The sequence below is a fragment of the Aquabacterium sp. genome (genome assembly GCF_035476535.1).
In the GTDB taxonomy this organism is placed as follows: domain Bacteria; phylum Pseudomonadota; class Gammaproteobacteria; order Burkholderiales; family Burkholderiaceae_C; genus Pseudaquabacterium.
Genome location: NZ_DATILJ010000253.1, coordinates 1 through 43,073, shown reverse-complemented (window position 1 = coordinate 43,073; position 43,073 = coordinate 1). Strand labels below are relative to the sequence as shown.

39 protein-coding genes are annotated in these 43,073 nt (G+C 68.3%); 15 read left to right on the top strand and 24 right to left on the bottom strand.

Annotated features, from left to right (window positions below; translation table 11 throughout):
• Nucleotides 1-56 precede the first annotated feature (56 nt).
• Entirely contained in the window at nucleotides 57-839 is a 783-nt protein-coding gene (locus VLK61_RS25565) for a response regulator transcription factor (protein ID WP_325425318.1), read from the top strand.
• Here the strand turns inward: VLK61_RS25565 and VLK61_RS25560 are convergent.
• The 6 genes from VLK61_RS25560 to VLK61_RS25535 all read right to left on the bottom strand — a co-directional run bounded on the left by VLK61_RS25560 (nucleotide 798) and on the right by VLK61_RS25535 (nucleotide 8,151).
• Complete coding sequence (locus VLK61_RS25560; RefSeq protein WP_325425316.1) at nucleotides 798-2,579, bottom strand: ATP-binding response regulator; 1,782 nt, start codon at nucleotides 2,577-2,579, stop codon at nucleotides 798-800. The genes VLK61_RS25565 and VLK61_RS25560 overlap by 42 nt on opposite strands.
• A 199-nt stretch (nucleotides 2,580-2,778) precedes the next feature.
• Nucleotides 2,779-2,904 (bottom strand): hypothetical protein, encoded by a 126-nt coding sequence (locus tag VLK61_RS25555; RefSeq protein WP_325425314.1) that lies wholly within the window; start codon nucleotides 2,902-2,904, stop codon nucleotides 2,779-2,781.
• Nucleotides 2,905-3,149: 245 nt separating this feature from the next.
• Complete coding sequence (locus VLK61_RS25550; protein WP_325425311.1) at nucleotides 3,150-3,725, bottom strand: GNAT family N-acetyltransferase; 576 nt, start codon at nucleotides 3,723-3,725, stop codon at nucleotides 3,150-3,152.
• A gap of 47 nt (nucleotides 3,726-3,772) precedes the next feature.
• Nucleotides 3,773-4,264 carry an AAA family ATPase gene (locus VLK61_RS25545; protein ID WP_325425308.1) on the bottom strand — a complete coding sequence of 164 codons (492 nt, stop codon included), beginning with the start codon at nucleotides 4,262-4,264 and terminating at the stop codon, nucleotides 3,773-3,775.
• Between the two features lie 90 nt (nucleotides 4,265-4,354).
• Nucleotides 4,355-7,450: an FAD-binding and (Fe-S)-binding domain-containing protein gene (locus VLK61_RS25540; RefSeq protein ID WP_325425306.1), complete on the bottom strand. Its 3,096-nt coding sequence runs from the start codon at nucleotides 7,448-7,450 to the stop codon at nucleotides 4,355-4,357.
• Nucleotides 7,451-7,452: 2 nt separating this feature from the next.
• Entirely contained in the window at nucleotides 7,453-8,151 is a 699-nt protein-coding gene (locus tag VLK61_RS25535) for a GntR family transcriptional regulator (protein WP_325425303.1), read from the bottom strand.
• A 127-nt stretch (nucleotides 8,152-8,278) separates the two neighbouring features.
• Between VLK61_RS25535 and VLK61_RS25530 the strand changes: the two genes are divergently transcribed.
• Nucleotides 8,279-9,520, top strand: coding sequence for a pyridoxal-phosphate-dependent aminotransferase family protein (locus tag VLK61_RS25530; protein ID WP_325425299.1), 1,242 nt, complete (start codon nucleotides 8,279-8,281; stop codon nucleotides 9,518-9,520).
• Nucleotides 9,521-9,602: 82 nt separating this feature from the next.
• Nucleotides 9,603-10,577, top strand: coding sequence for a Bug family tripartite tricarboxylate transporter substrate binding protein (locus VLK61_RS25525; RefSeq protein WP_325425297.1), 975 nt, complete (start codon nucleotides 9,603-9,605; stop codon nucleotides 10,575-10,577).
• Nucleotides 10,578-10,686: 109 nt separating this feature from the next.
• Here VLK61_RS25525 and VLK61_RS25520 read toward each other — a convergent pair whose 3' ends face one another.
• A complete protein-coding gene (locus VLK61_RS25520; protein WP_325425295.1) occupies nucleotides 10,687-11,664 on the bottom strand; it encodes an aldo/keto reductase in 978 nt (325 codons plus the stop codon).
• A gap of 217 nt (nucleotides 11,665-11,881) precedes the next feature.
• Here VLK61_RS25520 and VLK61_RS25515 point away from each other — a divergent pair, with 217 nt between their 5' ends.
• The 3 genes from VLK61_RS25515 to VLK61_RS25505 all read left to right on the top strand — a co-directional run bounded on the left by VLK61_RS25515 (nucleotide 11,882) and on the right by VLK61_RS25505 (nucleotide 14,555).
• Nucleotides 11,882-13,480: a M4 family metallopeptidase gene (locus VLK61_RS25515; protein ID WP_325425293.1), complete on the top strand. Its 1,599-nt coding sequence runs from the start codon at nucleotides 11,882-11,884 to the stop codon at nucleotides 13,478-13,480.
• A gap of 87 nt (nucleotides 13,481-13,567) precedes the next feature.
• On the top strand, nucleotides 13,568-14,125 hold the full coding sequence (locus VLK61_RS25510; protein ID WP_325425291.1) for a nucleotidyltransferase domain-containing protein: 558 nt from the start codon (nucleotides 13,568-13,570) through the stop codon (nucleotides 14,123-14,125).
• Nucleotides 14,109-14,555 (top strand): hypothetical protein, encoded by a 447-nt coding sequence (locus VLK61_RS25505; RefSeq protein WP_325425289.1) that lies wholly within the window; start codon nucleotides 14,109-14,111, stop codon nucleotides 14,553-14,555. Before VLK61_RS25510 ends, VLK61_RS25505 begins: the two co-directional genes overlap by 17 nt.
• A gap of 33 nt (nucleotides 14,556-14,588) precedes the next feature.
• Here VLK61_RS25505 and VLK61_RS25500 read toward each other — a convergent pair whose 3' ends face one another.
• Nucleotides 14,589-15,788, bottom strand: coding sequence for an acetyl-CoA C-acyltransferase family protein (locus VLK61_RS25500; RefSeq protein WP_325425287.1), 1,200 nt, complete (start codon nucleotides 15,786-15,788; stop codon nucleotides 14,589-14,591).
• Between the two features lie 127 nt (nucleotides 15,789-15,915).
• Between VLK61_RS25500 and VLK61_RS25495 the strand changes: the two genes are divergently transcribed.
• Both VLK61_RS25495 and VLK61_RS25490 read left to right on the top strand, forming a co-directional pair.
• Nucleotides 15,916-16,611, top strand: a complete 696-nt coding sequence (locus VLK61_RS25495; protein WP_325425285.1) for an SDR family NAD(P)-dependent oxidoreductase — start codon at nucleotides 15,916-15,918, stop codon at nucleotides 16,609-16,611.
• Between the two features lie 26 nt (nucleotides 16,612-16,637).
• The gene (locus VLK61_RS25490) at nucleotides 16,638-18,533 is read left to right on the top strand and encodes a PhoX family protein (RefSeq protein WP_325425283.1); all 1,896 of its coding nucleotides are present in this window, start codon (nucleotides 16,638-16,640) and stop codon (nucleotides 18,531-18,533) included.
• A 7-nt stretch (nucleotides 18,534-18,540) separates the two neighbouring features.
• Here the strand turns inward: VLK61_RS25490 and VLK61_RS25485 are convergent, their stop codons facing one another.
• The 6 genes from VLK61_RS25485 to VLK61_RS25460 form a co-directional block, all read right to left on the bottom strand.
• Nucleotides 18,541-19,770, bottom strand: a complete 1,230-nt coding sequence (locus tag VLK61_RS25485; protein WP_325425281.1) for an alpha/beta hydrolase family protein — start codon at nucleotides 19,768-19,770, stop codon at nucleotides 18,541-18,543.
• A gap of 33 nt (nucleotides 19,771-19,803) precedes the next feature.
• Nucleotides 19,804-20,748 carry an FAD:protein FMN transferase gene (locus tag VLK61_RS25480; RefSeq protein ID WP_325425279.1) on the bottom strand — a complete coding sequence of 315 codons (945 nt, stop codon included), beginning with the start codon at nucleotides 20,746-20,748 and terminating at the stop codon, nucleotides 19,804-19,806.
• Between the two features lie 75 nt (nucleotides 20,749-20,823).
• Entirely contained in the window at nucleotides 20,824-21,084 is a 261-nt protein-coding gene (locus tag VLK61_RS25475; protein ID WP_325425277.1) for a DUF4266 domain-containing protein, read from the bottom strand.
• 18 nt (nucleotides 21,085-21,102) lie between these two features.
• Entirely contained in the window at nucleotides 21,103-21,918 is an 816-nt protein-coding gene (locus tag VLK61_RS25470) for a YdcF family protein (RefSeq protein ID WP_325425275.1), read from the bottom strand.
• A gap of 40 nt (nucleotides 21,919-21,958) precedes the next feature.
• Nucleotides 21,959-23,233 carry a glucarate dehydratase family protein gene (locus VLK61_RS25465; protein WP_325425273.1) on the bottom strand — a complete coding sequence of 425 codons (1,275 nt, stop codon included), beginning with the start codon at nucleotides 23,231-23,233 and terminating at the stop codon, nucleotides 21,959-21,961.
• Nucleotides 23,234-23,243: 10 nt separating this feature from the next.
• Nucleotides 23,244-24,266 carry a Bug family tripartite tricarboxylate transporter substrate binding protein gene (locus tag VLK61_RS25460; protein ID WP_325425271.1) on the bottom strand — a complete coding sequence of 341 codons (1,023 nt, stop codon included), beginning with the start codon at nucleotides 24,264-24,266 and terminating at the stop codon, nucleotides 23,244-23,246.
• Between the two features lie 666 nt (nucleotides 24,267-24,932).
• Here VLK61_RS25460 and ltrA point away from each other — a divergent pair.
• Both ltrA and VLK61_RS25450 read left to right on the top strand, forming a co-directional pair.
• Nucleotides 24,933-26,300, top strand: coding sequence for a group II intron reverse transcriptase/maturase (gene ltrA, locus VLK61_RS25455; RefSeq protein WP_325425269.1), 1,368 nt, complete (start codon nucleotides 24,933-24,935; stop codon nucleotides 26,298-26,300).
• 117 nt (nucleotides 26,301-26,417) lie between these two features.
• Entirely contained in the window at nucleotides 26,418-27,128 is a 711-nt protein-coding gene (locus VLK61_RS25450) for a GntR family transcriptional regulator (RefSeq protein WP_325425267.1), read from the top strand.
• A gap of 13 nt (nucleotides 27,129-27,141) precedes the next feature.
• Here the strand turns inward: VLK61_RS25450 and VLK61_RS25445 are convergent, their stop codons facing one another.
• The 3 genes from VLK61_RS25445 to VLK61_RS25435 all read right to left on the bottom strand — a co-directional run bounded on the left by VLK61_RS25445 (nucleotide 27,142) and on the right by VLK61_RS25435 (nucleotide 30,352).
• On the bottom strand, nucleotides 27,142-28,008 hold the full coding sequence (locus VLK61_RS25445) for an aldo/keto reductase (protein ID WP_325425265.1): 867 nt from the start codon (nucleotides 28,006-28,008) through the stop codon (nucleotides 27,142-27,144).
• An 84-nt stretch (nucleotides 28,009-28,092) separates the two neighbouring features.
• Complete coding sequence (locus VLK61_RS25440; RefSeq protein WP_325425263.1) at nucleotides 28,093-29,232, bottom strand: ABC transporter substrate-binding protein; 1,140 nt, start codon at nucleotides 29,230-29,232, stop codon at nucleotides 28,093-28,095.
• Nucleotides 29,233-29,272: 40 nt separating this feature from the next.
• Nucleotides 29,273-30,352, bottom strand: a complete 1,080-nt coding sequence (locus VLK61_RS25435) for an aromatic ring-hydroxylating dioxygenase subunit alpha (RefSeq protein ID WP_325425261.1) — start codon at nucleotides 30,350-30,352, stop codon at nucleotides 29,273-29,275.
• Nucleotides 30,353-30,455: 103 nt separating this feature from the next.
• Here VLK61_RS25435 and VLK61_RS25430 point away from each other — a divergent pair, with 103 nt between their 5' ends.
• Nucleotides 30,456-31,481, top strand: a complete 1,026-nt coding sequence (locus VLK61_RS25430) for a LysR family transcriptional regulator (RefSeq protein WP_325425259.1) — start codon at nucleotides 30,456-30,458, stop codon at nucleotides 31,479-31,481.
• On the opposite strand, the gene VLK61_RS25425 is transcribed toward VLK61_RS25430, so the two are convergent.
• Together VLK61_RS25425 and VLK61_RS25420 are read right to left on the bottom strand one after the other, a co-directional pair.
• Complete coding sequence (locus VLK61_RS25425; protein ID WP_325425257.1) at nucleotides 31,463-32,695, bottom strand: NAD(P)/FAD-dependent oxidoreductase; 1,233 nt, start codon at nucleotides 32,693-32,695, stop codon at nucleotides 31,463-31,465. The genes VLK61_RS25430 and VLK61_RS25425 overlap by 19 nt on opposite strands.
• 80 nt (nucleotides 32,696-32,775) lie before the next feature.
• Nucleotides 32,776-33,099, bottom strand: coding sequence for a 2Fe-2S iron-sulfur cluster-binding protein (locus tag VLK61_RS25420; protein WP_325425255.1), 324 nt, complete (start codon nucleotides 33,097-33,099; stop codon nucleotides 32,776-32,778).
• A gap of 101 nt (nucleotides 33,100-33,200) precedes the next feature.
• Here VLK61_RS25420 and VLK61_RS25415 point away from each other — a divergent pair, with 101 nt between their 5' ends.
• The gene (locus VLK61_RS25415) at nucleotides 33,201-33,791 is read left to right on the top strand and encodes a PEP-CTERM sorting domain-containing protein (RefSeq protein WP_325425253.1); all 591 of its coding nucleotides are present in this window, start codon (nucleotides 33,201-33,203) and stop codon (nucleotides 33,789-33,791) included.
• 19 nt (nucleotides 33,792-33,810) lie between these two features.
• Here the strand turns inward: VLK61_RS25415 and VLK61_RS25410 are convergent, their stop codons facing one another.
• The 3 genes from VLK61_RS25410 to VLK61_RS25400 all read right to left on the bottom strand — a co-directional run bounded on the left by VLK61_RS25410 (nucleotide 33,811) and on the right by VLK61_RS25400 (nucleotide 36,361).
• The gene (locus VLK61_RS25410; protein ID WP_325425251.1) at nucleotides 33,811-34,404 is read right to left on the bottom strand and encodes a YceI family protein; all 594 of its coding nucleotides are present in this window, start codon (nucleotides 34,402-34,404) and stop codon (nucleotides 33,811-33,813) included.
• 108 nt (nucleotides 34,405-34,512) lie between these two features.
• Nucleotides 34,513-35,124: a PH domain-containing protein gene (locus tag VLK61_RS25405; protein ID WP_325425249.1), complete on the bottom strand. Its 612-nt coding sequence runs from the start codon at nucleotides 35,122-35,124 to the stop codon at nucleotides 34,513-34,515.
• Between the two features lie 79 nt (nucleotides 35,125-35,203).
• Nucleotides 35,204-36,361 carry an aminotransferase class V-fold PLP-dependent enzyme gene (locus tag VLK61_RS25400; RefSeq protein ID WP_325425247.1) on the bottom strand — a complete coding sequence of 386 codons (1,158 nt, stop codon included), beginning with the start codon at nucleotides 36,359-36,361 and terminating at the stop codon, nucleotides 35,204-35,206.
• A 228-nt stretch (nucleotides 36,362-36,589) separates the two neighbouring features.
• Between VLK61_RS25400 and VLK61_RS25395 the strand changes: the two genes are divergently transcribed.
• On the top strand, nucleotides 36,590-37,333 hold the full coding sequence (locus VLK61_RS25395; RefSeq protein ID WP_325425245.1) for a M48 family metalloprotease: 744 nt from the start codon (nucleotides 36,590-36,592) through the stop codon (nucleotides 37,331-37,333).
• A gap of 28 nt (nucleotides 37,334-37,361) precedes the next feature.
• On the opposite strand, the gene VLK61_RS25390 is transcribed toward VLK61_RS25395, so the two are convergent.
• On the bottom strand, nucleotides 37,362-38,372 hold the full coding sequence (locus tag VLK61_RS25390) for a Bug family tripartite tricarboxylate transporter substrate binding protein (protein ID WP_414636858.1): 1,011 nt from the start codon (nucleotides 38,370-38,372) through the stop codon (nucleotides 37,362-37,364).
• Between the two features lie 12 nt (nucleotides 38,373-38,384).
• Nucleotides 38,385-39,950 carry a fatty acyl-CoA synthetase gene (locus VLK61_RS25385; protein WP_325425243.1) on the bottom strand — a complete coding sequence of 522 codons (1,566 nt, stop codon included), beginning with the start codon at nucleotides 39,948-39,950 and terminating at the stop codon, nucleotides 38,385-38,387.
• Nucleotides 39,951-40,093: 143 nt separating this feature from the next.
• On the opposite strand from VLK61_RS25385, the gene VLK61_RS25380 reads away from it, so the two are divergent.
• Together VLK61_RS25380 and VLK61_RS25375 are read left to right on the top strand one after the other, a co-directional pair.
• Nucleotides 40,094-41,662 (top strand): AMP-binding protein, encoded by a 1,569-nt coding sequence (locus VLK61_RS25380; protein ID WP_325425241.1) that lies wholly within the window; start codon nucleotides 40,094-40,096, stop codon nucleotides 41,660-41,662.
• A 162-nt stretch (nucleotides 41,663-41,824) separates the two neighbouring features.
• Entirely contained in the window at nucleotides 41,825-43,054 is a 1,230-nt protein-coding gene (locus VLK61_RS25375; RefSeq protein WP_325425239.1) for an acyl-CoA dehydrogenase family protein, read from the top strand.
• Nucleotides 43,055-43,073: the final 19 nt, after the last annotated feature.

Below are 43,073 nucleotides of genomic sequence, written 5' to 3'. Positions count from 1 at the left end.
TCGCCGCAATCGGGTGCTGCGATTGGCGCGAGCTTTGCTATGGTCGCGCTTGTCGCATGAACGAAAACTTACACCTTCTGGTCGTCGATGACCATGCCGTGGTCCGCCTGGGCCTGGCGCAGCTGCTGCGTGGCCTGCGCGGCAGCTGCCAGGTCAGCGAGGCGGCCGATCTGGACGGCGCCCTGGCCGTGCTGGCGGCCCGGCCCGACGTGACGCTGCTGGTGCTGGACGTGCACCTGCCCGGCCAGCCGCCGCTGCAGGCCCTGCACCAGCTGCGGCGCAGCCACCCGCTGCTGCCGGTGGTGCTGCTCTCGGCCGACACCGACCCCGAGCTGGCGACGCAGGCGCTGCGTGCCGGCGCCTGCGGCTGGCTGCCGAAAGCGGCCGACCCGCGCGTGCTGCTGGGCGCCATCGAGCTGGTGCTGGCCGGTGGCTGCTATGTGCCGCCTTTCCTGCTGCGCCACACCCCCGCGCCGGTGGCGCAGGAATCGCTCACCGGGCGCCAGCTGGAGGTGCTGGGCCAGCTGGTGCAGGGACGCAGCAACAAGGAGATCGCGCGGGCGCTGGGCATGGCCGAGCCAACCGTGAAGGGCCACCTGGTGACGATCTTCCGCGTGCTGCGCGTGCGCAATCGCGCCGAAGCCGTGAGTGCCGGGCAGTCGCACTTGCGGGCCGTCTCGGGTGTTTTTGCGGGGGCACCTCTGGGCGCGCTTCCGGGCGCCATCTCGGGCGCCATGCCTGGCATGGTTCCAAGTGCTGTGCCAGCCACCGCTCCGGCCGGCCCGTCAGGCCTGGGTTCAGGCGGCCTTGCCGGCGATCTCTCCGACAGCTTGCGCTGAGCGCGGCACGGCCTCGGCGCTCAGCCAGGCGCGCAGCGCCGATGCCGGCAGCGGCTTGCGCGCCGCGGTGATCTGCTGCGCCGCCAGCTGATCGGGCGGCACCGGCAGCGTCTCGCCGCTGATCAGCAGCGCCGGCACCCCGGCGCCGGCCCAGCCGCGCAGCGCGGCGATGGCGCGGAGGCCGTCGCCTTCTTCGAGCCGCCAGTCGCTGATCAGGCGATCGGGCCGCAGCCCCTCGGCCTGCAGGCGCAGCAGCAGTGGCGCCACCGCGGCATCGGCCCAGACCACGCAGCCCCAGGCGCGCAGCAGCGCCACGGTGGCGTTGCGCACCGCTTCGTCGTCCTCCACCAGCGCCACGCTGCGGCCTTGCAGCGGCAGCAAGGGCGCCAGCGCGGCAACCGGTGGCGGGTCGGTCGACAGGGTCAGCGGCACGGCCAGCGGCAGCGTCACGCTGAAGCAGCTGCCGCGGCCCAGCCGGCTGCGCAGCGCCACCGGATGCTGCAGCAGCCGCGACAGCCGGGCGACGATGGACAGGCCCAGGCCATGGCCGCGCCGCCGGTCGCGCCCTGGGTTCTGCAGCTGCACGAACTCGTCGAAGATGCGCGCCTGGTGCTCCGGCGCGATGCCCGGCCCGGTGTCCCAGACCGACAGGCAGACCTGGCCGCCGCGCTGGCGCGCCGCCAGCAGCACGCCGCCCTGCACGCTGTAGTTCAGCGCGTTGGACAGCAGGTTGCGCAGCATGCGTTCGAGCTGCATCTCGTCGCTGTGCACCCACAGCGGCGTCGGTCGCAGCCGCCACTGCAGGCCGCGGGCGTCGGCCAGCACGGCGAATTCGGGCGCCAGGCGGTCGAACAGCGTGGCCAGCGGCAGCGCGCGCGGCCGCGGCACCACGGCGCCGCTGTCCAGCCGCGAGACGTCCAGCAGCGCCTCGATCAGCCCGTCCAGCGCCTGCGCCATGCTCTGCAGCTGGCTGGCGGTGGCGGCGGCACGCCGGCCGTGCAGTTCGGCCTCGGCCTGCGCTGCCAGCAGGCCCAGCGCATGCACCGGCTGGCGCAGGTCGTGGCTGGCGGCGGCCAGGAAGCGCGCCTGCGCGTCGCGCGCCGCCTGGGTCTCGGCCAGCAGCGCCTCGCGCTCGAAGCGCATGGCGTGGCTCTCGTGCAGCAGCTGGGTGTGGCGCAGCATCAGCGAGGTGGCCAGCGCGGCGCCGGCCAGCGCCAGCGTCGCGTAGTACAGCCCGGCCCAGCTGCCCATGGCGATGAACAGGCCCGGCAGGGTCAGCGACATCGGCGCCATCAGCATCAGGAAGGCGCGGGGCTGCGGCGCCATCACGTTGATGCTGGCCACGCCGGTGATGCAGGCCAGCATCGCCGCGAACATCTGGCTCGAGGGCTCGGCCCGGCGGAACACCATCAGCATCGCCGCCGACCACAGCAGGCCCGTCAGGCCGGCGCTGGCGATGGTGCGGCGCTGCCAGGCCAGCGCGCCGGCGGCCAGCGTGCTGTCGTCCAGCCGCGGCACCACGCGGCGCCAGCGCGCGCGCAGCACCAGCAGCACCGCGAAGGCCAGCGCCCAGGCCGCCAGCAGCCAGGCCGGCACGCGGTCGCGGGCATAGGCGCACAGCAGTACCACCAGCAGCGCGGCGGCGGCCAGGCTGGCGCCGCTCTGGGCGTAGAACAGCCGCAGCATCGCGTCGCGGGTGCGCGCATCGGCGGGTTCGGGGATCAGGGTGGACCAGCGCATCGCGTGATCATGCCGTGGCTCCCGGCAGCCGCACCCATCCGAACGGATGGGGTCCGCGCATCCGTCTGACGGATGGTCGCGCGCCGGGCCGGTTCCTAGACTGCATCGACGACGGGACCCGCCTTGCGGCCCGGCACGGCAGCAGCACAGCGCAGTAGAGGACACCATGACCGCACGACGAGTTTTGCCACGCCTTGCGTCATGCCGGGCTCTCGCCGTGCCAGCGCTGGCCGTACTGCTGGCCATGACGCTGCTGCACTGCATTCGCGACGACGCCGAGGGCGCGAACGGCAGGCAGCGCACGACCTGTGAGAACGGCGCTCATGGCCGCAGCGGGCCGTGCAGTGGGGCCGCGGCGGCCGAAGCTGCCGGTGCCGGCGAATTGGTGCAGGTCAGCAGCGTGGGCGCCGGCGGCTGAGAGAGGCCCTGGGTGGGCCTTGAGGTCTTTGCTGTGTCGGGAAAGTTCAGCCAGAAGATGTTCTGACGCGGCGATGGCCAGTTCGTCGTATCCGGACCGCGCAAGACGGATGGCGTGAGGGAAGGGTTGGGGCCGCTGCGATGGGAAGCACACTAGACCAGACTCAGCCGAACATACACGTGGCCCTCTGCGTCTGTGCGATGCACCTGAAATCCTGCGGCCAGATACATGCTCAGCGGGCCGAAGTGGTTGTGCGCGTCGGTCGAAGCTTCGGCCATTGGCATGGCCTCCGCGATTTGCAGACCTTGTGCCTTCAGTCCGGCGCAAGCGGCATGCAACAGCGAGGTGGCAACCCCTGAACGCCGATGGGGCTTGGCGATGACAAAGCATGTGATTTGACCCATTCGAGCGGTGTCTGGGTCCGGTTCATCGGCAAAGGAGTCCATCATCGTGCGAGGCGCCGCGTTGCACCAGCCAATGGGCTTTCCGGCGCGGTACGCGAGATAGCCTTCCATTCGCTTGTTGCAGATTCTGTCGCACGCAGCGGCACGGTTTTCTTGTACGGTTCGAGTCCCCCAATTGACCTTCGCGTGATCAACGTACAGGAACTGACAAAAGCAAAAGCCCCATTTCGGATTGTCGGCAAAGGCCTCGCTGTCGAAGAACAGCAAGAAGTCCTGCATCAGCTCCGGACAGAGCTTTCGGATCTCGACGGGCGATTCGGTCATGCATCAACTCCGGGGTGTCGGCGCTTGTGGGTGTGGGCAGGCTTCACTCAGCTTGCATGGGTCATGACGTTGAAGCCTTCAGTCGCTTCGGGAGCTTGAAAGAAGGATGAGACATGGATGAAATCCTCTTGCGTCAAGTGATGGGAACCTTCCGGCCGTTCGATGTTGCGCTTTGCGATTCTCGCCAGGCAAGCCTTGTCTGAGGCGCTCACGACGTGCAGCACATGCGCCGCCCCTGCGTGCTCGAAAACTGAACGAAACCAACTGCGACCCGCCCTGGTATTGGCCTGGAAGTCCAGCACTACGGAGTGACCGGCGTTCAATAGATCCGTGGCGAGTGGGCCGACGACTGCTTTCAGTTTTTTGGAGAATCGAATGTAGTCATCGAAGGTCTTCATCTGATCACCAAACAAGCGCATGAGCCAGACGTCTTCAGATATCAGAATCGCGTTGAGGTCCAGCGCAAGACGTGATGCGACGGTCGTTTTGCCGGCCCCGGCTTTTCCGCAGAAGAAGTGAAGAGTTGGCGTAGGTGGCATACAGCGTGAAGTGGGTGGTGCTTGCGAAGCCTGACTTGAATTGAACCTCACTGTTCGGCGGCCGGGCTTGACCGGTGCCGTCCGGCCTTGTCAGATCATCAAGGCTTCGAGCAGGCGCGCCACATGCAACGCCTCGCGCTGCGCGCCATCGGCGATCTGGTGCCGGCAGCTGGTGCCGTCGGCGACGATGATGGCATCGGGCCGCTGGCGGATCGCCGGCAGCAGGCTGGCCTCGGCCATCTGCATCGACACCGCGTGATGCTTCGCTTCGTAGCCGAAGCTGCCGGCCATGCCGCAGCAGCTGCTCTCGATCAGCTCGGGCTTCGCCTCCGGAATCAGCCGCAGCACCTGCAGGATGGGCTCGACCGCGCCGAAGGCCTTCTGGTGGCAATGGCCGTGCAGCAGGATAGGCGCTTCGGCGGCTCTGAATTTCAGCGTGAAGCGGCCGGCCGTGGCCTCGCGGGCGATGAACTCCTCGAACAGCAGCGCTTGCTGCGCCACGCGTTCGGCGGCTTCGCCTAAGCCCATCACCAGCGCTTCGTCGCGCAGGGTCAGCAGGCACGAGGGTTCGAGCCCGACGATGAAGAGGCCGGCGTCGGCCAGCGGCAGCAGCGCCTGCACCAGCGCACTGAGCCGGGCTTTGGCTTCGTCGACCTGGCCGGTGGCCAGGAAGCTGCGGCCGCAGCAGTGCGGGCTGCTGCCGCCTTCCTGCTGATCGCCTTTGCGCACCGCATGCACCGTGTAGCCCGCGGCCAGCAGCACGCGTGCGGCGGCGCTGGCGTTTTCGCTGTCGAAGTGGGCGTTGAAGGTGTCGACGAAGAGCACCGCGGCCTTTTCGCCGACGCGGGCGGCGGTCAGCACCTGCTCGCGGCTGGCCAGCGTGGTGGCGAGCTTGCTGCGCCAGAAGGTGTCGCTGCGCCAGGTGGGCAGCGAGCGTTGGGCCGACAGGCCGAGCAGCTGCTCGCTGAGCCAGGCGGCGCCGGGAATCCTATCGCGCAAGTTCAGCAGCCAGGGCAGGCGGCTGGCCCAGGGCGCGTAGTCGGGCAGGTGGGCGATCAGGCGGTCGGCCAGCGTGCGGCCGTGGCGGGCCTTGTAGTGCGCCAGGAACTCGATCTTGAGTTTGGCCATGTCGACGCCGGTGGGGCAGTCGCGCTTGCAGCCCTTGCAGCCGACGCACAGGTCCAGGGTGTCGGCCATCGCATCGCTGGTGAAGGCATCCGGGCCCAGCTGGCCGGACAGCGCCAGCCGCAGCGTGTTCGCGCGGCCGCGCGTCAGGTGCTGCTCGTCGCGGGTGACGCGGTAGCTCGGGCACATCGTGCCGGCGTCGAACTTGCGGCAGTGGCCATTGTTGTTGCACATCTCCACGGCCTTCGCCAGGCCGCCGGTCGAGTCGCCGCCAGTGCCGGGCGCGGTGCTCGCTTCGGTCACCGGGTCGGCTTGCACGTTCCAGGCGGACCAGTCGAGCACCGGTTTCAGTTCGATGCGGCGGTAGGGCTTGGGCGCCGTTGGCGGCGCAAAGCGGAACAGGGCGCCGTCGTCCATGCGCGGCGGGTCGATGATCTTGCCGGGGTTGAACAGGTTCAGCGGGTCCATCTCGCGCTTGATGGCGCGGAAGGCCTCGTTCAGCGCGGGACCGAATTGCCATTCGATCCACTCGCCGCGGCACAGGCCGTCGCCATGTTCGCCGCTGTAGGCGCCCTTGAACTTCTTGACCAGCACGGAGGCTTCTTCGGCGATGGCCCGCATCTTCTGCGCGCCGCCGGTGGGGCCGCCCTGGCGCATGTCGAGAATGGGCCGCACATGCAGCGTGCCCACCGAAGCATGGGCGTACCAGGTGCCGCGCGTGCCATGCCGGGCGAACACCTCGGTCAGGGCATCGGTGTACGCGGCCAGGTGTTGCAGCGGCACCGCGCAGTCTTCGATGAAGCTCACCGGCTTGCCGTCGCCCTTCAGGCTCATCATGATGTTGAGGCCGGCCTTGCGCACCTCCCACAGCGCTTTCTGCGGCGCTGCATCGGGCATTTGCACGACGCTGCCGGGCAGGCCCAGATCGCCCATCAACTCGGCCAGTTGGGTCAGCTTCGGCATGATCTGCGCGGTACTGTCGCCGCTGAACTCCACCAGCAGGATCGCGGCCGGGCGGCCGATCAGCGCGGTTTCGATGGTCGGCCTGAACGCCGGGTTGGCCAGGCTCAGCTCGATCATCTTGCGGTCGACCAACTCCACCGCCGTGGGCACCAGCTTGACGATGTGCTGCGCCGCATCCATTGCCGCATGAAAGTCGGGAAAGTTCACCACGCCCAGCACCTTGGCGCGCGGCAGCTCGGCCAGCTGCAGCGTCAGGCTGCGGGTGAAGGCGAGCGTGCCTTCCGATCCCACCAGCAGCTGCGCCAGGTTGACGCTGCCGTCCGTGGTGTAGGGCCGCTCACTTTGATTGTCGAAGATGTCGAGGTTGTAGCCGCCCACGCGCCGCAACACTTTTGGCCAGCGCGCCTCGATCTCGGCCCGGTGCTGCTGTGCCAGCGTGCGCACGGCATCGGCGATCTGCGCCGCGCGACCCGTCAACTGCGCCACCGGGCCGAAGTCCAGCAGGCTGCCATCGGACAACCAGGCGCTAGCGCCGCGCACGTTGTGCACCATGTTGCCGTAGGCGATGGAGCGTGAGCCGCAGGAGTTGTTGCCGGCCATGCCGCCCAGCGTGGCCTGTGCGCTGGTCGACACGTCCACCGGGAACCACAGGCCATGGGGTTTCAGCTGCGCATTCAGGTGGTCCAGCACCAGGCCGGGCTCCACCGTCGCGCTGCGCCCGTCGACATCCACCGCCAGCACGCGCCGCAGGTGCTTGCTGCAATCGATCACCAGCGTGGCGCCGGTGGTCTGGCCGCACTGGCTGGTGCCGGCGCCGCGCGGCAGCACTGGCACCCGCAGTTCGCGGGCGATGCCGATCGCGGTGGCCACATCGTCCGCCGTCTTCGGCATCAGCACGCCCACCGGCATGATCTGGTAGATCGACGCATCGGTGGCATAACGCCAACGTGACGCGGCATCGAACAGCACCTCGCCCTGGGTTTCGGCGCGCAGGCGGCGGGCCAGCGCTTCGCAGACTTCGTTGGCGGGCAGGGCGCTGTGATCGGCGGGATCCCGGCCAGTGGCGGGCCGCAGCCGCGCGGGGTCGTCGAGTTGCATCGTCACTCCTGCGCCGGCCGCGCGGCCTGCAGGTAGACCTGGCCGGCGCGCATCAACTCCAGCACGTTGTCGCGCTTGTGCTGCAGGTGCTGCACCAGCACCTGGCGCAGGCCGGGCGCGTCGCGCGCATCCAGCGCTTCGATCATCTGTTCATGCTGCTTCACCGCGCGCTGCCATTCGACTTCGTTCTGGTTGGTGCGAAAGCGCATCGATTGCACCCGCGCATTGACCGCGCGGTAGGTGTTGCTGAACACCGGGTTCTTCGCTGCTTCGTTGATGCCGACATGGATCAGCGCATTGAGCCGGTAGTAGCCCGACAGGTCGCGGCGGCTGAAGCAGGCCAGCATCTCGTAGTGCTTGGCGCGCAGCTCCGCCAGTTCCGCGTCGGTGATGCGCTGCGCGGCCAGTTCGCCGGCCAGGCCCTCCAGCGCGGCCAGCAGCTCGAAGCTGTGCTGCACATCGGCCTCGCTCAGCTTCACCGCCACTGCGCCGCGGTTGGGCAGCAGGTCGACCAGGCCCTCGGTGGCCAGCATCTTGATGGCCTCGCGCAGCGGCGTGCGGGAGACATGCAGCTGTGCCGCCAGTTCGCGCTCGTTGAGCTTGGCGCCGGGCGCGATGCGGCCTTCGACCAGCATCGTGCGCAGGCGGGCGGCGGCCTGGTCGTGCAGGCCGGTCGGGCTGATGTGGATGATGTCGGCCATGGCGCGTGGGGAAGTTTTGATCTCATTTTGCATGCAAACTGTGAGGTCGTCGACGTGGGTGATTTAGGGTTAACCAGCGCGCACGATTGAAATTTGCATGCAAAACTGATTGACGAAAGGACAGACCATGCTCCAGCTCGACAGCCACCCCAGCGGCCGCCACTTCCTGCAGATCCCTGGGCCCAGCCCGGTGCCGGACCGCATCCTGCGGGCGATGAGCCTGCCGACCATCGACCACCGCGGCCCCGAGTTTTCTGCGCTGGGCCTGAAGGTGCTGGCCGGGCTGCGCCAGGTGTTCCAGACCCGGCATCCGGTGGTCATCTACCCGGCCTCCGGCACCGGCGCCTGGGAAGCCGCGCTGTGCAACACGATGAGCCCGGGCGACGCGGTGCTGATGTACGAGACCGGCCAGTTCGCGACGCTGTGGCAGAAGATGGCGCTGCGCCTGGGCCTGGTGCCCGAGTTCATCGGCGAAGCCGGCACCGATGCCGCCACCGGCCTGCCGCTGAGCTGGCGCCGCGGCGTGCAGGCCGGGCTGATCGAGCAGCGGCTGCGCGCCGACAGCGGCCAACAGATCCGCGCCGTCTGCGTCGTGCACAACGAAACCTCCACTGGCGTCACCAGCGACATCGGCGCGGTGCGCCGCGCGATCGACGCCGCCGGCCACCCGGCACTGCTGATGGTCGACACGATCTCCGGCCTGGCGTCGGCCGACTACCGGCACGACGAATGGGGTGTCGACGTCACGATCAGCGGTTCGCAGAAAGGGCTGATGCTGCCGCCGGGCATCAGCTTCAACGCGCTGTCGCCGCGCGCGCTGGCGGCGATGGCCTCGGCCAAGCTGCCACGTGCGTTCTGGGCCTGGGACGAGATCGTCGAGATGAACAAAGGCGGCTACTGGCCCTACACGCCGAACACGAACCTGCTGTACGCCTTAAGCGAAGCGCTGGACATGCTGCTGGGCGAAGGCCTGGCCGCGGTCTTTGCGCGTCATCAGCGCTGGGCTGCAGGCGTGCGGGCCGGCGTCAAGGCCTGGGGGCTGCCGATCCAGTGCGCCGACCCGGCGGTGTATTCGCCGGTGCTCACCGGCGTGGTCACGCCGTCCGGCGTGGATGCCGATGCTGTGCGGCGGCTGATCCATCAGCGCTTCGATCTGTCGTTGGGCACCGGGCTGGGCAAGCTCAAGGGCCGCATGTTCCGCATCGGCCACCTCGGCGACAGCAACGACCTGACACTGCTGGCCACGCTGGCCGGCTGCGAGATGGGCATGAAGCTCGCCGGCGTGCCGCTGGCCGGCAGCGGGGTGCAGGCTGCGATGGATTTCTTCGCTGCGCATCCGGCACCCGCCGCCCTGCAGGCGGCGGCCTGACGATCTGCCGCCCTGCAGGCGGCGGCCTGACGATCCCCCGCGCTGCAAGCGGCCGCTTGAACCCCCATCAGGAGACAAGACCATGCAACGACGTTCACTGATCCAGGCCGGCGCCGCCACCGCTGCGGCGCTGGCCACACCGCGGCTGCTGGCGCAAAGCTGGCCCAGCGGGCCGGTGCGCATCATCGTCGGCTTCCCGCCCGGTGGCGGTACCGATGCGCTGGCGCGTGTGCTCTCGGTCAAGCTGACGGAGATGTGGAAGCAGCAGGTCATCGTCGACAACAAACCCGGCGTGGCCGGCGTGCTGGCGGCCGAGTACACCGCGCAGCAGCCCAGCGACGGCAGCGTGCTGCTGATGGCGCACATCAACAGCCATGCGCTGGCCGCCAGCCTGCAGCCCAAGCTGCGCTACAACATCGAGCGCGATTTCGTGCCCATCGTGCTGGTCGGCGTCACGCCCAACCTGCTGATCGCCCACCCCGCGCAGCCCAAGACCGTGGCCGAAGTCGTTGCGTTGTGCAAGGCCAAGCCGGGCGAGGTGAGTTTCGGCTCGGCCGGCGCGGGTTCGGCTCAGCACCTGGCGCTGGAGATGTTCAAGCTGCAGGCCAAGGTCAATGCGCTGCACATACCCTACAAAGGCAGCGGCCCACTGCTGACCGACCTGATGGGCGGCCAGATCCAGTACTGCTTCGAGACGATGACCGCGGCGACGCCGCATGTGAAGAGCGGCAAGGTGATCGCCATCGCGCAGACGCGCACCCGGCGCGCCAAGGGCCACCCGACGGTGCCGACGATGCAGGAGCAGGGTTTCGACGGCTTCGAGGCCACCACCTGGTACGGCCTGGTCGGCCCCGGCAAGCTGCCGGCGGCGATCGCCGACAAGGTCAATGCCGACGTCAACACCATCCTGGCGATGCCCGATGTGCAGGAGAAACTGGACACCTACGGCGCCGAAGACGGCGGCGGATCGGCCGAGAAGTTTCGCGCCTTCATCGCCAGCGAGACGGCCAAGTGGGCCAAGGTGGTGAAGGACGGCAACGTCAAGGCAGACACCTGAGCGGACAGCGGCGTCTTGCCGGGCGCCGCTTCGATGTGCCGCTGCAGCGTACGCTTGCGGGTGGCCAGCACCAGTGCGGCTTCGTCGAGCGAGACGCCCGTGCTTCCTTTTAGGCGCTGGCGTTCGTCAGCGCGGCCAGCGCCTCGGCGTCCAACTGCAGCGACGCAGCGCGCGCCAGTTCCTCGAACTGCGGCAACGAGGTGGCGCTGGCGATCGGCGCGGTGATGCCCGGCTGCGCCATCTGCCAGGCCAGTGCCACCTGCGCCGGCGTGGCGTGCAGGCGCCCAGCCACGGCATCCAGCGCGGCCAGCACGCGCCAGCCGCGCTCGTTGAAGTAGGCCGTCTTCACGCTGGCGCCGCGCGGGCTCTGGGCCAGATCGGCTTCGCTGCGGTACTTGCCGGTCAGGAAGCCGCGCGCCAGCCCGTAGAAATTGATCACGCCGACCTGCCGCGCCACGCACAGCGCCTGCAGTTCGGCTTCGAACGGCGCACGGTCGCACAGGTTGTACTGCGGCTGCAGGGTGTCGTAGCGCGGCAGGCCGTGCCGTTCGCTCAGGTCCAGCGCTTCGGTCAGCCGCGCGGCGCTGTAGTTCGACGCACCGATCGCGCGCACCTTGCCCTCGCCGATCAGCTCGCCATAGGCCGCCAGCGTTTCTTCCAGCGGTGTGCCGGCATCGTCCTCGTGCGATTGGTACAGGTCGATGTGGTCGGTCTGCAGCCGTCGCAGCGAGGCTTCCACCGCCTGGCGGATGTAGGCGCGCGACAAGCCCTTCATGCGGCCATTAGCCCCCTCGCCCATGTCCATGCCCACCTTGGTGGCCAGCACGATGCGGTCACGCTTGCCGCTGGCCTTGAGCCATTGGCCGATCACGGTTTCCGACTCGCCGCCGCGGTGGCCCGGGGCCCAGCGTGAATAGACATCGGCGGTGTCGACCAGGTTGAAGCCGGCGTCGACAAACGCATCGAGCAGCGAGAACGAGCGTGCGATGTCGGCGGTCCAGCCGAAGACATTGCCGCCCAGCGCGAGCGGGGCGATCTGCAGGCCGGAACGGCCGAGCGGACGACGAGGCAGGACTGGGTCTTGCATGTGGGGGCCTCTTGGGTGGTGCGTGGCGGGTGGCGGCCATTCTTGCGCAAGCAGGTCGGCCCCGGTGGGGCGGCTGACAGTGCTGACAACCCGGGATTGACAGCCGGACCTCTCGATTGAGAATCCGCAGCGCCTTTCACCCACGGCAACAACGGGCAGTCACCGGTGATCCCGGTACGGTCCTTCAATACAAATACATTTCATTTCGGAGCAATGCATGAAGAAGACATCGCACGCGACCCGGCACATCGCATCGGACGCGGCAGGGGGGACAATCAGCGCAGCCGCCGTGCTGCTGTTGCTGGCTGCCGCCGGAACCTCGGCGGCGGCCGCCGACACGCGCGCGGCGACGGCCCGCGCGCTGGCCCACGTCCAGGCCTTCCCGCAACGCACCCAGCATGCGGTCGGCCACAGCTACGAGCTGCGCGACGTGGTGGTCGATACCGATGGCACCGAACACGTGCGCTTCCAGCGCCGCTTCAAGGGCTTGCGCGTGCTCGGCGGCGATCTGGTGACGCACACCAGCCGCAGCGGTGCCTTCCTCAACGCATCGCACAGCCTGGTGCGTGAGCCGCGGGTCGACGGCGCTGCCCGCATCGGTGCGGTGGACGCCTTGCGTGCCGCCGTGCAGGCGCACCGCGGTGCGCCCGACGGCTCGTCGCCCGAACTGGTGGTGTACGCGCGCGGCGACCTGCCGCAGCTGGCCTACGACGTGCGGCTTTACGGCGAGCAGGACGACGGCACGCCGAGCGAGCTGCACGTGATCGTCGGCGCCGATCGCGGCGAGGTGCTCGAGTCCTGGGACGACGTGCACACCGCGCCTGCCAACGGCACCGGCCAGGGCTTCTTCAACGGCAGCGTGGCGCTGACCACCGATCTGGTCTCCGGCACCTACTCCCTGCGCGACCCCAGCCGCGGCAACCAGGCCACGCTGGACATGAAGAACCGCCAGTTCGGCCAGGGCGCGATCTTCACCGACACCAACAACGCCTGGGGCGACGGCACGCTGGCCGACCGTCAGACCGTGGGCGTGGATGCGCAGTACGGCACCGCGATGACCTGGGACTACTACAAGAACGTGCACGGCCGCAACGGCATCGCCAACGACGGCAAGGGCGCCAACAACCGCGTGCACTACGGCCGCAAGTACAACAACGCCTTCTGGTCCGACAGCTGCTTCTGCATGACCTATGGCGACGGCGACGGCGTCAGCTTCAACCCCTTCGATTCACTGGACGTGGCCGGGCATGAGATGAGCCATGGTGTCACCAGCCGCACTGCCGGCCTGGTGTATTCGGGCGAATCGGGCGGCCTCAACGAAGGCACCAGCGACATCTTCGGCACGATGGTGGAGTACTACGCCAACAACCCGAACGACACGCCGGACTACCGCATCGGCGAAGAGCTGTACAAGAACGGCAGCAGCTCGCTGCGCACGATGATCAACCCCAGCACCGACGGCAAGTCGGCCGATTGCTGGTACTCCGGCGTCGGCAACCTGGACGTGCACTACAGCTCGGGCGTGGCCAACCACTTCTACTTCCTGCTCGCCGAAGGCACCACCGCCGGCAGCCCGAGCAAGACCTGCGTGGCCGGCAATACCCGCGTGGCCACCGGCACCGGCACACTGGCCGGCATCGGCCGCGCCAAGGCCGAGAAGATCTGGTACCGCGCGCTGACGGTGTACATGACTTCCAGCACCACCTACGCCGGCGCCCGCGCCGCGACGATCGGCGCCGCCAACGACCTGTACGGTGCCGGCTCGCCGGAATCCACCGCGGTGGCCGCGGCCTGGACGGCGGTGGGTCGCAACTGAGTTGACTGGCACGCGGCTGACCTGTCGAATCCCTGTAATATGGATGCATGTCCATGTTTTGGGGATTTTATGGGAGTCGCCGATTTCATGTTCACCCCCAGCGTTCAGCGCGTGCTGGGGGCTGCCCTGTCACACCCGGAGCGCTCGTTCACCTTGCAGGAATTGCTGCGGCTTGCTGCAACAGGTCGGGGTAGTACGCAGCAGCAGATCGACCGCTTGGTTGATGCGGGGGTGCTGATCGATGAGCCCCGGCGGGGTCGCCAGCGAAGCATCCGGGCGAACACCTCGTTCTTTCTCTATCCTGAACTGAGCAGCATTGCCCGCAAGTCGTTCGGGCTGGCAGAACCGCTGCGGAATGCGCTGGAGCCATTCACCGATCAGATCAACGAGGCGTTCCTGTTCGGATCCGTGGTCAAGGGCACCGACACCGAGCGCAGCGACATCGATATCGTGGTTGTCGGCGCAGCGTCGCTGCTTGACTTGACCGAGGCCCTGCAGAAGGTGGAACAGGCCTTGGGCCGTTCCGTTCACCTCAGCCTCTATGACCCGGCAGAATGGCTAACTCTGATCAAGAGCGACCCTGTGGTCGCGCAGATACACAACGGGCCCAAACTGATCCTGCTTCCCCATGGCCAGGCCGCCTGAGTACGAGAACCTCATCAAGACCAGGGCGGTCGAGGCCGTTGCGCCAACGCCAGGGGCGATGCAGGGCTTCCTGCGAAACGCGGGTGACTACCTTGCCACGGCCAAGGCGATAGACCCGGACAAGTCGCTCCAAGTCTTCACCATGGCCTACGAAGGCTATTTTCAGGTCGTGCAATCGATCCTGGAATTTTGCGAGGTGCGCACCAAGGAGGCGGGGCGCAACCTGGCCATCCAACGCGTCAGCGCTGACCTGAAGCTCGACACAAGAGAAATCGCGTTCGTCATCAAGGCACATGAGCGACGCAACGGGACGTCGTACGCCTCGCCGTTCCCGCCCGTCTCGAAGGCCGAAGCGGCAGCGATGCTGGCCGTCCTGGAGAAGTACCTGCCCCGGGCCTACGCGTTCACCGGACAAACGCCCGGCCCGTGAGACAGGACTCCATGCTGCCGACGGCCCGCGCGTTCAGCAGCGCTCGAACACCGCCGCAATGCCCTGGCCGCCGCCGATGCACATCGTCACCAGCGCGTAGCGCCCGGCCACGCGCTGCAGTTCATACAGCGCCTTGGTGGTGATGATCGCGCCGGTGGCGCCCACCGGGTGGCCCAGCGAGATGCCCGAGCCGTTCGGGTTGACCTTGGCCGGATCCAGGTCCAGGCTCTTGCTCACCGCGCAGGCCTGGGCCGCGAAGGCTTCGTTGGCTTCGATCACGTCGAGGTCGCTGACCTTGAGGCCGGCGCGTTTCAGCACCAGCTGTGTCGCCGGCACCGGGCCGATGCCCATGATCTTCGGCTCCACGCCGGCGTGGGCATAAGCCACCAGCCGGGCGATCGGCTTCAGCGCGTGCGTCTTCAGCGCGTCGGCGCTGGCCAGCACCACCGCGCCGGCGCCGTCGTTCAGGCCCGAGGCATTGCCGGCGGTGACCGTGCCGTCCTTCTTGAACGCCGGCCTCATCTTGGCCAGCGCTTCCAGCGTGGTGTCGGCCTTCACATGCTCGTCGATCGTGAACTGCGTCGTGCCCTTGCGGGTGACGATGTCCACCGGCGCGATCTGCTCGGTGAAGCGGCCGGCGGCGATGGCCGCAGCGGCGCGGCGGTGGCTTTCCACCGCCAGTTCGTCCATCTGCTGCCGCGTGATGCCGAATTGTTCGGCCACGTTCTCCGCGGTGATGCCCATGTGGATGGTGTGGAAGGGGTCGTGCAGGATGCCGATCATGTAGTCCAGCATCTGCGCGTCGCCCATGCGCTGGCCCCAGCGGGCCGCGGGCAGGAAGTACGGTGAGCGCGACATCGATTCGGCGCCGGCGCCCAGGGCCAGCTCGCAGTCGCCCAGCATCAGCGATTGCGCGGCCGACACGATGGCCTGCAGTCCCGAGCCGCAGAGCCGGTTGACGTTGAAGGCCGGCGTCTCCTTCGGCACGCCGGCCTGCACCGCGGCGACGCGGCCGAGGTAGGCGTCACGCGGTTCGGTGGGGATCACGTTGCCCATTGCCACGTGGCCGATCTGGCTGGCCTCCACGCCCGATCGGGCGATCGCCGCCTTGATGGCGGTGGTGGCCAGCTCGATCGGCGGTATGTCCTTCAGCGTGCCGCCGAAGGTGCCGATCGCCGTGCGGGCGGCGCCCACCACATAAACCTCGCGTGCTGCTCTCACATCTGTGCTCATGCTCATCTCCTGTCGACGGTGAATCCGCCATCATCGCGCAGCGCGGCGCTTTGGTTTGTCAACTGGCGGACAGGGCGCAAGCCTGCGGCATCATTGCCGCCATTTCCATCCCCTCGACAGGTTCATCATGTCTTCCCCCGTCATCCTCGTCACCGGCGCCTTTGGCGCGTTGGGCCAGGCCGTGGCCCGCACGCTGGCCGGGCAGGGCGCCCGCCTGGGCCTGGTGGACGCCGCACCCGGCGTGCCGCCGGCGCTGGCCGAAGAATTCAAGGCCCAGCTGCTGCTGCCGGCGGTGGACCTCAGCGATGCGGACGCCACGCGCCAGGCGGTGGCCCGCATCGAGGGCCACTTCGGCGCCGTGGACGGCCTGGTCAACATCGCCGGCGGCTTCCGCTGGGAGACGCTGGAAGCCGGCAGCGCCGCCACCTGGCAGGCGATGTTCACGATCAACCTGCTGACGGCGGTGAACACCTGCCAGGCGGTGCTGCCGGGCATGCTGGCGCGGGGGCGCGGGCGCATCGTCAACATCGGTGCCGGGGCGGCCGCCAAGGCCGGCGCCGGCATGGGCGCTTATGCCGCGTCCAAGGCCGGCGTGATGCGCCTCACCGAGGCCCTGGCCGAAGAGACCAAGCAGCGCGGCATCACCGTCAATGCGCTGCTGCCCTCGATCATCGACACGCCGGCCAACCGCCGCGACATGCCCGATGCCGACTTCACGCGCTGGGTCGCGCCGCAGGCGCTGGCCGACGTGGTGGCCTTCGTGCTGTCGGATGCGGCGCGGGCCATCACCGGCGCCGGTATCGCCGTCAACGGCCAGGTTTGATGGCCAGGGACGTGGAGCCAAGTCTGATGGCCAAGGACATCGACACGATGGAGGACAGCAACCCCTCCTCCGCCCCCAGCATCCACGAGATGTCCGATCCCGCGCGCCGCACCGTGCTGCAGGGCGGCCTGGGCCTGGCGCTCGGCGGCTTGATGGCGCCCTGGGCCGCTGGCACCGCGGCGGACGAGGGTGCCGGCCCGCTGCTGGGCTTCAAGAGCGTGCCGGTGTCCACCGCCGACGCGGTGGTGGTGCCCGAAGGTTATGTCGCCGAGGTCATCGCGCCCTGGGGCGAGCCGGTGGGCCTGGCCGGCAACATGCCGGCGTTCAAGGCCGATGCCGGCAACAGCGGCGCCGAGCAGGAAGCGCAGTTCGGCATGCACCACGACGGCCTGCATTACTACCCGTTGAACGGCGCCAGTGACCGCGGCCTGCTGGCCATCAACCACGAGTACGTGGACCCCGGCCTGCTGTTCACCGATGGCATGAAGACATGGACCGCCGACAAGGTCCGCAAGGCCTTGGCCGCGCATGGTGTCGGCATCGCCGAGGCCCGGCTGGCTGAAGGCCGCTGGCAGCTGGTGCGCCCCTCGCGCTGGGCGCGGCGCATCACCACCGCGACGCCGATGGCGCTGGGCGGCCCCGCGGCCGGCCATGCGCTGATGAAGACCGCCGCCGACCCGGACGGGCGACGCGTCCTTGGCACGCTGGGCAACTGCGCCAGCGGCATCACGCCCTGGGGCACCTACCTCACCGGCGAGGAGAACTGGATCTTCTGCTTCTCCGCCAGTGAAGAGCCCACCGGCCACCTGAAGCGCTGGGGCCTGCGCAAGGGGCCGGCGGCGCGCTGGCAGGAGTTCGACGAACGCTTCGATGCGACGAAACATCCGCACGAGCCGAACCGTTTTGGCTGGATCGTCGAGATCGACCCGATGGACCCCACGTCCACACCGGTCAAGCGCACGGCACTCGGCCGCGCGGCGCACGAAGGCGCGACCGTGGCGCTGACGCAGGACGACCGCGCGGTGGTCTATTCCGGCGAGGACGCGCGCTTCGAGTACCTCTACCGCTTCGTCAGCCGCGATCGCATGAAGCCCGGCGGCGCGGCGGCCAATGCCACGCTGCTGGACCACGGCACGCTGTTCGTGGCGCGCTTCGACGCCGATGGCCGCGGCCGCTGGCTGCCGCTGGTGCACGGCCAGGGTCCGCTGACGGTGGCCAACGGCTTTGCCGACCAGGGTGAGGTGTTGATCAAGTCCCGCCAGGCCAGCGATGCGCTGGGCGCCACCCGGATGGACCGGCCCGAATGGGTGGCCATCGACAGCCGCACGCGCGAGGTCTACTGCGCGCTGACCAACAACTACAAGCGCGGCATGGCCGGCGAGCCCGGCCCCGACGCCGCGAACCCGCGGGCCGACAACACCATGGGCCAGATCATTCGCTGGAAGGAAGACGGCGACCACGACGGCGCGGCCTTCTCGTGGAACCACTTCGTGCTGGCCGGCGACCCGGCGAACGCACGCGCCGATGCCAAGGGCAATGTGAAAGGCGATGCCTTCGCCTGCCCTGATGGCCTGTGGATCGACGCCCGCGGCGTGCTGTGGATCGACACCGACATGTCCACCCGGCAGATGGGCCGCGACGATGCCGCGCGCCTGGGCCACAACGCGATGCTGGCCGCCGATGTGCGCAGCGGCGAGGTGCGGCGCTTTCTCACCGGCCCGGTGGGCTGCGAACTGGCCGGCGCCACGATGACGCCGGATGGCCGCACGATGTTCGTCAGCATCCAGCACCCGGGAGAGACGGCCTCCGAGATCAGCGATCCGGACCGGCCGACGCGCTTCTCGTCCTGGCCCCACGGCGGCCGGCCGCGCTCGGCGGTGGTGGTGATCCGCAGGCGCGATGGCGGCTTGATCGGAACCTGAGCCTGCCTCACAAGTCCCGCGCGAACCCCGCCAGGTGGTCGAGCATGAACGACCAGTACGGCACCACGCATTCCAGGTGGCCGGCCGGCACGGCGCCGCAATCGGTCAGCGTGACCTGGGCGCCGGCGCCGCGCGCCTGCATCGCGGCCAGCGTCACGGTGGAACTGGCGTAGGGCACGGTGCGGTCGTCGCGGCCGTGGTACAGGCGCACCGGCAGTTCGGGCTTCCAGTCGTGCACGTTGCTCACGCGCTCGATGGCGGCACTGTCGTCGGCCAGGTAGTTGTCGATGAAGGTGGGGTCGAAGACCACATCGGCGTCGCTGGGCAGGGCCTTCTTCAGCAGCTGGTCGCGGATTTCGCGGCGCAGCGAAGTGCTCAGGTTCTTCAGCGTGCCCGGGTTCAGCAGCGCGGCGGCCAGCGGGTTGTCGTCGCGCACCAGGCGCAGCAGCGCGTCCAGCGTGGTCTGCAGCTGGTACGGGCCGGCGCCGGGCACGACGGTGACCAGCTGCGCCTTCTGCACATGCGTGCCGGCCTGCAGCGCGCGGTGCGCGGCCATCGTGACGTAGCCGCCCTCGGAGTAGCCGACCAGGAACAGCTGTTTGTTGTCCAGCACCTTGTTCTTCTGGCGCCAGTACTTCGCCGCGGTCAGCAGGTCCAGCACCGCTGAAGCGGAAGGGGCCGACAGCAGGTAGGGATGCGCTGCGCCCTTGGAGACCCCATAACCCACGTAATCAGCGGCCACGACGATGTAGCCCAGCGAGGCCATGATCACCGCCGGCTCGTCGGCCGTGGCGTGGTTGCTCGGGGCCTCGGCATCGCGGAACAAGGTGCCGTGCTGGTAGCTGATGACCGGGCTCCTGGCGCCGGCGGCCTTCACCGGCACGCTGATCAGCGCCGAGGCCAGGATCTCGCGCTTGCTGGCGTCCAGCGTCAGGTAGTCCAGCCGGTAGGTGTTGACGGCGTAGCGTGGCGTGACCACCGGCGCGCGGGTGCCGGCGTTGCGGATGGCCTCGCCGATCTGCGCGCTGCTGACGCTGCCCAGCGCGCTGACCGCCTTGAACTGGCCGGGGCCGACGGTCTCGATGATGGGCTCTTCCGGCTCTTCCGGGGCCGGGGTGCTGCCGCCGCCACCGCCGCAGGCCGCCAGCAGCAGGGCCAGCAGCAAGGGCAGCAGCAGCTGGGGCAGCGTGGTGAATGGCCGGCAGGCCAAGGGCAGCGGACGGGCGGCGGGACGCATGCCGCAGTGTAGGTCGATGCCGTGGGCCCGGGCTCAGCCGCGGGGGGATGCCCGCGAAGCAGCGGGGGGTCCGGGCGGGGCCTGGGCCGCGTCCTTCAGGTGGATGACCCCCTGATGGTCGACCGCCAGGTAGTCCATGCCGCTGGCCTGCAGGAAGTCCAGGCCCTGCTGCTGCTTGAGCATCGCGATTGTGCTGCAGTTGCCGGCGATCACCGCCAGCGGCGCCAGCACGCTGACGGTGCGCCACCAGGTCACCGGCCGCCCGCTGCGCGGATCGAGGATGTGGCAGTAGCGCTGGCCGTCGGCCTCGAAGAAACGCTCGTAGTCGCCGCTGGTGGCCAGGCCGCCCTGGTGCAGGGGAATCGTCGCCACCAGCGCGTCGGGCTGGCGCGGGTCCTGGATGCCGATCATCCAGGGCCGGCCATCGGGCCTGGGGCCCATCACGCGCAGGTCGCCGCCGAGGTTGACGTAACCATGCTGCACACCCTGCGCGGCCAGCAGCGCGCCGGCGCGGTCGGCCGCATATTCCTTGCCGAAGCCGCCGAAATCGATCTCCATGCCGGCCTGTGGCAGGCGCACCTGCGGGCCATCGCGCTCGACACGGGGCCAGCCGATCAGCGCGCGCACGGCGGCCAGTTCGGCACCGGACGGGATGCGCCCGGCCTTGAAGTCCCAGGCCCGGCGCAGCACGCCGGAGGTGATGTCGAACAGGCCGTCGCTGGCTTCGTACAGCGTGTGGGCGTAGGCCAGCAGCGCCAGCGTCTCGCTGTCGCAGACCAGCGGCGCGCCGCCGGCCGCGGCGTTCAGGCGCGAGACGATGCTGTCCGGCCGGTAGCGCGAGTAGGTGATCTCGATGCGCCGCACTTCATCGATGGCCAACTGCGCCAGCGCCCGGCCGGCGGCCTCGTCGTCCAGCCCGGCGATGACCACCTCGCAATGGCTGGCCATGGCTTCGAAAGGGACGCGCAGTTCATGCATGGCGGTGAGTGCCGCGGCCGGCGCCCCGGGTTGCATGATCGGCGCCGGAAAGCAGTGCCTGGGCCGGTGCCGGGGTCAATTGCATCCGCAACCACCGCCGCCCACGCCGTTGCCGCCCGAAGCGGCTTCCTTGCTGCTGTAGACATGGTTGTTGACGGCCGCTTCCAGGCGATCGGCCTCGAAACTCATCTCGGGCCGGGCCAGCACGCCCTTTTGCCACGGCGCCACCGGCTGCAGCAGCGCACAGCCGCTGCCGCAGGCCAGCATGGCTGCGGCCAGGCCCAGTACAGCGCCTGAACGTCCACGGCCTTGCCGTCGCACGCGCATGAGTGCCATCTCGTTCTCCGTTCCGGCTCAGGCCCCGGCCAGCCAGCCCAGCCATTCATGCAGCGCCAGCCACACCATCATGAAACCATGGGGCGTCGGCATCAGGTCAGCCGGCTGCAGGCGGCCGTCGGCCGGCACACCCAGCGGCGCAGGCAGCAGGCTGATGCCCGCGCCCTGGCGCTGCGCGGCGCGGCCGAAGGCCGCCAGCGCCCGGCGCTGGTGGAAATCATGCGTCACCAGCACGATGCGTTCGATGCCGTCTTTCTGCAGCAGCGGCACGCTGTTGAGCGCGTTCTCGTTGGTGTCGCGGGAACGACCCTCGGCCCAGCGCAGCCGCACACCGAAGTCGCGCTCGGCCACCCGGTGCACGACCTCGGCCTCGCTGGGCCCCGGCGCGCTGCCATGGCCGATGCCGCCGCTGTAGCCCAGCGGCAGGCCGGTGCGTTTGGCCAGCCAGGCGCCGTAGCGCACACGCTCCAGCGTCAGCGGCGACAGATCGGCGGCGGCGAATTCCGGCGCCTGTGCCCGGCGCCCCGCGCCCAGCACCAGGATGGCGGTGCGGGGACCGAGGCCAGGCTTGGCGAGATCGTTCAGCTGCGCGGCGCTCAGGGCCGGCGGCGGCTGGGTCAGCTGTTCCATCAGCAGGTAGCCCAGGCCGGTGGTGCACATCGCCCACAGCCCGATCAGGCCGGCCGACACACAAGTCCAGCCCAGCGCGCGCCGGCGCGGCAGCAGCCTGGCGCCCAGCAGCACCAGCAGCAGCAAGGGGATGGGGGGCATCACCAGGGCGCTGAGCCAGGGCTTCCAGGCTTCGATGCCCAGCGTGACGAACAACTGATTCATGGGGACCGGCATGCGCCAGGGCCGGCCCCGCGCAGTATTTTCAGAAGCGCGGATTCTGACCGCTGAACCCGGGGTCGTAGCGGCGCATCTGCGCCAGGTCATCGCGGTTGCGCACGCCGCAGCTCAGGTACTGCGCATGCAGCTCGGCCAGCCTGCCGCGGTCGAGCTGCACGCCCAGGCCCGGCGTGGTGGGCACGCGCACGCTGCCCTGCTCGAAGGCAATGCGGCCGCCCTGGATCACTTCTTCTTCCTGCCAGGGGTAGTGCGTGTCGCAGGCGTAGCTGAGGTTGGGGATGCTGGCGGCGACATGCGTCATCGCCATCAGGCTGATGCCCAGGTGCGAGTTCGAATGCATGGACATGCCCAGGTCCCACAGCGCGCACAGGCGCGCCAGCGTCTGCGTCACGCGCAGGCCGCCCCAGTAGTGGTGGTCGGACAGCAGCACCTTCACCGCGCCCGTCGCGGCGCCGCCGCGGAACTCGTCCAGCGTCGTGATCACCATGTTGGTGGCCAGCGGCAGGCGGGTGTGCTTGGCGAGTTCGGCCATGCCGGTGAGGCCGGGGGTCGGGTCTTCGTAGTACTCCAGCAACTCGTCCAACTCGGGCGCGGCGGCGATGCTGGTGGCCAGCGACCAGTTGGCGTTCGGATCCAGCCGCAGGGGCAGGCCCGGGAAGGCCTGGTACAGCGCGCGCATGCAGGCGATCTCGTGCGCCGGCTCGAACACGCCGCCCTTCAACTTGATGCTCCGGAAGCCGTAGAGATCGATCATGCGCCGCGCCTGCGCGACGATCTGCGCCGGGCTCAGGCCCTCGCCCCAGGCATCGGGGGCATAGGGGCTGTCGATGTGCTCGGCGTACTTGAAGAAGAGGTAGGCGCTGTAGGGCACGGCCTCGCGCACCGCGCCGCCCAGCAGGTCGACGATGGGCGCGCCGAGGATCTGGCCCTGCAGATCGAGCATCGCCACCTCGAAGCTGCTGCACACCTTGGCGGCGTTCTTCGCGCTGTGCGAGCCGGGCGCCAGCTCGAACTCGACCGCGCCGGGGCTCGGCCGGATCGTCGCGTGCACGCGCTCTTCCATGCGGTTCAGGTCGAAGGGCGACAGGCCCAGCACCAGCGCGCGGGCCTGGCCCAGCACGCGCAGCATCGGCTCGTCGCCGTAGGTTTCCGAGATGCCGACGCGGCCGTCGCTGGTCTCGAGTTCGACGATCGCGCGCAGCGCCCAGGGTTCATGGATGCCGGCGGCGTTGAGCAGCGGGCCGTCGCGGAAGGCGATCGGTGTGATGCGCAGGTCAGCGATGCGGAGGTCTCGGCTCATCGTGCTGCCTTCAGTTCGCCGAAGCGCCGGACTTCTTCACCAGCGCGGCCCAGCGCGGGATCTCGCGGTCCATCAGCGCGGCCAGTTCTTCCGGCGTGCCGCCCACCAGTTCCATGCCCAGCTGGCCGTGCAGCTTGGCCTGCACATCGGGCTGCTTCAGCGCCTTGGCGATCTCGACATGCAGGCGCTGGACGATGGCCTTGGGCGTGCCCTTGGGCGCGTAGATGGCCTGCCAGGACGACATCTCGAAGCCCGGCACGCCGGCTTCCACCATCGTCGGCGTGTTCGGCGCCAGCGCGATGCGTTGCGCGGTGGTCACCGCCAGCAGCTTCAGCTTGCCCGCTTGCAGCAACGGCAGCGCGGCGGTCATCTGGTCGAACATGAAGGTGACCTGGCCGGAGGACACATCGACCATCGCCGGCGGTGTGCCCTTGTACGGAATATGGGTCAGCGGCACGCCGATCAGGTCGGCGAACATCTCGCCGGCCAGGTGCGTGGACGTGCCGGCGCCGGAGGATGCGAACAGGCGCTTCTTCTCGTCCTTCTTCAGCAGCGCGATCAGCTCGGCCACGCTGTTGACGCCGAGGTTCGGGTCGACCAGCAGCACGTTCGGCAGAAAGGCCACCAGCGCCACCGGCTCGAAGTCCTTCACCGGGCTGTAGCTCAGGTTCTTGTACAGGCTGGCGTTGATGGCGTGGGTGCTGATCGTGCCGCCGAACAGCGTGTAGCCGTCGGGCGCGGCCTTGGCCACGTAACTCGCGCCGATGCCGCCGCCCTGGCCGGGCTTGTTGTCGACCACCACGCTCTGCTTCAGCGCGGCCTGCAGCTTTTCGGCGATGGTGCGGCCGACCACATCGGTGGAGCCGCCGGCGGTGAAGGGCACGACGTAGGTGATGGGTTTGGCCAGCGGCCAGTCTGCTGCCTGGGCGAGCGCGGCGCCGGGCAGCGCAGCGGCCAGCAGGCATGGGACGAGGCGGCGGACGAGGTGCGGAACAAGGCGTTGGGCGAGGCCTTGAGCGAGGTGAAAAGTCATGGTCTTGTCTCCTGGGGAGACGCAGTAAAGCACTAATACATTAGTGTGTCAATGAAGCCCCTGGCTAGAATCCACGGCATGGTGCGTCGTGACGTCGTGGAAGGACTGATCCCCGAAGGGGGAGAGCCGACTTCGGCATGCTGCGCCACTCCCACGGGTGAGAGTCCCGTCCCGGTAGGCGTCGGTGCGCCGGGTAGCAGGCCCCAGGTAGTGGAGGGAGACCTCTGTGCCCGAGCGGGGCGTCAAAAGCCCGTGAGGCGGCGCAAGCCGCGCAGCGGGGAGCAAGCACGCGGGCCGCAACATGAAGTGAAGCCTGCAGCCTCGACAGATTTACAACCCGCGGGCCGAGCCGCTCATGTCACGGCGAAGGCAACATCACCGGCGCGAGAACCGAAGCGCGCTGGTGGCTGCGGCGGGGTAGGGGGCGCAGCACGTGTGCAAGGAGTGGAGCGGAACACGAGAGACCCGTCTGCGCGGCCCGAGTCGGGGCGAGCGTGCTCGTATAAGCCCAAGGCGAAGTCGAGGCGTGCGCAGCGGGAGTCCGAGGGGATCGTAGTACTGGACGGTGTGGGTCAAGCCACATCGACGAAGGCCGTGGGGCATAACGCGGCTGGAGGGAAGGGTCCTTGCGGTGGTCATGCTGAGATAGCGGGTAAGCGCGAGGGAATGGCCGGCCAGACCGGACCTAAGGACCCCGGTGGTGATGAGCCACACGACAAAGTGCGACAACTGCAAAGGCAGCTTTGGGCCGCAGCCAAGCTGGCACCGGGAAGGCGCTTCCATGCGTTGTACGGCCAGATGTGCAGGGATGACGTCCTGCATGAGGCGTGGAAGCGCGTGCGCCGCAACAAGGGCGCAGCGGGCGTTGATCGTGTGACGATCAGCGAAGTCGAGCAGTACGGCGTTCAGTGCTTCTTGACTGAGCTGGGCGAGGTGCTGCGTGCGGGCGAGTACGGTGCGCAGGTCGTGCGGCGCGCCTACATACCAAAGGCAGACGGGGCGAAGCGGCCCCTGGGTATCCCGACGGTGCGAGACCGGGTGGTGCAGATGGCGGCCAAGCTGGTGCTCGAACCCATCTTCGAGGCGGACTTCGGTTCGGGCTCGTATGGGTTCAGGCCCAAGCGCAGTGCGCAGATGGCGCTGGAGCGGCTCAGGCAACTGGGCAACCAAGGCGCCGAACACGTGCTGGATGCCGACATCGAGAACTACTTCGGCAGCATCGAGCACGACAAGCTGCTCACCCTGGTGGGGCAGCGGGTCAGTGACCGTCGGATGCTCAAGCTGGTGAAGCAGTGGCTGCAGGCCGGGGTGATGGAAGACGGGGTGGTGAGCCATCCGGTGGCGGGAACGCCGCAGGGTGGAGTGATCTCGCCGTTGCTGTCCAACATCTACCTGCATGTGCTGGACCGGGTGTGGGCCAAGCATGGCGCACATCTGGGAGAACTGGTGCGGTATGCGGACGACTTCGTGGTGATGTGCCCAACGGCGCAGGGCTGCGAAGAGGCGCAAGGCCGCATCAAGCATGTGTTGGACCGGTTGGGGCTGAAGCTACACCCACAAAAGACGCGGCGTGTGGTGCTGACGGACGGCCGGGAAGGCTTCGACTTCCTGGGCTGCCATCTGCACAAGCGCATGAGCGGTCGGCTGTGGCAGCAAAAGGGCCTCAGGCGCTACTACCTGCAGCGCTGGCCGGCCCGCAAGGCGATGAACCGAGTGCGAGAGCGTGTGCGGGAGCTGACACCGCGTGGGCGCTGTCATCAGGATGTGCGAAGCGTGATTGCCGAGCTCAACCCGGTGTTGCGCGGCTGGGGGCAGTACTTCCGCACGGGCAACGCAGCCGACCACTTCATCGATGTGGACGCCTACGTGGTGAAGCGGCTGCGGAGCTTGCGCGTCAAGCGAGCGGGGCGCCAATTGCGCGCGGGTCAAACCCAGCGTTGGGACCGTGACTACTTCGAAAGCCTTGGATTACATCGCCTGCGCGGGACGATCCGCTACCCGGGCCAACCTCCTGGCAACGGGAGGCCTGCGTAATGCTGCGAGCCGACAGACCACTGGTAAGCCGTGTGCGGGAAATCCGCACGCACGGTTTGAACGGGGGTGTTGGTTCTGTTATCGACCTTCGGGCCTGAAACGGGCCAACATCTACCAATGCCCCCGCCAGCTTCCCTGCCGCTGAAAGCCGTCATCGCGCGCCGCGACCGCTCACGCCAAGCGGCGCCGCAGGTCTTCGAACAGCTGCGTGAGCTGATCGTCTCGCTGCAGCTGACGCCGGGCACGGTGCTTTCGCGGGCCGAGCTGGCCGAGCAGTTCGCGCTGAGCCAGACGCCGATTCGCGATGCGCTGCTCAAGCTGGGCGAAGAAGGCCTGGTGGACATCTTTCCGCAGCACGCCACGGTGGTCAGCCGCATCGATGTGGGCTCGGCCCGGCAGGCGCATTTCCTGCGCCGGTCGATTGAGTCCGAAGTGGTGCGCACGCTGGCCGGCGTGGCCAGCATCGAGCTGATCGCGCGGCTGCGCACGCAGATCGACGTGCAGGCCGCGCTGATGGGCGAGCAGTCGCTGCGCGAATTCATCGCCGCCGACCAGGCCTTCCATCGGTTGATGTATGAAGCCGCCGGCGTGCCCGACCTGTTCGACCTGGTGCGCCAGCGCAGCGGCCATGTCGACCGCCTGCGGCTGCTGCACCTGCCCAGCGCCGGCAAGGAACGGGCGATCGTGCGCGACCACCGCCGCATCGTCGACGCGGTGGCGGCCGGCGATGCCGAGGCCGCGCAATCCGGACTGCGCGACCACCTGTCGGACACGCTGAGCAAGATCGACGAGATCCGGACCCGCTTCCCTGAGTATCTGACGGGTTAGGCGTGCGGCCGCCTCAGATCATCGCCAGCGCCGTCTTGCGCTTGGGCGGCGGGTAGCGTGCGTCGATGCGCCGAATCTCGTCGGCACTCAGCACGATGTCGGCGGCCGCCAGGTTCTCGCGCAGGTGAAGCGCCGACACGGCCTTGGGGATCGCGATCACGCCGTCTTGCGCCAGCACCCAGGCCAGCGCCACCTGCGCGGCGCTGAGGCCGCGCGACTGGCCGATTTCGGCCAGCGTGCGGTCGGTGGCGCGCTGGCCCTGGTCGATCGGGCTGTAGGCCATCAAGGGCATGCTGCGCTTGCGCAGCCAGGGCAGCAGGCTGAACTCCGCGCCGCGCTCGCCGAGCGAGTAGTAGACCTGGTCGGTCGCGCAGCCGGCGCCGGGTGCCAGGCCGGGGCTGGCCGCGATCAACTCGTTCATGTCGGCTACATCGAGGTTGCTGACACCCCAGTGCCGGATGCGACCACCGGCCTGCAGCGCGTGCATGCCGGCCACCGTCTCGCGCAGCGCATGCTGGCCGCGCCAGTGCAGCAGGTACAGATCGATCTGGTCCAGGCCCAGCCGCTGCAGGCTGCGCTCGCAGGCCGCCACAGCGCCTTCGCGGCTGGCGTTGTGCGGATAGACCTTGCTGACCACCACCAGCTCTTCGCGCCGCACCGTGCCGGCGCGGATCGCTTCGGCGATGGCCTGGCCGACGACGGTTTCGGCGCCGCCTTCGCCATACATCTCGGCGGTATCGATCAGCCGGTAGCCCAGTTCGATGGCCAGCCGCACTGCGGCGACTTCCGCCTTCCGCGCGGCGGCCGATTCACCCATGCGCCAGGTGCCCAGGCCCAGCGCGGGCATCGGTGTGCCGTCGGGCAGTTCGGTCTGCTGCATCACCACCACCTCGTCTTGCGTGTTGCGATGCCTGATCGTAGACGCAGCCGAGCGCCGGCTGGCGGGCAGGGGCTCGGCGTGGTTTCAACGTGCAGCGCGCCAGCTGCCGCCTTGTGCCGACAACACGAAGCGCGCCCGCTCGTCGTAACCGAAATGATCGGTCGCGCTGTAGCGCAGCACGCCTTGCGGCACCACCACTTCGCCCATGGTTTCGAGCGCCTGCTTCAGCGCCAGCCGGAACTCGCGCGTGCCGGGCTTGGCGGATTTCAGCGCCAGCGGGATGGCCTTGTCCAGCAGCAGCTTCGCGCCCCAGATGTTGGCCGCGAACTGGTTGTAGCTGCCGGCACCGAACTTCGCCTCGTACTGGCGGATGAAGTCCAGCGCGACGGGCTTGGACGGGTGGCCATCAGGCAGTTGGTCGGCGGCCACCGCCGGGCCGGACAGGCCCAGCGTGTCTTCGACGTCCTTGCCGCCCATGCGCAGCAGATCGGGCGCCACGGCGCTGTAGGTCTGGTAGATGCGGCCCTTGAAGCCGCGCTCCAGCAAGGCCTTTTGCGGCATCACCGCGCCACTGCCGGAGGCCACCACCAGCACCGCATCGGGATTGGAAGCCACCACCTTCAGCGCCTGCGCCGTGACGCTGGCATCGGTGCGTGAAAAGCGCTCGGACGCCGACAGCTTGATCCCGGCCGCATCGGCATAGCGGCTCATGTAACGCTGCCAGCTTTCGCCATAGGCATCGGTGTAGCCGAGGAAGCCGAAGCTCCTGACGCCGGTCTTCTTCATGTGGGCCACCGTGCCTTCGGCCATCAGCGCGATGCCTTGCGGCAGGCGGAACGTGAAGCCGTCGCGCCCCTCGGGCAGCTCGATCGGCGCCGCGGCGAGCTGCACGGTCTCGGCTTCGCGCGCCACTTCGGCGATCGCCAGCGCCGGCGGGCTGGCGGTCGAGCCGATGATCAGATCGACCTTGTCCTCGCTGACGAAGCGGCGGGCGTTCTTCGTCGCGCTGGTGCTGTCGGTGGCGTCGTCGAGCACGACGAAGCGCAGTTTCTCGCCGCCGATCTGATCCGGAAACAGCTGCATCGCATTGCGCGGCGCAATGCCCAGCGCCGCGGCCGGGCCGGTCTGCGAAAAGCTGACGCCGATGACGATCTCGGCGCGGATGGCGGTGGCGAACAGGACGCCGCAAGCCAACAGCGTGGCTCGCAAAAGAGGGTGGTGCATTGTGGGTTCTCGCTGGCCGATGGGAATGCGGAGTCGTTTGTCAGCGGGTGGCCGCGGTCGAGGCAACAGTGCCTGGCGTGCGCGGGGCCGGTGGCTGGACGATGCTCACGCGTTCGGCCTCCATCAGCTGCTCGACGACACGGCGGTACTGCGACAGCGCCAGGTCGGCCGCGATCGGCTGCATCGGCCGCGGCGGCGAGGCGGCGATCAGCCGCTGCTGCGCTTCGATGATGCGACGGTCTTCCTCGAAGGCCGTGCACAGGCTCTGGTAGATCGATTCGGTGATCGTCGCGTCGTCGAGCCGGAAGCGGTGCGCCTGCATGAAGAAGTAGTGCGTCGTGGTGGCGGTTTCCGGCGTCAGTGCCTGGCAGCTGTGGAACTGCAGGGCGCCGCTCATGTCGTCGTCGGCGCTGTCGGCCGGCTTGACGTGCGCATGCATCAGCAGCACGCCGGGCACCAGGAAGTCGTAGGCAAAGCGGCGGTTGACCTGGCCGCTGAAACCGCCGAGCCGCGCGTGGTAGGGCGCCGGCACGGTGTTGCGCACCTCGCGCGTGACATGCACGCCGCGCGCCAGCCGCTGCACCGATGGCCGCGCCTCTGCTATGTTAGGCGAGCCGCCCAGCGTCTTCTCGTGCACATAGGACAGGTGCGAAAAGTCCAGCAGGTTGTCGCAGATCAGCAGGTGGTCCGCGTCGTAGTGCAGGTAGCCCGGCTTGTAGCGCCACTCCGCGTGCTTCAACGAGAAGGCATCCGGAATCAGCGCTTCGTCGGCCCGCGCCGGATCCCCCATCCAGACCCAGATCCAGCGCCCGCGCTCGAGCGCCGGATAGCTGCGCACGCACAGCTTGTCGGGAATCGTTTCCTGGCCGGGAATCTCGGTGCAGCGGCCGTCGCTGCCGTACTTGAGCCCGTGGTACAGGCAGCGCACGGCGTCGCCTTCCTTGCGGCCCAGCGACAGCGGGGCATGGCGGTGCGCGCAGCGGTTGTCGATGGCCACCGGCGTGCCATCGGCCTTGCGGTACACGAGCACGGATTCGCCGACGATCGTGCGCGCCAGCAAGGTATCGGCCAGCACTTCGTGGTCCCACGCGGCCACGTACCAGCAGTTTTTCACGAACATGCTTGTCTCCAGCAAAGGCGGCCGGTCGTCGGTCCTGCCCTGCCGCGCACTCTAGGGAGAGCCCGCTTGTCCTTCAATACGCGGGCGTGGAGACTTGGTATCTGTGAAAACGATAGAGACCGCGATAGAGACCGGCTTCGACCTCAACTTGCTGAGGGTGCTGGCGATGCTCGAACGCACACGCAGCGTGTCGCGCGCGGCCGATGCGCTGGACATGAGCCAGTCCGGCTTCAGCACCGCGCTGGCCCGCTTGCGCCGGCGTTTCGGCGACGCGCTGTTCGTGCGCACGCCGAGCGGCATGGAGCCGACGCCGCGGGCCCGGCAGATGATCCTGACCGCGCAAAGCGTGCTGGGCCAGGTGCAGCTCGGCATCCTCGATCCGCCGGTGTTCGACGCGGCCACCGTGCACACCGAATTCAGGCTGGCGATGGCCGACGTGGCTGAAATCGTGTTCATGCCGCGCCTGCTGCGGCATCTGCAGCAGCAGGCGCCGTTTGCGCGCGTCAGCTGCGTGACCCTGTCGCCAGAAGACTTGCCGTCGGCGATGGCCTCCGGCGATGTCGATCTGGCCCTGGGCTACTTCCCCGACCTGGGCGCCCAGGCCTTTTTCCACCAGCGCCTGTACACCCACACCTATGCCTGCATGCTGCGCCGCGGCCATGCGCTGCTCGGTGCGCGCCTGACCGAAAAGACCTATGCGAGCGCCGGCCACGCGGTGGTGAGCTCACCGGCACGCAGCAATGCCTTGTTCGAGCAGTTCCTGCAGCGCCGCGGCATCGAGCGGCGCGTCGTGTTGAGCACACCGCATCATCTGAGCCTGCCGGCGATCATCGAAGACAGCGATCTGCTGGCCACCGTGCCATTGGCCACCGGCGCTCGCTTCGCGAAGCTGGGCACCATCGAACTGGTGCGGCTGCCCTTTAAGCCGCCCAGCTTTGCGGTGCAGCAGCACTGGCACCGCCTGTACCAGCACGACGCGCGCAGCGCCTGGCTGCGCGCGCAGGTCGCCGGCTTGTTCAACGATGCGACCGACGAGTGGATCGGCATCGAGGCCGCGCTGTACGGCAAGGACATGCGGCGGCGCGTGGCCAGTCCGGTCCCCGCTGCGGGTCAAGCCGGCGGCAGGTGATTCTTGAGCGGCACGCCGGCATCGCAGGCCAGCGCCGGTGCCGGGCTGATGCCGGCTTCCAGCAGCTTGCGCGACATGATGTGGTCCATCGGCGCGTTGACGCTCTCGACGCAAGTTAGCGTTTCGCCAACATAGTGCAGGATCGAGAAGCTGGCGGCGGTCGCACCGGGCCGGCGGTGGCGCGTGCTGTCGGCCGCGGCGGGCATCAGACCGGCCATCTGCAGCCGCAGGCTGGCCTGCTCCGACCAGAACCAGGGCAGGGCGCGGTACGGCGCCTCGCGGCCCAGCAGCGTGGCCACCGCGCAGCGTGCCTGGTCGTTGGCGTTCTGCACCGATTCCAGCCGCAGCCGGCGGCCGCTGCCGGCTTCGGGGAAGTTGGCGCAGTCGCCGACCGCCAGGATCGCCGGGTCGGACGTGCGCATCTGGCCATCGACGACGATGCCGTTGTCGCACATCAATCCGGCGGCCTGGGCCAGCGCGATGTCCGGCGCGGCGCCGATGCCCATCACCAGCAGGTCCACCGTCTGGCGCTGGCCGTCGACGGTGAGGGCGACGAGGTGCTGGCCGTCGTGTTCGAAGCCCTCGGTGCTTGCACCCAGGCGCAGGTCGATGCCGCTGGCGCGGTGCGTCTGCAGCACATGCTCGGCCAGCTCGGCCGACACCGATCGGGCCAGCAGCCGGGGCGCGGATTCCAGCACCGTCACCGCCTTGCCCAGCGCGCGCGCGGTGGCCGCAATCTCCAGGCCGATGAAACCACCGCCCAGCACGGTCAGGCTGCTTGCTGCTTGCAGCTGCGCGCGCAGCCGCAGCGCATCGGCCGCGCTGCGCAGCAAGGCCACGTTGTCCAGCGCATCGGGCACTTTTGGCAGCCGGCGCGGGCGGGCACCGGTGGCCAGCACCAACTGGTCATACGGCAGGCTGGCGCCGGAGCGCAATTGCACCGTCTTGCCGGCCCGATCGATGGCCACCGCGGGATCGGCCTGATGCAGCGTGATGCCGGCCTGGGCATACCAGGCCTCGGCGCGGTGCGCTTGCAGGCTCTCCTGCTCGCTTTTCAAGAAGGTCTTGGACAGCGGGGGCCGCTGGTAGGGCAGCTCAGGCTCTTCGCAGACCAGGTGCACCCGTGCACCCTGGCCGGCCTCCTGCAGCCCGGCGCACAACTGCGCTGCGGCGTGGCCGCCGCCGATGATCACGATGGGGCCGGTTTCGGTCATGGTTGGTTTCCTCGTTCGGGGCGCACTCTACCTGAGCGCCGAACGCTGCTGCGGCGGCACTGTTGGCGCTACTGCTGGCACTATTGCTGGCGCTCGGGCAGGTGCAGCACCAGGCCTTGCATCGCCGCGTTCAGCGTGATCTGGCAGGACAAACGGCTGCCCGGCCGGCGTTCCGCGGCGGTGCAGTCCAGCATCTCCAGTTCGTTGGCCAAGGGCGGCGGCAGCTGGTCGACCCATGCAGCATCGACATAGACATGGCAGGTCGCGCACAGCGCCGAGCCACCGCATTCGGCGACGATGCCGGCCACGCCGAAGCCGGTGGCGGCCTGCATGACGCTGACGCCCTCGGGTGCTTCGAAGCCCTGTTCGCTACCGTCGGGGTGAATGAAACTGATGTCGGGCATGGGGTGGGGATCGGTGAAGGATCGGGGTCTTGCAACTGGGGATTGTCGCCACTGGCCGACCTGGCTAGGCTGCGCGCCAGATCAACCCGGAGGTAGGCGCCATGCTGAAGAATTCCATGTTGTCGGCGGCCCTGGCCGCGCTGCTGTCGGCAGCAGGCCCCGCCGCAATGGCCGATACGCTGTACAGCGCCGGTGCCACCGGCGCGCTGGCAACGCCGGATGCGGCGCCTGCGGCCAGCTTCAGCGCGCTGGCCGGTGCCGGCTCGTTGAGCCTGCAGCTGCAGGGTTACGCCACGCTGGATGGTGACCACTTCTACATCGACATCCTGCACATCACGCTCAATGGCACCGAGGTCTTCACTGCCACCTTCGACCTGGGCGGCGGCGGCCTCGACCGCGTGCTGTTGAGCCCGCTCGGCGCCACTGCGGTGAAGGATTCGTCCACCCACACCGTCGACATCGTCGTGCCGCTGAGCCTGGCCGGCGGCAGCAACACGCTGGTGATTGCCTACGACAGCCCGACCAGCTTCGAAAGCGTCGGCCGCGCCGGCCCGCAAGGCCTGGACGATGAAGGCTGGGGCCTGAACAGCGTGACGGTGACGGGCGCGGTGCCCGAACCGGCCACTGCGCTGCTGATGTTCGGCGGCCTGGGCCTGGTAGGCTGGCTGGCCAGGCGGCGCTCGCGCGCCTGAGCGAAACGCTCCGAGGCGCTCACTGTGCCGCGGCCAGCGCTTCGACCTGGATGCGCAGGTCCACGTCCATGCGGAAGCCGTAGGCCTTGCCGGCATCCAGGCCGAACTCGGCGCGGTCGAACGTCGCGCTGGCATCGGCGCCGCAGAGTTCACGCTTGAACATCGGGTGCGGAACGCACTTCAGCGAGTTGATCTTCAGCGTCAGCGGGTGCGTCACGCCATGCAGCGTCAACTCGCCCTGCACCCGCGTCGGCAGCTTGTTGCTGATGCCGTCGAAGCGGCCCTTGTAGCTGGCCTTCGGAAACTTCTTCACGTTGAAGAAGTCCTTGCCCTGCGCCCATTGGTTGAGCTGCTTCTGGCCGAAGTCGATGCTTGCCGGGTCGATCGAGATCTCGATCGTGCCGCTGCCGTCGGACTTGTCGAACACCACCGTGCCGCTGCTTTTGGTCATCTTGCCGCGCCAGACCGAGATGCCCATGTGGTCGGCCTCGAAGCTGGGGAAGGTGTGGGCCGGGTCGACCTGGTAGGTCACCGGGCTGGCGTTGGCGATGGCGGCCAGCAACGCGGCTGCGGCGGTACACAGTGTGGCTGCGTGCGACATCAAGCGTGTCATCGGGATCCTCCTGGCGGTTGAAGTGGTGTGAACAGTGGCTGCGTGCTGCCACTGTTCACACGACGTGCAGCCCGGGCCGGAATCGACACGCCATCGGTCGCGGGCGGATCAGGCGTGGATATAGCGCTCGAAAACCGCGCTGAAGTCGCGGCGATGGAAGCGGTCCAGCACCGTGGTGTTCACGGCGTTCAACAGCGTGTTGTAGTTCTGAGTGATGCTCTCGTCGGTGGGCACGCTGTTGACCTTGTACATCGAGCCGATCACGCCCAGGCACTGCAGGGCATGCTCGCGCGCCTGGGCGTCGCGGTGCTGCATCTTGCCGATGGTGATCAAGGCCTTGTAGATGTCCTTCAACTGCTCGATGAAGTTCTTGCGCACGTCGATGCTGAAGGGCAGGCTGTCGCCGACAGTGAACTTCAGTTCCACGTCCATGTCGATGGTGCCAGCGGTCTCGATCATCACGTTGCTGAAGCGGTGCGTCGCGTAGTCGTAGCGCTTGATGCTGCGCTTGGACGAGATGGCTGAATCACCATCGACGTGGATCAGGCCGAAGTTGGTGAAGCAGTATTCGTCCTTCTTCGACTTGATCAGGAAGAAGATCTTCTCGCCGTCTTCGCTGAACAGGTAGTCGTCGGCATCGACCTTGTTGAATTCCGAGGGCGGCACGATGACGCCGATGTCGCTGAGGCCCAGCGCTTCGGAGGCGAATTTCTTGAACATGGTGGAGGTCCTTGGTGGCGGTTGAAAGCCACGGAAGGTAGCGCGGGCGCCGCCGCCCGCCAAGTGACCTCCGGCTAGCTCAGGCGGCAGCCTTCTGCGCAGAGGCGCCAGCCAGGATGCGCGTCAGCGCCGCATCCAGGTTGGCCACCGCACGGTCGACATGGCCCAGCTTCTCCAGCCCGAACAGGCCGACGCGGAAGGTCTTGAAGTCAGCCCCCTCGTCGCATTGCAGCGGCACGCCGGCGGCCGTTTGCAGGCCTTCGCCGAGGAAAGCCTTGCCGGTGTGCAGGCCGTCGTCGTCGGTGTAGCTGACGACCACGCCGGCAGCCTGGAAGCCTTCGGCCGCCACGCTGCGCAGGCCGTGCGAGGTGAGTAGCGCCCGCACGCGGCGGCCCAGTTCCTGCTGCTCGGCGCGCAAGGCTTCGAAGCCGCGGCTGCGCGTTTCCAGCATCGCGTCGCGCGTGCGCGTCAGCGCATCGGTGGGCAGCGTGGTGTGGTACGCATGACCACCGTTTTCATAGGTCTCCATGATCTGCAGCCACTTCTTCAAGTCGGCCGCAAAGCTGGTGCTGGTGGTGGTGTTGATCGCTTCGCGCGCACGCTCGCTGAGCATCACGAAGGCGCAGCAGGGTGAGCCGCTCCAGCCTTTTTGCGGCGCGCTGACCAGCACGTCGACGCCGGTGGCCTGCATGTCCACCCACAGCGCGCCGGAGGCGATGCAGTCCAGCACGAACAGGCCGCCGACCTCGTGCACCGCATCGGCCACGGCACGCAGGTAGGGGTCGGGCAGCAGCATGCCGGAGGCGGTCTCGACATGCGGCGCGAAAACGGCCGCCGGCTTGTGTTGACGGATCGCTGCGACCACTTCGTCGATAGGCGCCGGCGCAAACGGCGATTGCCGTGCGGCCGACTGCGGTTTGGCTTTCAGCACCAACTGTGCGGACGGGATGCTGCCCATCTCGAAGATCTGCGTCCAGCGGTAGCTGAACCAGCCATTGCGGATGACCAGCGTGCTGCGGCCGGTGACGAACTGCCGGGCCACCGCTTCCATGCCGAAGCTGCCGCTGCCGGGCACGACGATCGCGGAACGCGCGTGGTAGACCTCCTTCAGCACGCCGGAGATGTCGCGCATCACCTGCTGGAATTTCTGCGACATGTGGTTCAGCGCGCGGTCGGTGTAGACCACCGAATATTCGAGCAGGCCGTCGGGGTCGATTTCGGGCAGCAGGCCGGGCATGGGGTGTCCCCTTGTGATGTGTGAACGATCGGGCCGGGGAGCTTATCACCGGGCGTCAGGGGGTGCCGTGCCGGCCAGCCAAGCCCCGCTGAAACCAACGAAACCGGGGTGGCGTCGCGGCGAAACAGCGCTGATGCGCAAGGCGCTCACAGTTCGTTCAGCGGGCTCGCCGCCCCATTCCATCCCCACTTGCACCCCACTTGCACCCCTCTTGAATTGGAGCCTTCGATGATCACTCGCCGCCAATCGCTGTTCCTGATGCCCGCCGCGCTGCTCACGCCGCAGGCTTTCGCTTTCGACCTGGGCCAGGCCATCGGCGCCGCCAAGGGTGCCACCGCCGCGATGAGCCTGAGCGATGACGACATCCGCGCGCAATCCCGCCGCATGGCCGAACAGATGGACGCCAAGGCGCCGGTGGCGCCGGCCAACAGCCCCTATGCCAAGCGCCTGGCCGCGCTGACCGCGACCTGCCGCGAAGACCAGGGCCTGGCGCTGAACTACAAGGTCTACCTGACGCGCGAGATCAACGCCTTCGCCATGGCCGATGGCTCGATCCGCTTCTACAGCGGGCTGATGGACATGATGACGGACGACGAAATCCGCTATGTCGTCGGCCACGAGATCGGCCATGTGCAGTCCGGCCACACCAAGAAGCGCATGCAGGTGGCGATGAGCTCCAGCGCGGCGCAACAGGCCGCGGTGGCCGCCGGCGGCAAGGCGGGCGCGCTGGCGCAATCGGACCTGGGTGAACTCTTCGTCAAGGCCGTGAAGGCGCAGCACTCGCAGTCGAACGAGAACGAGGCCGACGACTACGCGATGAAGTTCCTGTCGCGCCGCAGCCATGACCGCCGCGCCGCGGTGACCGCGCTGGAAAAGCTCGACAAGCTCAGCGGCGGCGGCAAGGCCGACTGGCTGTCCACCCACCCGGCCCCGCGCGACCGCGCCGAGCGCATGCGTCAGCAACTGGCCTGATCGGCTGCGCCGGTTTTGCAGGCGGCCTTCAATCCGCCTTCGCGCCCGAGTCCTTCACCACCTTGGCCCACTTGGTGATCTCGGCGCGCTGGTAGGCCGCCAGTTCATCCGGCGTCGAACCCACCGCATCCAGCCCGGCTTCGGCCAGGCGCTTGGCGGTGTCGGGCGCGTCGAGGATCTTCTTCACCTCGAGTTGCAGTTTATCGACGATCGGTTTCGGTGTGCCGGCGGGCGCGAACAACGCAAACCAGGACACCGCATCGAAGCCAGGCAGGCCTTGTTCGGCGATCGTCGGGATGTCGGGTGCGGCGGCCGAACGCTTGGCACTGGTCACGCCCAGCGCGCGCAGCTTGCCTTCACGCACCAGCGGCAGGCTGGACGGCATGTTGTCGAACATCATCGTCACGCGGCCGCCCAGCACATCCGGAATCGCCGTGGCGCGGCCCTTGTACGGGATGTGCTGCATGTCGATGCCGGTCATGGTCTTGAACAGCTCGCCCGAGACATGGATCGAGGTGCCCGAGCCGGATGAGGCAAAGCTCATCTTGCCCTCGCGCTTGCCCAGCGCGATGAACTCCGGCAGCGTCTTCGCCGGCACGCCGTTGTGCACCACCAGCATGTTCGGCGTGGTGGCCAGCAGCGTGATCGGCGCAAAGTCCTTGACCATGTCGTAGGGCATCTTGGCGTACAGCGCGCCGTTGATCGAATGCGTGCCGACCGTGCCGACGACGATGGTATGGCCATCGGGCGCCGACTTGGCCACCGCATCGGCGCCGGTGTTGCCGCCGGCGCCGGGCTTGTTGTCGACGATCACCGACTGGCCCCAGCTGGCCTGCAGTCGTTCGCCGATCAGCCGCGCCAGGATGTCCGGTGCACCACCGGTCGAGAAGGTCACGACGATGTGGATCGGCCGTGACGGGTAGCTTGCTGCGCCGGTCTGCGCCTGGCTCATCGGCGCAGCCAGCAGCAGGGCTGCCGCAGTGGCCAGGCGACGCCGCGTCAACAGGGCGGGGCGCAGAAGGGCGGGCAGGGCAGTCATCAGGAAGTCTCCTCAACGTTCTTCGAACAGGGACGCGTACATCTGGCGCAATTGCCGCTTCAGCAGCTTGCCGCTGGGGTTCTTCGGCAGTGCATCGGTGATCACCACCTGCTTGGGCGCCTTGAAGCCGGCGATGTGCTCGCGGCAGAAGGCCAGCACCTGGTTTTCGCTCAGCGTCTGCCCGGCCTTGGGCACCACCACCGCCACCACCGCTTCGACCCAGCGCGGGTGCGGCACGCCCACCACCGCCACCTCGGACACCTGCGGCAGGCGGTAGATGGCTTCTTCCACCTCGCGGCTGGCGACGTTTTCGCCGCCGGTCTTGATCATGTCCTTCTTGCGGTCGACGACGCTGATGTAGCCCTCGTCGTCGATGGTCGCCAGGTCGCCGGAATGGAACCAGCCGCCTTCGAAGGCCGCGGCGGTACGCTCGTCGTCATGGAAGTAGCCCAGCATCACATGCGGCGAGCGGTGCACGATTTCGCCGATCTCGCCGGGCTTCACGTCGCACATCGCTTCGTCGACGACACGCGTCTCGACATTCAGCACCGCGCGGCCGCAGGAGCCGGGCTTGCGCAGCTGGTCGTCCGGGCCCAGCATCGTGGCCAGCGGCGCAATCTCGGTCTGGCCGTACAGGTTCCACAGCTGCACCTTGGGCAGCCGGGCTTTCAGTTCCTGCATCACCGCCACCGGCATGATGGACGCGCCGTAATAGCCCTTGCGCAGGCTGGACAGGTCGGTGACATCGAACAGCGGTGAGCGCAGCAGCGAGATCCACACCGTCGGCGGCGCAAAGAACGAGCTGATGCGATGCTTCGAGATCAGCGGCAGCAGGTTCTCCGGCACCGGCTTGGCGGTGATGACGTTGCTGGCCCCGATGTAGATCGACGGGCCCAGGAACACATCGAGCTGCGCGCAGTGGTACAGCGGCAGCGCATGCAGCGCCAGGTCGTCGGCGGCAATTGCGGCATCGACGATGCAGCTGACGTATTGCCACAGCACCGCATCGTGCGTCAGCATCGCGCCCTTGGGCGAGGATTCGGTGCCGCTGGTGTAGACGATCTGCGCCAGGTCGCTGCTGTCCAGCGCCACCGCCGGCAGGTCCGCGTCGCACGCGGCGAGGTTGTCGAAGCTGGTCATGCCGGCGTCGGCTGGGCCGGGCTCTTCGGCCGGCAGCCAGACGAATTCACGCACCTCGGTGTCCAGCGCCGCGGCGTCGCGGGCCAGCGCGGCCAGGCCGCTGTCGGTGGCCAGCATCGTGGCGCCGGCGTGGCGCAGGATGAAGGCCACTTCGTCGGCCTTGAGCATGAAGTTGATCGGCACCAGCACGGCGCCCAGCTGGGCCAGCGCGAAACGCAGTGCCGCGAAGGCATGCGAGTTGCGCGCCAGGATGGCCACGCGCGCGCCCTTGCCGATGCCGCGCTGCGCCAGGCCGGCGGCCACGCGCCGGCTGATGCGCTCGAACTCGGCGTAAGTCCAGCGCAGGTCGCCGCAGGCAATCGCCAGTTTGTGCGGCGTGCGGGCGGCGCTGCGGTGCAGCACATCGGCCAGGGTCTGGCGGCGAATCATCGGGTCCATGCGGTCTCCTGGGGCTTGCCCGGCGCTGTTCTTCGGCGCAGCTTAGCAGCGCACGGCACCCCCGGGCATGACCCGGATTCCCCGGACCCGGGCCGCTGCGTAGCATGGCCCGAGGGCCCGCACCGTGGCCCGCAGGAGAGCGCATGTACGTCGGCCACCACTTCGCGAGTCACCCCGACCGGGCCGCGTTCATCATGGCCGGCACCGGCGAGACGGTGCGCTACGCAGAACTCGAACAACGCAGCAACCGCCTGGCCCACCTGCTGCGTGACCAGGGCCTGCAGCGGCTGGACCACTTCGCGATCTTCATGGAGAACAACCACCGCTACCTCGAATGCAACGGCGCCGGTGAACGCGCCGGGCTGTACTACACCTGCATCAACTCGTATCTCACGGCCGAGGAACTGGCCTACATCGTTGACAACAGCCAGTCGCAGCTGTTGATCACTTCCCGTAGCAAGCTGTCGGTGGCGCGTGCGGCGTTGGCCTTGTGTCCCCGCGTGAAACGCTGTCTGGTCGTCGATGGGGGTGATGCGGTGCGGGCACTGGATGATGCGATGGTCGTCGACTTTGCGCAGGCCGTTGCAGGTTATCCGGACACGCCGATCGCCGACGAATGGCTGGGCACGCCGATGCTGTATTCGTCCGGCACCACCGGCCGGCCCAAGGGCATTCTGCGGCCGCTGCCGGAGAACCCGCCGTCGCAGCCGCTGCCGCTGTTCCACTTCCTCAATGCCCTGTGGCAGTGCCGGGAGGGCATGGTCTACCTGTCGCCGGCGCCGCTGTACCACTCGGCGCCGCAGGCCAATGTGTCGCTGGCCATCCGCAATGGCGGCACCGTGGTGATCATGGAGCACTTCGATCCTGAGTTGTACCTCGCGCTGGTTCAGCGCTACCGCGTCACCCACACCCAGCTGGTGCCGACGATGTTCAGCCGCCTGCTCAAGCTGCCGCCCGAAGTACGCGGCCGCTACGACCTGTCGTCGCTGCAGATCGCGGTGCATGCCGCCGCGCCCTGCCCGGTGCCGGTGAAGGAGCAGATGATCGACTGGTGGGGCCCGATCATCCACGAGTACTACGGTGCCACCGAAGGCCTGGGCTTCACCGCCTGCAATAGCGCCGAGTGGCTGGCCCACCGCGGCACGGTGGGCAAGGTGCTGCTGGGTGAACTGCAGGTGCTGGACGAGCAGATGCAGCCGCTGCCGCAAGGCCAGCCCGGCGAGCTGTGGTTCAAGACCGCATCACCCTTCGTCTACTTCAACGACCCTGAGCGCACGCAGGCCACACGCAGTGCCGATGGCACGATGAGCACCGTGGGCGACGTGGGTTATCTGGATGCCGACGGTTTCCTGTACCTGACCGACCGCTCCAGCTTCATGATCATCAGCGGCGGCGTCAACATCTACCCGCAGGAATGCGAGAACTTGCTGATCACCCATCCGAAGGTGGCGGATGCCGCGGTGTTCGGCGTGCCGAATGAAGACCTCGGCGAAGAGGTCAAGGCGGTGGTGCAGGCGATGCCCGGCGTGGCGGCCGATGAAGCCTTCGCGCAGGCGCTGATCAACTTCTGCCGCGAGCGCCTGGCGCCGATGAAATGCCCACGTTCGGTCGACTTCACCGAGCAGTTGCCGCGCCTGCCCACAGGCAAGCTCTACAAGCGGCCGCTGCGCGACGCCTACTGGCAGGGGCGGGGCACCAACCGTCTGGTGTGACGCCCTGATCGACTCGAGCAGCGTCGCACCGGATGAATCGTTCAACGTCGCAGGCGCTGAACCTTCAGGTCGCATGCGCTGAACCTTCAACGTCGCCTGCGCGACGGCGCAAACGCCCGGGACCTGCTTCAATGATGTCCTGACACCCGACCGGAGACGAAGATGTTCGCCGAACAATCGACCAAGACCCGCGACCTCGTGCAACGCCTGAGCGCGTTCTTCGACCAGCACATCTATCCCAACGAAGCCCGCCATCACCACGAGGTGGATGCCGCGCGGCGCGCCGGTGATGTCTGGCAGCCGCCACCGGTGGTCGACGAGCTGAAGGTCATCGCCCGCGCCGCCGGGCTGTGGAACATGTTCCTGCCGCATCCGTACAAGGGGCAGGGCGGCATTTCGAACCTCGACTACGCGCCGCTGTGCGAGGTGATGGGTCGCGTGTCCTGGTCCGGCGAAGTCTTCAACTGCTCGGCGCCCGACACCGGCAACATGGAAACGCTGGAGCGCTACGCCACCGATGCGCAGAAGCAGCGCTGGCTCGAGCCCCTGCTTGACGGCAAGATCCGCTCGGCCTTCCTGATGACCGAGCCGGCGGTGGCCTCGTCGGACGCCACCAACATCCAGTGCAGCATCCGGCGTGAAGGTGGCGAGTACGTCATCAACGGCCGCAAGTGGTTCAGCTCCGGCGCCGGCAACCCGCGCTGCGCGATCTTCATCGTGATGGGCAAGACCGATCCCGACGGCCCGCGCCATGCCCAGCAGTCGATGGTGCTGGTGCCGCGCGACGCCAAGGGCGTCACCGTGCTGCGGCCGCTGACGGTGTTCGGCTATGACGACGCGCCGCACGGCCACATGGAAGTGGTGCTGGACAACGTGCGCGTCCCGGTCGAGAACATCCTGCTCGGCGAAGGCCGCGGTTTCGAGATCGCGCAGGGCCGGCTCGGGCCGGGCCGCATCCACCATTGCATGCGCTCGATCGGCGCGGCCGAGCGCGCGCTGGAGATGATGGTCGACCGGCTGCAGGCGCGGGTGGCCTTCGGCAAGCCGCTGGCTGAACAATCGGTCTGGCATGAACGCATCGCCGAATCCCGCTGCATGATCGACCAGGCCCGGCTGCTGACGCTGAACGCCGCGCACCGCATGGACGTGGCCGGCAACAAGGAAGCGCGGGCCGAGATCGCGATGATCAAGGTGGTGGCACCCAACATGTCGTGCAAGGTGGTCGACTGGGCCATCCAGGCCCATGGCGCCGCCGGCATCAGTCAGGACTTCTGGCTCGCCGAAGCCTATGCGCACCAGCGCACGGTGCGCATCGTCGATGGTCCGGACGAAGTGCACCGCAACGCGATCGCCAAGATCGAGCTGGCCAAGCGCGCGGCATTGCGAAAGTAGTCACCGCGGTGGCCTAGGC

Coding starts and splice junctions, on each gene's coding strand:
- VLK61_RS25530 (WP_325425299.1), top strand. CDS start 8,279: ATGCTCCAGCTCGACAGCCACCCCAGCGGCCGCCACTTCCTGCAGATC.
- VLK61_RS25375 (WP_325425239.1), top strand. CDS start 41,825: ATGTTCGCCGAACAATCGACCAAGACCCGCGACCTCGTGCAACGCCTG.
- VLK61_RS25425 (WP_325425257.1), bottom strand. CDS start 32,695: ATGACCGAAACCGGCCCCATCGTGATCATCGGCGGCGGCCACGCCGCA.
- ltrA (WP_325425269.1), top strand. CDS start 24,933: ATGGCCGGCCAGACCGGACCTAAGGACCCCGGTGGTGATGAGCCACAC.
- VLK61_RS25545 (WP_325425308.1), bottom strand. CDS start 4,264: ATGCCACCTACGCCAACTCTTCACTTCTTCTGCGGAAAAGCCGGGGCC.
- VLK61_RS25440 (WP_325425263.1), bottom strand. CDS start 29,232: ATGCACCACCCTCTTTTGCGAGCCACGCTGTTGGCTTGCGGCGTCCTG.
- VLK61_RS25380 (WP_325425241.1), top strand. CDS start 40,094: ATGTACGTCGGCCACCACTTCGCGAGTCACCCCGACCGGGCCGCGTTC.
- VLK61_RS25490 (WP_325425283.1), top strand. CDS start 16,638: ATGGCCAAGGACATCGACACGATGGAGGACAGCAACCCCTCCTCCGCC.
- VLK61_RS25465 (WP_325425273.1), bottom strand. CDS start 23,233: ATGAGCCGAGACCTCCGCATCGCTGACCTGCGCATCACACCGATCGCC.
- VLK61_RS25555 (WP_325425314.1), bottom strand. CDS start 2,904: ATGAGCGCCGTTCTCACAGGTCGTGCGCTGCCTGCCGTTCGCGCCCTC.
- VLK61_RS25560 (WP_325425316.1), bottom strand. CDS start 2,579: ATGCGCTGGTCCACCCTGATCCCCGAACCCGCCGATGCGCGCACCCGC.
- VLK61_RS25405 (WP_325425249.1), bottom strand. CDS start 35,124: ATGTTCAAGAAATTCGCCTCCGAAGCGCTGGGCCTCAGCGACATCGGC.
- VLK61_RS25480 (WP_325425279.1), bottom strand. CDS start 20,748: ATGCATGAACTGCGCGTCCCTTTCGAAGCCATGGCCAGCCATTGCGAG.
- VLK61_RS25445 (WP_325425265.1), bottom strand. CDS start 28,008: ATGCAGCAGACCGAACTGCCCGACGGCACACCGATGCCCGCGCTGGGC.
- VLK61_RS25510 (WP_325425291.1), top strand. CDS start 13,568: ATGTTCACCCCCAGCGTTCAGCGCGTGCTGGGGGCTGCCCTGTCACAC.
- VLK61_RS25385 (WP_325425243.1), bottom strand. CDS start 39,950: ATGGACCCGATGATTCGCCGCCAGACCCTGGCCGATGTGCTGCACCGC.
- VLK61_RS25500 (WP_325425287.1), bottom strand. CDS start 15,788: ATGAGCACAGATGTGAGAGCAGCACGCGAGGTTTATGTGGTGGGCGCC.
- VLK61_RS25450 (WP_325425267.1), top strand. CDS start 26,418: ATGCCCCCGCCAGCTTCCCTGCCGCTGAAAGCCGTCATCGCGCGCCGC.
- VLK61_RS25460 (WP_325425271.1), bottom strand. CDS start 24,266: ATGACTTTTCACCTCGCTCAAGGCCTCGCCCAACGCCTTGTTCCGCAC.
- VLK61_RS25400 (WP_325425247.1), bottom strand. CDS start 36,361: ATGCCCGGCCTGCTGCCCGAAATCGACCCCGACGGCCTGCTCGAATAT.
- VLK61_RS25565 (WP_325425318.1), top strand. CDS start 57: ATGAACGAAAACTTACACCTTCTGGTCGTCGATGACCATGCCGTGGTC.
- VLK61_RS25395 (WP_325425245.1), top strand. CDS start 36,590: ATGATCACTCGCCGCCAATCGCTGTTCCTGATGCCCGCCGCGCTGCTC.
- VLK61_RS25435 (WP_325425261.1), bottom strand. CDS start 30,352: ATGTTCGTGAAAAACTGCTGGTACGTGGCCGCGTGGGACCACGAAGTG.
- VLK61_RS25485 (WP_325425281.1), bottom strand. CDS start 19,770: ATGCGTCCCGCCGCCCGTCCGCTGCCCTTGGCCTGCCGGCCATTCACC.
- VLK61_RS25420 (WP_325425255.1), bottom strand. CDS start 33,099: ATGCCCGACATCAGTTTCATTCACCCCGACGGTAGCGAACAGGGCTTC.
- VLK61_RS25550 (WP_325425311.1), bottom strand. CDS start 3,725: ATGACCGAATCGCCCGTCGAGATCCGAAAGCTCTGTCCGGAGCTGATG.
- VLK61_RS25495 (WP_325425285.1), top strand. CDS start 15,916: ATGTCTTCCCCCGTCATCCTCGTCACCGGCGCCTTTGGCGCGTTGGGC.
- VLK61_RS25535 (WP_325425303.1), bottom strand. CDS start 8,151: ATGGCCGACATCATCCACATCAGCCCGACCGGCCTGCACGACCAGGCC.
- VLK61_RS25410 (WP_325425251.1), bottom strand. CDS start 34,404: ATGACACGCTTGATGTCGCACGCAGCCACACTGTGTACCGCCGCAGCC.
- VLK61_RS25415 (WP_325425253.1), top strand. CDS start 33,201: ATGCTGAAGAATTCCATGTTGTCGGCGGCCCTGGCCGCGCTGCTGTCG.
- VLK61_RS25520 (WP_325425295.1), bottom strand. CDS start 11,664: ATGCAAGACCCAGTCCTGCCTCGTCGTCCGCTCGGCCGTTCCGGCCTG.
- VLK61_RS25470 (WP_325425275.1), bottom strand. CDS start 21,918: ATGAATCAGTTGTTCGTCACGCTGGGCATCGAAGCCTGGAAGCCCTGG.
- VLK61_RS25390 (WP_414636858.1), bottom strand. CDS start 38,372: ATGACTGCCCTGCCCGCCCTTCTGCGCCCCGCCCTGTTGACGCGGCGT.
- VLK61_RS25515 (WP_325425293.1), top strand. CDS start 11,882: ATGAAGAAGACATCGCACGCGACCCGGCACATCGCATCGGACGCGGCA.
- VLK61_RS25540 (WP_325425306.1), bottom strand. CDS start 7,450: ATGCAACTCGACGACCCCGCGCGGCTGCGGCCCGCCACTGGCCGGGAT.
- VLK61_RS25505 (WP_325425289.1), top strand. CDS start 14,109: ATGGCCAGGCCGCCTGAGTACGAGAACCTCATCAAGACCAGGGCGGTC.
- VLK61_RS25525 (WP_325425297.1), top strand. CDS start 9,603: ATGCAACGACGTTCACTGATCCAGGCCGGCGCCGCCACCGCTGCGGCG.
- VLK61_RS25475 (WP_325425277.1), bottom strand. CDS start 21,084: ATGGCACTCATGCGCGTGCGACGGCAAGGCCGTGGACGTTCAGGCGCT.